Origin of the sequence: Litoreibacter roseus, assembly GCF_009811795.1 — a bacterium.
In the GTDB taxonomy this organism is placed as follows: Bacteria; Pseudomonadota; Alphaproteobacteria; order Rhodobacterales; family Rhodobacteraceae; genus Litoreibacter; species Litoreibacter roseus.
Genome location: NZ_BLJE01000008.1, coordinates 1 through 53778 on the forward strand (window position 1 = coordinate 1; position 53778 = coordinate 53778).

Below are 53778 nucleotides of genomic sequence, written 5' to 3' on the forward strand. Positions count from 1 at the left end.
CAAGAACCTCGCCGATCTCGGCCAGGCCAAGGAGGTGATCCAGCGGGCTTTGACCATCGACGGCACGCTCTTGTCACGCATGCTCTCCGTCGCCAGCACCGTGCCTACCCATGTCATTGCAGCGATCGGGCCGGCCAAACAGATCGGGCGGGATCGCTGGGAAGACTTCAAGAAGCTGATGGCGGTGAAGAGCAACCTCACAGTGGCCGATCGCATCCTGGACACAGAGGGCTTCGATCAGCTCGACAGCGACACCAAGTTCGAAATTCTGCACAGCAAGGTGATGGAGGCGGGCAGGGCGCCCAAGCGTCGTGCGGCCAAGGCGGCCCCGGCCAAGCGCACCTGGACCGCCGGGGAGGGCCGGATCAAGGGTGTGATCGGACGGTCCGGCCGGGCCTATACCATCTCGCTGACGGCCAAGGATTCTGCAGGGTTTGGCGAGTTTCTCTCGGAGAACCTCGATCAGCTCTACGCGGAGTATCTCGCTCGAACCGAGGAGACATCGACATCATGACCTGAGGCAAAAGAAAAGCCCCCAAGCCGATCCGGCCCGAGAGCTTATCCGATTAGATTAGACACCTACTGGATACCGCTCCCGCGAATCACTGTCAACAAGAGACGTCGTTTTGGCGAACGGGATCCTTTTGCCTCCCTAAACCACGGAGGTGAAATACAGGCATGACACAGAGCGGTTGGCGCAAGCCGACGCCGGGACTTCTACAGGCCGAACGGTTTGCGGAAGTCGGCGAACAGTTATCTATACCCAAATCCCAGGCCATCGTCGCGGTGAAGAAAGTCGCGGCAGCCATTGGTCTGAAATCCCAGGACCTGCTTCTTCTCGATACCTTCGGGGCGGTCACACAGCCCCAGGATTGGGAGCCGGGCAGGCGGCCGATCGTCTGGGCGTCGAACCATTTCCTGATGGAGCAGACCGGGTTCTCGCTCGCCACGCTCAGACGCCATGTAAGGCGGCTTTGTGAGGTTGGGGTGATTGCGATGAAGGACAGCCCCAACGGCAAGCGGTGGGGCCGCAGGGACGCGGATGGCGTGATTGTCGAGGCCTACGGCTTCGATCTCGCGCCGCTTGCGGCCCGTGCGGAGGAGTTCGAGGCGCTTTATGCGCATCTCCAGGCCGAGAGGGCCGCCTGTGCGCGCTTGCGCAACGCCATCACCGTGACACGTCGCACGATCCGCGCGAAGATCGAAAAGGCGCTGGAGGCCGGTCTGCGTGGGCCCTGGCGCAAGCTGCAGGACGCCTATAGCGGGCTTCTGGAGGGCCTTCCCGCGCGGTCCGAGGGGGCAGGGCGGCTCGGGAGCTTCCTGGCCCACATCAAGGCGCTTCTGGCATCCGTGGAGACATCCTTCGAGGCGGCTTTCGATTGGCCGGACAGATCTGATGCGATGCAGGCTTCTAATGGAGCAAACGACCAACAAGATACTCGAAATATGATACCCACGGGTCTCGAAAATGAGACCCGCATACAAACTACAAATGAACCTGATCCTGTAAAAAGTAATCGCTTTGAACCAAAGCACGCGGCAGACGTTGCGCCAGAAGGGCAGGGGAGGGCGCCGGTTGGAAGGCCGGAAGAGGTCGATCTCGACATCAGCTGGAGCACGCATGGCCAAAAACGCGGGTCCGATGTCGATATCCCGATGTTGATGGCTTCCTGTCCGCATTTTGCGGAGATGGCGCGCAGCACCCAAGGTTATATGCGGGATTGGAACGATGTGCACCGGGCTGCAGCAGCCCTGAGACCGATCGTCGGAATCTCCGAGGACGCCTGGAACGTGGCCAACAAGGTGCTTGGGCCAGCTGTGGCAGCCGCGTCGATTGCGCTGATCCTCGACAAATCGACTGACGGCGAAGTCAAATCACCCGGCGGATACCTTCGCGGGCTCGTTGAACGCGCGCAGATCGGTGAGCTGCACCTTGATCGCAGTTTCTATGGGCGTTTGAGCGGGGCAGGTGCGTAGGATGCGGTGGTTGCTTAGGTTAACCTTGCAAATCTTCCACTGGATGGCATAAATGCAAGGTATGATCACTCGAAATCACCTTGAGCGGCTCACCCAAGCCCTGGATGCGCAAGCCGGGGTTGTGCTTCTTGGGCCGCGCCAGGTGGGCAAGACCACACTGGCGCAGGATATCGCAGAGGCGCGCGACGCTGTCTATCTCGACATGGAACGCAGCGCGGATCGGCAGATTCTCGAGGAGCCGGATCTTTATCTCGATGAGCAGATGGGCAAGCTTGTGGTGATTGACGAGGTGCAGCTGATGCCGGGTCTCTTCGGGGCGCTGCGGGGACAGATCGACCGCCGCCGCCGCGCGGGGTATCGCACCGGGCAGTTTCTGCTTCTGGGCTCGGCCTCGAACACGTTGTTGCAGCAAAGCGCGGAATCGCTGGCCGGACGGGTGAGTTATCAGGAATTGACGCCCTTTACCCTCGACGAGGTAGGGCAGGGGGCCTTGCCCGCGCTCTGGTTGCGTGGCGGCTTTCCGGAGAGTTTTCTGGCCGCATCGGACCGCGCCAGCCTCTCCTGGCGGGAGGATTTCATCCGCACCTATCTCGAACGCGATATCCCGTCTTTCGGGTTGCGCATTCCATCTGAGACACTGCGGCGGTTCTGGACCATGCTGGCCCACGACCAGGGCGGGCTCTTGAACGCGGCCAGGCTTGCGGCAGGGCTCGGGGTCTCGGGCCAGAGCGTGGCGCGTTATCTCGATCTGCTGGTCGATCTGATGCTGGTGCGCCGTCTGCCGCCCTGGCACGCGAATGTCGGCAAGCGTCTGGTGAAATCGCCCAAGGTCTATATCCGCGATGCCGGTCTCACCCATGCGCTTCTCGGGCTTGAGACCCGCGAGGCCTTGCTAGGACATCCCGTGGTCGGCGGGTCCTGGGAAGGCTTCTGCATCGAGAACCTGATCGCGGCAGCCCCGCGCGGCACGGAGGCCAGTTTCTATCGCTCATCGGCCGGGGCCGAGATTGATCTGATCCTGAAACTGCCCGATCACCAGCTCTGGGCGATCGAGGTCAAACGCACCACCGCACCCAAGGTCACGCGTGGCTTCCACATTGCGGCTGACGACCTGGCCGTTGTTGAACGGCTTCTGGTCTATGCCGAGGACCGGGAGGTGCCGGGGCAGGGAGGCGTGCGGGCGATGCCTCTGGCAAACGCGATGGACCGGTTGCGGGCGCTTTAACCCGTCTCATCAGCGCGCCGGTCACCTGCGTCTCCGTCCTCTCGGACCCCGATTGCTGCTCGGCGGCGCGACGGCGCCGTCGCATACCATCGTCCTCCCCGGTCTTGTCCCCCGTGCGAGCAGGGGCGCGCGGGTCTGACGGCCGCCGCCCCCGGCGCAATGCTCTGCCCGCTCCCTTCGCTGCGCTCCCGGGTTGAGCATGCGCCAGCGGCTCAGAGCGCCCGTCCTGTCTTCCCGCGTCCCGCACGTGGGACCAGCCGACAGGAGGACATCATGGCGCAGCGACCCGACATCTACACCCGCATCACCAAACAGATCATCGCCGATCTTGAAGCCGGCACGGCACCCTGGCGCAAACCCTGGAGTGCGGACCATCTCGCGGGCCGGATCACACGGCCCCTCCGCCACAATGGCATCGCCTATCGCGGTCTCAACATCGTCCTGCTCTGGGCTGCTGCGGTGACCCACGGTTACGCCGCATCGACCTGGATGACCTACCGCCAGGCAACCGAGCTCGGCGGTCAGGTCCGCAAAGGATCGAAAGGGGCCCTGGTGATCTACGCCGACACGTTCCGAAAGACCGAGACGGATGATGCGGGCCAGGAGCGTGATCTCACGATCCCCTTCATGAAAGGCTACACGGTCTTCAATGTCGATCAGATCGACGGGCTGCCGGAGAGCTTTCATGCAATCCCGGAAGCGCCTGCGGAGCCGGAGATGCGCGATGCGGCGACAGACGCGTTCTTTGCCGCGACCGGTGCCGATATCCGTCATGGCGGCACCCAGGCCTATTACGCGGTCGAGCCGGATTACGTGCAGATGCCGCCCGTCGAGACTTTCGAGAACGCGGAAGCCTATTACGCCACGCTGGGTCACGAGGTCACTCATTGGACGCGGCACCCGGAGCGTCTCGACCGGAGTTTCGGTCGGAAGCGGTGGGGTGATGCCGGCTATGCGCAAGAGGAGCTTGTGGCCGAGCTTGGCGCGGCCTTCCTGGCTGCTGATCTCGGCCTTTCGCCCGCACCGCGCGCGGAGCATGCGTCTTACATCGATCACTGGCTACGCGGTCTTCGGCACGACACGCGATACATCTTCCAGGCTGCCGCCCATGCGCAACGCGCGGTCGATTACCTGCACGCCCTGCAGCTGCAACCGGACGATGCGGCCGCCTGAGATGTTTGCGCCGTTGGGCTCCGCTGGTGATTTCCATGCGCGGTCGGTCCTGGTAGAATTGGACATCTCAACCTTTCTCCATCGGGAGTAGAGATCCCAAGCTAAAACATGGAAAGCAGCCGTTCCTACACCACGCAGCAAAGGCTACTGAACTGAGCCCAATTCTAACTCATGCTGCAGCGATGACGAACGGCAGCTCTTTCCCAGAACCACAGTGGCCACGGATTAAAGGCGTTCCCGTTTACGCCTCGAGTAGCGCGTCGATCACAGCACATTCCGGGGCAGCGTCGCCGGTGCATCGTGCAACGGTATCCGACAAGACACGCTCAATGCGCTTCAAGTCCGCGATCTTGGCCCGAACGTCCGTCAGATGATCTTCGGCGATAACTTGAACCTCGGCGCAAGTTCTGGACTGATCATCGACCAGCCCAAGCAGCCCACGGACCTCTTCAAGGGAAAACCCGAGGTCGCGGGACCGCATAACGAAATTCAATCGTTTGACGTGGGCATCGTCATAGCTGCGATAGCCTTTCACACTGCGCGGCGGGTCCGGCATGATGCCGATCTTTTCGTAATAGCGGATGGTTTCGAGATTGCAGCCCGTTGCTCGTGCCAAATCACCCCGCCGAATTGAACTCACGCTTGTGTTACTCATTTCGCAAAAAAACCCCTTGAGCCTGTATCAACTACAGACCCTAGAACGGTGGAAATATCTGTTCAAGGAAGATTCGATGGAACAAAATTTGGCGGAACTTCCGCAATCTCGGTCGCAGAAAATTGGCGACGAAACCACCAAGGGATGGGGCGTGACCGGACTCGGCGTCCTCGGTGCGCTGGCGATGACCTCGTGCTGCATTCTGCCGCTGGTGCTGGTCAGCTTTGGCGTGACGGGCGTGTTCATCGCGCAGCTCGGGGCCCTCTATGCCTACAAGTGGTACACCTTCGCGCTGAGCGCCGCGTTCTTGGGATACGGTTTCTACAAGGCTTACAAGCCTGTAGATGCCGAGTCCTGTGCCGATGGCACCTGCGCCCGCCCCATCGACCGCCGCATCATGCGGGCGACCCTCTGGGCCGCTTCCGCGATAGTCGCTGTTGCGATGATCTTTCCTTACATCACCCCCTTCATCCTGAAATTCTGAACGAGGACAACGACCATGAAGCACCTCTTGCTATCTGCCCTGACCATCGCCGCACTCTCGACCCCGGCCCTCGCCGAAGAGCGCCAGGTCGAGATTGCCGTCAGTGATCTGACATGTCCCTCCTGTTCGTTCATCGTCGCCAGCTCGATGCGCGGTGTTCCTTCGGTCGAGATCGCCGCTTTCCAAGACGGCCCCGAATACGGAGAAGGCGTCTACAGCGTGACCTATGATGACTCTGAGACCACCATTGAAAGCATCATCGGGTCGGTGACAGCCAATGGCTATCCGGCGCAAGTGCTGCCCGACACAGCCTCCTGAAGCGTCGGCAATGCGTGACAGTTTGATGGGTGGCCTACTGGCCTTCGGAGTGGCCGCCCCGGCTCTGGTCGTTTGCTGCGGCGGCGGAACAGCCGTGCTTGCCGCACTATTCAGCGGGGTCGGTGCCTGGCTTTCCGGGGTAAACGGCATTGGCGTGCTGGTTGTGGCGGGTCTGACCTACCTGATCGTCCGCGCACTGCGTCGTTCGCACATGAGACGCGCCTCCAACTCAGACCCATCACAAAGAGGGACGGCTCCTTGACTGACACACCTGAAAACTCCGACAGTCTGCTGAAGTGGGGGCTTGGCGGTGCGCTCTTCGCCGCGCTCTGCTGCTTTACGCCGCTTCTGGTCGTCATCGTCGCTGGCGTCGGATTGTCGGCCCTCACGGGTTGGCTCGACTACGCCCTGTTCCCGCTGCTGTTCTTTAGCCTCGCCGTGGTGGCACAGGCCCTTTGGCTGCGCGCTGGTAAACCGGGACCGGCCCCAAAGCTCTGGGCCACCGGCCTCGCGGCAGCCCTGTCGATCCTGATCATCCTCCTTGAGTTCAGGTTCGCAATACGGATCACAATCGGCGTTTTCGCCGCCACCGCACTCTACGCGGTTCTCCTGAACCGTGGGCAAAAGAAAGGAACGCTCTCATGATGATGGGATGTTGCACCACCACCGGCATGGTCTTCGGCCTTCTCGGCATGCTCACACCGCTGATCGCCATCGGCGCGGTCATCTATCTGCTCGCCACCAAATCGAACAACCCCGAGTATGGCGAGGCGTGCTGAGATGAAAGACCTGAACAAAAACGACAATGGGCGTGGCGGCTATGACCTGATCGTCCTCGGGGCGGGGTCGGCAGGGTTCTCCGCCGCGATTACAGGCGCGGATGCCGGAAAGCGTGTTGCCCTCGCGGGACATGGCACCATTGGCGGAACCTGCGTCAACGTGGGGTGTGTACCGTCCAAGGCGATGATCCGTGCAGCAGAGGCTGTGCATGGCGCGACCGCCGCGAAGAGGTTCCCCGGCCTGTCAGGACAGGCACACGTGGATGACTGGCGGACGCTCGTTCAGTCCAAGGACGATCTGGTCGCGACCCTGCGCCAAAAGAAATACGCGGACCTTCTGCCGGAATATGAGGGTGTCGATTACATCGATGCCGGTGCAGCGCGACTGATCGAAGGTGGCGTTACAGTCGGTGAGCGAACCCTGAAAGCGCCAAAGATCATTGTCGCCACGGGCGGGCGTCCCGTCCTGCCGACCATCGATGGGATCGAGGAAATCGGCGCGCTCGACAGCACCAGCCTTCTGGAACTCGAAGTGCTGCCAAAAAGCCTGATCTTCATCGGCGCGGGCTACATTGGCGCGGAACTGGCCCAGATGATGAGCCGCATGGGCGTGGAGATAACGCTTGTTGCGCGGTCGCACCTGCTGCCCGGCGCGGAGCCGGAAGTTTCGGAGGCGCTGGCGGAGGCGTTCGTGGCCGAAGGCATCACCCTTCTGTCCGGGTTAAGTTACGACACTGTGCGCCGCGACGACGTGGGCGTGACACTGCGCGTGATCCAGGACGGAAAGCCTGTCGAAGTGACGGCGGATCACCTCGTATCGACCGCTGGCAGGCGGGCAAATACCGAACATATGGGCCTCGAAGAGATTGGCGTTGAAACCGACGCGTGCGGGTCCATCGTCGTTGGCGAGGATATGCAGACATCGGTGCCCGGCATCTATGCAGCAGGCGATGTGACCGACCGCGACCAGTTCGTCTATATGGCGGCCTACGGTGCAAAGCTCGCGGCCAAAAACGCGGTTCTCGGCGAGGATCATCGCTACGACAACGCTGCGATGCCATGGGTGGTGTTTTCCGACCCTCAAGTCGCGGGTGCTGGTCTCAGTGAAGCCCAAGCGCGGGACGCGGGCTTCGACGTCAAGACGTCTATCGTGCCGCTTGATCAGGTGCCTCGTGCGCTGGCCGCACGTGACACGCGCGGATTGATCAAGCTGGTGGCGGACAGAAAGTCCGACCGTTTACTTGGTGGCCAGATCATCGCACCGGAGGGGTCCGATACGATCCAGACCCTCGTCATGGCGCTGAAGTTCGGCATGACCACAAAGGCCCTCGGGGAGACGATCTTCCCGTATCTGACAACGGTGGAAGGGCTGAAGCTGGCGGCGCAAACCTTCGACATGGACGTGGCGAAGCTGAGCTGTTGCGCCGGATGAAGATCAGGACAAGGACCAGCAAATGAATGAAGACTACGACCTGATCGTCATCGGGGCAGGTATGGCCGGAGTTGCAGCAGCCAACAAATGTGGCGCAGCGGGATGGCGTGTCGCCATTGTCGATGCGCTGCCCTACGGCGGCACCTGCGCATTGCGCGGCTGCGATCCGAAGAAAATCCTGCGCCGTGGTGCGGAAATCATCGACGCTGTACGACTCATGCAGGGCAAGGGGATCGATCCCGGTGATCTGTCGATCAACTGGGCCGATCTGATGGCACACAAGCGCGGCTTCACCGACCCGGTGCCGGACAAGATGGAAAAAGGCCTATCGGGCAACGGCGTCGAAACCCTACATGGAGCCGCCCGCTTCACGGGAGACAACACGCTGGAGGTTGATGGGACGACATATCAGTCGGAACGGTTCCTCGTGGCCGCCGGGGCCATGCCCAGGCCGCTCGGCTTCACCGGAGCCAATCTCGTGATCGACAGCACGGATTTCCTCGACCTTGAGGCCCTTCCCGAACGGGTTCTTTTTATCGGTGGCGGCTTCGTGTCCTTCGAGTTTGCGCATATCGCCGCACGGGCTGGAGCCAAACCCATCGTTGTGGATCGCGGGGCCCGTCCACTAGGTGGCTTTGACCCCGATCTGGTCGAGATGCTGATCGACCGCAGCGCCGGTATTGGCGTGGAGCTGATACGCGAGACGGAAATCGTCTCAGTTGCGGAAGCCAGTGGAGTATTCACTGTTGAGGTGAAGTCAGGCGATCAGGTCCGGACAATCGAAACCGATCTGGTCGTGCATGGCGCGGGCCGGGTTGCAGCCCTGGCTGACCTGAGTCTTGAGGCGGCTGGTGTTGACTACAGTGACAAGGGCATCGTTGTAGCCCCCCATCTGCAAAGCACGACAAACAGCGCGGTCTATGCCGCCGGAGATTCCGCCGACACCGATGGCATGCCGCTGACGCCCGTCGCGGTGATCGAAGGGAAAGTCGCGGCCTCCAACATGCTCAAAAACGCGCAGACCGCGCCCGACTATGCAGGTATTCCCACAGCCGTCTTCACCGTCCCGGAAGTGGCGCGTGTCGGCATGTTGGAAAATGAAGCAAGGGACGCCGGGCATGATGTCGATGTTCGGTTCACCGACACGCGCGATTGGTACTCGAACTACCGTATCGGCGAAACCTCCGCCGCCGGGAAGATCCTCGTGGACAGATCGAGCGGCAAAATCCTCGGCGCGCACCTGTTCGGTCCGGAATACGGCGAGCTGATCAACTTCTTCGGCTTGGCGATCAAGCTGGGTCTGACCGCGAAGCAGCTTCAGTCGATGACGGCGGCTTATCCAAGTGTCGGATCGGACCTGGGATCGCTGCTTTAACGCAAGCGCCTCCTACTCAGCCCACAGATCGCTCTTCGCATCTCGAATGATCATCCACGAGGAATGCAGAAACAGTCCCGCGATGGCGAAGGCAACGATGAGGTCGGGCCAGGCACTGCCGAGCCATGCGACCAGCCCGGCGGCGATCACCACGGCAAGGTTGCCGATGGCGTCGTTGCGTGAGAACAACCAGACCGTCCGCATGTTGGCATCGCCCTTGCGGTGCTTCAGCAGCGGCAGCACCGCGAGGATGTTGACGATCAGCGCCCCTACGGCGAAGGCCCCCATCAATCCGGCCTCGGGTGTCGTCTGGTTAAGAACGCGCCAGAGCGTGCTGCCGACAATGCCAAGCCCCAGAAGCCCCAGAAACACGCCCTGAATCATTGCCGACCGCGCTCGCCACGTCAGGCTCCAACCGATGGCGAGCAGGCCCAGAAACGTGATCGCGCCGTCACCCAGAAAATCGAGCGCGTCCGCCTTCAGCGCCTGCGACCCTGAAAGGAACCCGCCGAACATCTCGACCAGGCCGTAGCCGAGATTGAGCAGAACCACGATCCAAAGGGCGCGGCGATAGCTCGGGTCCTTGTAGGCCGGATCGGAAGATGTATCGCCGTCCTCAATTCTCTCGAAACCGTAGCCCGTCGCGTCGAGCGCGGGCCGCACTTTCGGCAAGTCGGCCTCCGCGATCCGCAACGTCATGACGTGGGTCGCGGCGGACACCTTCACATCGCCTTCGGCCAAGCCCGCAAACCGGGCTGCGCGCTCGATCTCGGCGGCATCCTTGGCGCAGTCCATGCCCTGCACCCGCATTCGGATCGGGGAGGAGGCTGTCACCAACGTGCTGTTCTCGGGCTGGCTCATGTGCGATCCTATTCGAGGTGGCGGGCGAAAGAGGTCGCCTCTAACGTATCAGTGGATAATGATATGACAGCGCAGAATACTCAAGACGATCTTTCGGCACCCGATACCTTGGAACTGCGGGCAAAGCTCTTCCGGGGCCTCGGCGATCCCAACCGCCTCGCCATCCTCGATGCGCTAGAATCGAACGAATGCAGCGTGCAGGAAATCGTCGGCCGTACTGGCTTGGGGCAGCCCAACGTCTCAAACCATCTGCGCTGCCTGCTGGATTGCGGGCTGGTCAGCCGACGCAGCGAAGGTCGATTTGTCCGGTATCGGCTGGCCGATGGACGGGTTGCTGTCCTTCTCCGCGATGCGGATCGGCTTCTTGCCGCGACGGGGACCGGGATCGACAACTGCAAGCGCTACACAGAGTAGTTGCTCATCCGTGCCGCTCCTCGCCATGCCCGCGTCCGCCGAACTCGGACGGGTCGTCGCAGGCGTGGCGCGCGCATTCCAGCTCCAGCGTCGTGTGCTCGATGTCGAAGCGGTCGGAGAGCGCCGCTTTGATCCTATCTTTCACTGCGTCGGCGTCGTTCCAGCGGCCCTCGGCAATGACGACATGCGCGTCCAAGGCTGCACGGTGTTCGTCCATCTGCCAGAAATGCGCGTGGTGGATGCCCGTCACGCCGTCGATCTCCCGCACGGTATCAAGAACCGCGTCTGTCTCGATCTCGGGCGGCGAGCCGAGCATCAGGATACGGATTACGGGGCCGATCTCGCGGAACGACTGCCAAAGGATGTAACCCGCAATCAACACCGTCACGAGCGGGTCGATGAGACGCCAATCGTAAAGCAGGATCAGCGTGCCAGCGACAATGACTGCGACGGAGCCGAGCGCGTCGGCCACGTTGTGCAGAAACGCGGCGCGGATGTTCACGCTGGATTTCGACATGGCGTAGGTCAGCGCAGCCGTCACCGCGTCCACGATCAGCGCGATCCCGGCGATGACGACGATCAGCCAGCCCTCGACCGGCTGCGGATCGGCAAAGCGCATCGCGGCTTCGTAGAGCAAGTAGAGGCCGATCACGATCAGCGTGGTATAATTGATGAGGGCGGCCACCACCTCGACCCGACCATAGCCGAAGGTCATTTCGGCATCCCGGGGTCGCCGCGCGATCTTGCGCGCGCCGAACGCGATGATGAGTGAAATCGCGTCGGAAAAGTTGTGCAGCGCATCGGCAATAAGCGCCAGCGAACCGGAAATGATGCCGCCTACGATCTGCGCGACCGTCAGGCCCATATTGACCGCGATGGCGGCGAAGACGCGGCGGTCGCCTGCCTCGGGATCAACGTGATGATGGTGGCCGTGCCCCATAGCGGCGGATCCTTTTGATTCGTATCGTTTCAGGATAGATACGATCTACAGCGACTGTAGGTTCAAGGGCCTGGAATGAAAGAATACTCTATCGGGCAGATGTCGCGCCGGACGGGCGTGAAAGTGACAACGATCCGCTACTACGAAGGCCGGGGTCTGATCCCGTCACCGGCGCGCACCGAAGGCGGGCAACGGCGCTACGATGAAGCCGCCCTCGATCGCCTCGCCTTCCTGCGCCACGCGCGAGAACTGGGCTTCGGTCTGGATGACATTGCCGATCTGATGGCTTTGGCCGAAGCTCCGTCAAAGGACTGTGCACCAGCGCATGAGATCGCACGCAAGCAGCTCGCGGCAGTTGACCGACGCCTGACCATCCTCAAACAGCTTCGGGAAGAACTGGCGCGGCTGGCCGATGCGTACGATCCGGGCCACGCCGGAAAGTGTCGCGTGATCGAAGTTTTGGGGGATCACCAGCTTTGCAATGGCGCACACGATGAGCCAGATGACACTCCTGGCCGCTTTTGACCGGACCACTCTTCCGCAAGCAGCCATTGATAATACGCATTTGAACGGCAGGATCGTCCCGCATGAAGTCTGTTCGCAACTCACGTGGCGAATGGCTGGTGAGTAGGCGAGCCTAGGCCCCCCGTAGTTCTATCTCGTCAGCCACGTTAGACCTGCAAGCCGGTACTAGCATGACAGTCCCGCAATGTGAGTTTTGGCTAGGCTGAATAAACGCGGGAAAGCTCGATACTGCCGTCTTTTGCGATCAGTTCGGCGCATTTCTAGAACGCGTTTTCTTCTCTGTGCCCCTCGGTGTGTTTGAGGCGGGTTCACGCGGCTCAAGTCGATCTCCTCGCGTTTTCTTCTGGCTGCAATCTCCGGGACCTGGCCCGTCTGACGGGCGTGCGCTGCGCACACCCCCTTCAAGCAGAACTTTCCCCTGACCGCTGATGCGGCCATTCCTCGCGAAACAAAGTTCCGCCTGACAGCCGCTCCGGACGGTCCCGGTCTCTTCTTGCATCGAAAACAAGAGGAGATCGACATGACCCGCTACTACACCGTCACCACGCCCGAGACGGGCCGCGACGACAAGACCCGGTTCCACAAGATTGGCGTCGCCTTCCTGCAAAAGCCCGATGCGAAATCCTTCCTGACGATCCAGCTTTTCGCCACCCCCGTGAACGGCCAGCTCGTCCTTTTCGCGCCGAAGTCAGACGGGCAGGGCGACGACCCGGAGCTCGTCGAGTGAGCCGCCTCCCGGGGCGGCGCGCGCTGCTCCGGTCCTTCCCAAACAATACCCCGAGGAGACCTCCCATGGAGCTTTTACCGCACACCGTCCGCGAACAACTGGCCGAGAACGGTCGTATCAACCAGGCCCGCATCGCGGCGGGCGAGGACACGATCGACTTTGAACCGGTCGTCAAATTCTTCACCCCCGATGCCGGGGCGACCTGGCTGCTCACCGAGATCGATCCCGCGGACCCGGACATCGCTTTCGGTCTCTGCGATCTGGGGCTGGGTTTCCCCGAGATCGGATCGGTGCGGTTGAGCGAACTCTGTGCCGTCCGAGGACGTCTCGAGTTGCCGGTCGAACGGGACCTGCACTTCACGGCCAACGCGACGCTGAGCACCTACGCAGAGCGTGCCCGGCAGGCCGGAGGGATCGTGGCGTGAGCACCAATATCTCCTCCGATCACATCAGCGCCTTCGAGGCGCTGACTTCTGGCCGCTTCGAGAACTTCGCCCTGTTCTCCTGTTTCGTGGATGGCACGCCTTCAGCTGCCATCGTTGCTGTCACCCGGTCCGACGACCCGAACTCAGAGGTTCAGATCACACCCCTGTTCGTCAGCGTGACGAAAAACATGGTGGTGACCGATCATGAAGGTGTCCCAGCCTGACGCAACTTGGATGGGCCGCAAGTTGCGGTCCATCTTTCTCAGGCGTCGCTGGTTGGTTTGGGGATGACATGCAAGGGCGGGTGCCGCGACATGTGGTGCTCTTTGACGGGTCCTCATGATTGATCCAGGGCTGGCTGCCCCTCGTGTGCCCGATGCCTGCAGCATTGGACCTGACCCATGATACGTTAACGTTAGCGACTCGGCGTGATTTTGCGCAATGGCATGGCGCGCAATACGACAAATTGCGCAAAGTTACGAATTGATGTATCCCTGAGGATGAAATGAGAGGGACGTTGGCAGGATATGCCAAATGTCTGCGACTTTTGTCCGAGGGGTCTGAGACGTGACTAAGGGACGCCCGAAACGCCTGAAGCTCGAAGAACGGATCGCGCTGGCGCGGCGCTATCATGCGGGAGAAACGCCCAAGGTTCTGGCAGAGGCCTATGGCGTCTCACGGCGGCACGTGACGCGGATTGCCAAGGAAGAGAAAGGCGAGGGTCAGGAAGTCCGCGACCCTTCCGTTACGGTGAGTTTCCGCACGGCACAGTCCGATCTCAGCGCTTTCGATGCCGAATGGCAGGGCCTTGGGTTTGCGACCCGGAGCCAGGCCTTGCAGGCGATGGTGCGGGCACGGTGTGGGGTGCTGTCGCTGATGCAGAGTGACCTGCAGGCTTTCTCGGAGACGGTGCAACGGGCACAGGATTTGTCGCGCGCCGCACGCGTTCTGGCAAAGTCGGTCCATCGCGGACAGCTGCACCTTGCGATGGCAGATCGTCAGCTTCTGTCAGATCTTCTTGAGCTGGCTCAGGGAACGCATCGTGACCTCGCATCCTTGAAGGTGGCGGCGCAACGGCGACGCGGCGACGGGTGGGCTCCCACGGAAGCGGTTGCCAAAACAGAGGGCGGGGAGGTGCTGACGAATGTCTAAGCCATTGGCCCTCTACCATGCCGTGATGGGCAAGCTCTGGGAGACGGAACGTATTCAGGGGCAGCGCCAGGCGCGGGTGGAGGCGCGTCTTGCAGGGCGACGGCAGGGGCGCAGCTACCAGCGCACCGGACGCGTCTCCGCGCGCAACCTGCTCAAGTCCGCGATGCCGGAGAGCCGGGCCGCGGTCTTCAAACGGATCAGGGCAGGGGGCTGCAAGACGCGGGCGAGCCTTGGCAACCAGCTGGCCTACGTGAACGACAAAGCGGTCTACAGCTATTCCACAATGACCAACCCTCTAAGCGACGGGGCCGTCCTAACCGAAGACCAGAAGGCCGAGATCGTCGAGGCCTGGTCGGAGACGTGGCGCGGGACCACGAAGCTCGGGTTCACTTCGCATATGCTGCTCTCATTCCCGACGGATGTCAGCGTGGATCAGGTCCGCGACATCACCCTCGACTGGGCGGAGCATTTCTTCGAGAGCGGCGACTTCGGCGATCAGTGGGATTACGTGCTCAGCGTGCATGACGACCGGGCGCATAAACACGCGCATATCATTCTCAACAATCGCGGTCTCAACAACGGGACCTGGTTCTCGTGCTGGGCCGAGGGTGTGATGTCGCCGCAGCTCATGCGTGAGAAGCAGGCAGAGATTGCTGAAAGCTACGGCGTTGTCCTGGAAGCAACGACCCGTCTCGAACGCGGCATCTTCGAGAAGGCGCCTGGCATCGAGGAAATCTACCGGGCCAAGGAAGACGCGCGCCTGCCGCGCGAGATCGCGCTGACGGGGCAAGAGCGGTCCATTGCCAAGGCGCAGGTTGTGGGTTTCGCGAAAGACTACCGGGACCTTGCGGACGTGCTCGATTACATGGACCAGAAACACCTTGCCTATGCGATGCGGCGGATGGCGGCGTCATTGGGCGCGTCCGCCTCGCTCGGGTCCGAGACATCCCACATCTTCACCGCAGGAGAGATCGACATGGAGACCATTCGAACGGTCGGTGATGCCATCGACTATGCCGAGAAGACCATCGAAGCCTTGCGCCTCAAGGCCGAGGAACTGGACCCGATCGCGCGTCCGGCTTTTGAGACCAAGGCGGCAGATGTCGTCCGCGACCTGTCGCAGATGGTGCCCGATCCAGACCTGCGGGCGCGGTTCGGGCGTGAGTTGGCGGAGCCCTTCCCGCCGGGGTCCGGAGACACGCGTCTGAGCGACGCGATGTCTTCCGGTGAGGATCGTGTTCTCGAAGCTTTGAAAGCGGATGCGGCAGCAGCGGGTCTCGACGCGGACGAGCTGGTCGCGCGGATCGAGGCGGGCGGTACAACCAATTACGGGCTTGCACAGGATTGGGTGGAGCGCGACATGGCCGCGGTCCTCGCCAATGAGGGGGTCGAACTCTCAAAGGCCAGCGAAGTGCAACAGGACCGGGCGCTCGAGACGGTCGATGGTCTCATGGACCGCCTGTTGGACCGGGCAAAGGAGCTGGGCGTCGCCACGGACCTCTCGCGGGCCTCAGACGAATTGCAGCTGATCGATGATGACGACCCAGGGCTCGATCCATGGCCCAACCCCTATCTGCAGGATCTGGCCGATATGCTTCGGGATGGCCAATTGTCGGACAGTCAGGAAGACACCGTCGAGCGGACGCTCCAGGCGGAGCTCTTCAAGGAGCTGGGCGAAGACGGGCTCGCGGAACTCCGCCGCGGCAATTACGAAGTCCTGGCCGAGGTGCTGCCCAATCGGATCGATCAGATCACGGTCACCCAGGAATTTCTTGAGCTGACCCATGAGCAAACGGGTGATCAGATGTTCACCGACCGCGCCGCCGCTTTGCAGCAGGACAAGGCCAATGCGATGGCCCAAGAGACCAGCCTTGAGTTGCAGCGCGGCAGGGGTTTGGACACCGGCCGGGATCTGTCCCGCGATCTCGATGACGAGATCAGTTTCTGATGAGTACCCGTCTGCCTCTCTGGGCTGCCGTGCCCATGGGCTCGCTGTGCGGGGCGGCCCTCGGCACCATTGTGGCCAGTTTCTATCTCACTTTGGCTCTCAAGACGGGTATGACTGACTTTGATATGTTTGCGGTCTGGACCGCGAGTGCGGGACTGCGGGCAGCGCATCCCGAGGCGTTTCAGGTCGCCTTTGGCGCGGTCGGATTTGGGGCTGTCGGACTGGCGGTGCTGGCCTTCAGCTGGACCTGGGCGCAGGACCGCGATGATTACGGCTCCGCGCATTGGCAGACAAAGCGAGAGCTCAAGGTCAACGGCATGCTGCAGACCCCGGGGACAGGCTTTGTCTGCGGCAAGCTGGGCAAACCCAGGGCGCAGGCCCCCTTTATCTCGGCAAGCGATATTCCGCACGTGATGATGGTGGCCCCAACCCGGGCGGGCAAAGGCGTGGGATTTGTCATTCCGAACCTGCTGTCCTTTGCGGGCTCTGTTGTGGTGCTCGACGTGAAAGGCGAGAATTTCGAGAAAACGGCCCGGCTGCGCGCGCTCAACGGCGACGAGGTGTTCCGATTCAGCCCGTTCGACTGGGCCAACAGCACCCATCGCTACAATCCGCTGGCCCGGATTGCCGCCGCGCCAAGCTTCGCGCAGCAGTTCACCGAAGTCTCGATCCTGGCCGATCTCTTTCTCGACAAGGACAACAAAACCCTCGACACGTTCTCGGAGGCCGGAAAATCGATCTTCGTTGCGGCTTGTCTTTTGGCGATCCAGCGCGGACGACCGACGCTTGGCGAGGTGAACAAGATCGTCACCGGCGGCGACTACAAGAACGCGCAGTACAGCGCCTATGCCGAGGAGGCCAAGGAAGCGACGGTCCGGGAGCTCTGGATCAATGCTGCAAGTGCCTCCTCCAGACTACTGACCTCCAACATACAGGCCTTGATGACAGCCGGACTGAAGCAGTGGGACAACCCGGCGGTGCGAACAGCGACGGATGCCAGTGACTTTGAGTTTGCGGCGTTCCGCAAGACACCCCATGCGCTCTACATCGTGGTCTCCGAGGATCATATCGCGACGCTGGCGCCGCTTTTGCGGCTCATGTTTGCCGATCTCATCGCCAGCTTGCGATTGAACGAACCGGGGTCAGACGAACCCTGGCCCGTTATGATGATGATCGACGAGTTCCAGCAAATGGGGGCAATGCCTTATCTTGAGCGCGCAATCCATTCGTTGGCGGCCTATGGCGGTCGCGTGGCGATGATCGCGCAGTCTCTTGCCTCGCTTGATCGCATCTACGGACCAGAAGGACGTGAGAGCCTCGAAAACGGGGCTGGACTGAAGCTCTACATCACACCGCGCGACCAGCGAACGGTGCGGGAGGTCTCGGCGGCCGTCGGCAGCACCACGCGCGAGGCGGTGACGCGCATGTATGGGCGCAACAAGGGCCTCCTGGGGGCCACTTCGACCACGTCGCGGCTCGAAGAACGTCCGCTCCTGTCCGAAACAGAGGCGCGGACCATGGACCCGGACGAGGTCATCATTCTGGCCTCGCCTCAGCACCCGATCCGCGCGCAGCGCATCAAGTATTTCGAGGACCCATTCTTCGAGCGACTGTCGGAGCGTCAGTCTGGAAAGGACTTTCCATATCCGCCGCGCGTCGAGGGGGTGGGGCCTTGGCAAGAGGAACCAGAGCCGGTGCCGTCGCCAAGCGCCGCGGAGACTAACGAGGGCGCTCCCGCAAGTGAACGCGCCCGGCGTCGGCAGGCACGCGCGATGCAGTCGAACAGGGACGAGCCGCGTGCGGGCATGTCCCGCCCGGAGACCCTGCGACGCGACGAACCGGTGCCGGAACGGTGGGAAGAGGTCTTCAGTGAGCAGGGCGACTTCATCGATGAGTTGCTTGGGGATCAGTAGTCGGGGCGGGAAGCTGACCTTCGCTGCGAATGCAAAAGCCTTTCAGTCCTTTTGAAAAGCAGACCTTGGTCGCGAAGCTACACTTCATTAGACTAAGATTGACCGTGCACGGCATTCATCGCGACACGTAGCAAAGTTCAGGTGACCGTGAAATTTAGCTCGCGATACAGTTGGAAATCATCCACCCAATTGATCCCTAGATCGTCACATGCATCTGGTAGCTTCGTTGATCCAAGGCGCTTGGTCCGTTTTGACTTCTCTCGTGTCACCACCGTTCGGTTAACTGGATCAACGAGTGCGTAAGCAGCCAGAAATGGGTCCTTGCCATACTTCGTGTGCTCGATGTCATTGAAGGCTGGATCGGTCCCCTGATATCCGTCGTTGACGACTTGTTGGATCAGTTCGGGATTGATTTCCTCATCAAGGATCAGAGCCGCTTTCACATCTGGCTCATTGATCCATTGGACATGAAGACCATCGCCAGTGAATTCTTCATGAACCTCCCAAGGCATCTTGATCGACCCGGCTTCCGCCTGAGCGTGCACCCAGTCCCAGAACGGCTTCACTCGGTCGACCGGATAGAAGGTCTCATGGGCTTCGATCAGCGTGTTAGCGTCGAGCAGATACATCATGAAGCATGGCCATTACCATGCATGTTCTTCCGCCGGACAACTTCTACGAAGTTAAGAAATCCCGGAATGGAAATGGCTTTTGCTCCAAGCAGTCGCGCGGCATTGGTGTGAGTCAAGTTGCGTTCTTTGAAATTGCGGTGCACGACATCAACCAACGCAGGGCCAAGATTGTGGTACTTAATGACGTAGCCCGATGGGCCACCGTCATTTTCTTTCTGCTTTGCTTTTTCTTTCTTAACGTTGGCCAACCACCTTTGGTGATACTCTTGACGCAAAGTTTGATAAGCTCCGTCAGTCAATTCTCCGGTGCGTTGAAAGCGATAAGCAACCATCGGTTCGCTAACCGACCAGCGGCTTGCGACAAGATCGATGCAAGCACGTGCGGCTTCGGTATCGTTAGCGCCAAATTTTACGCCGGCTTTGCGAAAATAACCTTCTGGCAAAAGAAACTCGCCCGCAACGTCGTTGCAGAGCCGTTCAATCCTGGCGCTGTCCGTTTTCGGTTGCTCCGTGGAGACACTGCCACTTACACCTGTCTGCCCAAGGAAAATATGGGCAAGTTCATGTATCAGCGTAAACGCACGCGCGGGTCGCGCGTCCTTTGCGTTGATCACGACAAAGGGTGCCACGGGGTCGGCAATAGCAAACCCGCGAAAAACATCGGCACCAATCGAGAGCGTGTGGTGCCCCAAGTCGCCGAGTACGAGGACGAAGACACCCGCGTCCTCCGCCGCAGCGCGCAACCTACCAAACAGGGCGTTTGCGTCGCCCTTCCGCAAGGAAATGTCGGTGTGATCAAATGCCAAGGCACTTGAGATCATCTCAACTATCTTGCCGACGCCAAGGCCAATGTCTGCCGATCCAACAAACTTTGGGGCTTCGAAGTCTTCCTCATCAAGAAGGACATCTCGGACCATCTCTTGCCGGGCTTTCACATCACGTAAAAGCGCATCCAACAAGCCGTTGTCACGTTTACCACGTGAATCTGGCGTTTGCCGGAAATCCTGACCCCGCTGACCGGTCTTTGGTGGTTCGGCCAAGTAGAAGTTGATCAGTGGCCGTTTGTAGACGTTTGCGAACTTGGCCAATTGATTGCGTGTAGGCTGCTTCTCACCTGCTTCCATGGCGGCAAGCTTTTCCGTAGCGGTGCTTTTCGACGAGTCTCCGAAGCCCAATTTGCGCGCCGCATCCTCTACGTCAAATCCGGCGGATTGACGTGCCCAAACGAGGATCTCAGGATTGACGGCGATGGACATGGTTTGGCTTCACAGGTCTGATATGCTCACTATAGCTATGTCATCTCGTGGCCTGATCCTAGGCCAAGTTATCTCAATCATGCGGATTTCAGGCCCGTGTGAGGTGAAAGACTCGTTTCTGATAAGATGGTCACCGTCGTCGGCTCCGCTGCTTTGCGCCCTGTCACTGCCGACATAGAAAGGCTTTCGATTGTGTCACCTCGTTGATTGCTTCTTTGGCAAAGGGCGCCGCAGCGGTACCTCAGTCTTCAGATGTCTTCTCAGGGCCGCCCTGGCGAACGGCCCAAAATGTTAGATTTCAATAGCTTCCGCGATAGCCAAAGCATCTTCGAGCTCCACACCGAGATATCGGACTGTGCTGTCCATTTTCGTATGCCCGAGAAGCAACTGTACGGCGCGCAGATTGCCAGTCTTCTTGTATATCTGCGTCACCTTGGTGCGGCGCATCGAATGGGTGCCGTATGCTGTCGCCTCAAGGCCAATCGACGTCACCCAATCTCGGACGATTCGTGCGTATTGGCGGGTCGAGATATGCAGACGCTCATGGAAGCGACCCGGCCACAAGTACTCTGAGCCGACCATGAGTTCATCCTCCATCCATTTCTCGACAGAGGCGCGCGTCCCTTCGGAAATCTCGAAGCGCACCGGTTTTTGCGTTTTGCTTTGCAAGACCGACGCCCGTTCTTTTATCTGACCTGAAGCCATGACATCCACGACTTTCATTTTGACCAAGTCGCAACCTCGAAGCTTGCTGTCTATCGCCATATTGAACAGTGCGAGGTCGCGATGGTTCTCGGCAAGTTCAAGCCTCACTCGGATTGCCCAAACATGTTTCGGTTTCAGGGGCCGCTTTTGACCAACAATACGGCCTTTGTTCCAAGCGGGCCGAAGCGCGCGAATGGCAGGTAAGTTTGGTGTTTCCATGACTGATCCTCCGATCCGCCATTCCCTCCCACAACGACAACCCGACGTTGACTGAGGCAACTTATCACGGAATGCTGCACTGCAACCGAGGTCTCAAATGAGCCCAAACCTACCGGATGCTGCAGTTGGAACGCGTGTCGGCTATTAGGAATTGGAGGCTGTAAGCAAGCGCTCTCTGAGCAAGCTTATCACTTCTTGAGCAGTGGTTATGTCGTCTACCGCAAGGCCTTCGGACAGGTCATTTACCCACGGAACTTGCAACGCGATCGCCTCTTCGTACACCTTTTGGCCCTTTGACGTCAGCACCACCAAATGCGCGCGTTTGTGTTGGGGGTTCGGCAGAAGCTCGATAATTCCTTCGTTTGCCAATTCATTTACGATGCGTTGTACGCCTTGGCGGTGCACGCCCATGTTGCGCGCGTGCCAGGCAACGGATTCCGGTTTGTCCGCCTGAGCGAGAGCGCCAAGTATCTGCCAGCGTGCGCTGGTCAATCCCAGCTCCGCGACCAGCCGGTCGCCTGCCAGCTGCAGCCTGCCATTCAGCCGGAACACATCCAGTATCAAAGCTGTGACGGCTTCACCGGCCTCGGACCATTTTTCATCTGCCATGGCAAATGCGTATTGGTTTGACAATGCGTTGTCAAAGTCGTTATTGAGTCAATAATTGACAACATGTCACCAATTTTCAATCCAAGGAGTATGTCAGATGGTCAACTTCAAACCTCTCGACCCCGATTGTCCGATTGACCAACAGCTTGGCGTTGACGCCGGGCCGGTCGTTTTGGTCAATCTGTTCACCGTAGACGCTGGCGACCAGGATGCATTGATTGCCGCCTGGAAAGGCGACGCGGAGTGGATGAAGAAACAGCCCGGTTACATCAGCACACAGCTGCACAAGGCCGTTGGCGAAAGCTGCATGTATCTGAACTACGCCATCTGGGACTCGGTCGCCGACTTCCGCGCGGCCTTTACAAACCCGGAGTTTCAAAGTGCGCTCAGCCACTATCCATCCAGCGCCGTGACTGCTCCGCATCTCTTCGAAAAGGTTGCTGTGCAGAACTGCTGTACCGCCTGACGGTCACTCCAAGAAAGCGATGAACCATTGAAAAAGCGCATTCACGCCATCGCCGGTGGTATCGGCTTCGTGACGATCTTGAGTTTCTGGACTTCGACAGCGATCAGCGAGCTGTTTGCAAGCCATGAAACGATTGCCTCGATCAAAAGTTGGATTCTGAACGGCATGTTCATCCTAATTCCCGCAATGGCAATCGTTGGGGGATCAGGCATGGCAATGGGCCGTCGTCGTAAGGATGCCCCGGCCAGGGCCAAAAAGAAGCGTATGCCGATCATCGCGCTGAATGGCCTGCTGATACTCTTGCCCGCGGCCTGGTTTCTGGCTGGCAAGGCGGCCGCAGGCGAATTCGACAGCACCTTTTATACTATTCAAATCGTAGAACTGACCGCCGGTGCGGCCAACCTCACTATGATGGGTCTGAACATTCGCGACGGTCTGAAAATGACAGGACGGATCAAGCGCACCAATTGAGGCTATGTTCTAGGTTTGTGCAACGTAGCGGACATTTGAGTCTCCAGATTTGACGGCAGCTAAGTCTAAGGTTTGTGGCTGCTGTCAGCGTGAGCTGCAGCGGCGATAAATCTGACAAGGAGGAAAGCGCGGGTAGCTTTCGCGGCTATGGGGATTGTGTGCAACCGTCGCGTTGGTTGGGGAGCGGAGCGGCAGCCGCTTTGGTGTCATGGCGCGTTGACCGATCGTCTTTGATGGGTAGATGGCGCCGTCTGGACGCGCGCGCTGGTTTTAACATCTTTTTCGCTGTCGACGTCATGAGACTGGTCGCAATGGCCGGTCCGGCGCCTCCGGAAGGTTGGGCCGGGTTCGATTGATGGATCATGCGGCATCCTCCCAAGGTGGCGCGCGGGATCGCGGGGTTTGACCGCTCAGGAAGGTTTCGATGATACGCATCGTGCCGCCACATTTCGGGCAAGGCTGAAGCTGGCCGTCTTCGTCTTCGTCAGCGCCGGTGAGCGGAGCTTCGTCGGCCATTTGATCCGGCTCTGGTTCGCTGTCGAGCAAGCGCCTGATCATCGCGATCCGGTCACGACGGATGCCGTTGGCGAGGAAGCCCGCATGGCGGATGCGGTGGAAGCCGGAGGGCAGGACGTGGATCAGGAAGCGGCGGATGAACTCCGCCGTTGGCAGGCGCATAACCTTCATGCGATCGCCCTTCTTGATCCGGTAGTCCTTCCACCGGAAGGCCACGGTGTCGGCATCTGCGCTGACGAGGCGGTGGTTCGAGATCGCGACCCGGTGGGTGTATCTGCTGAGGTAGGCCAGTACGGCTTCGGGTCCGCCGAAGGGTGGCTTGGCATAGACGACCCAGTCGGATTTGCGCAGCGGCGCGAGACGGGCCTGGAAGGTATCCGGATCGGTCAACTCCGACAGATTACCGAAGAAGCGCAGCTTCCCCGCCTGGTGCAACCTGGCCAACCCTTCGAGGAACAGACGCCGGAACAGCCGGGACAGGACCTTCACCGGCAGGAAGAACCCCGGGCGACAGCCGATCCATCGCGTGCCATCTGGTGACATTCCTCCGCCTGGCACGATCACATGCACATGTGGGTGATGCGTCATCGCCGAGCCCCAGGTATGCAAGACGCTGGTCATGCCGATCCGTGCGCCCAGATGTTTGGGGTCGGCGGCGATGGCCAGCAGTGTCTGGGCCGAGGCCTTGAACAGCAGCCCATAAACCGCCGCCTTGTTCTGGTGCGCAATGACCGCGACTGGCGCAGGCAGCGTGAACACCGCATGGAAGTACTCGACCGGCAGCAGGTCCTCCATGCGCGCCTGCATCCAATCCTGTGCCGCGCTGCCTTGGCACTTCGGGCAATGCCGGTTGCGACAGGAGTTGTAGGCGATGTGCTGATGATCGCACTTGGTGCAAGCCGACACGTGCCCACCCAGGGCGGCGCTGCGGCACGTCTCGATCGCGGACATGACCTTCAACTGATGCAGGTTTAGATGCTCGGCTTGCGCGCCGCGATAGGCAGGACCATGGGCGCGGAAGATATCCGCGACCTCCAGTCTGGGACGGGACATGGGACCGGGGTCAGCCGGACCCAGCCTCCCGTCGCACCAGCAGGTCGAGCGGGCTGGTCACATCCCGGATCGTCTTGGTCGCCACCTTGGTATAGACCGTCGTGGTCTCCAGCTTGGCATGCCCGAGCAATACTTGGATCACCCGGATATCCGTCCCGCCCTCCAGGAGGTGTGTCGCGAAGCTGTGACGTAGCGTGTGCGGAGAGACCTTCTTCCTGATCTCGGCGAAGTCGCACGCGACGCCAAAGGCGCGGTTGAACTGCCGCGTCGAGATCGGATCGACCCGGTTGCGACCAGGAAAGAGCCAGCCTGCGGGCCGCGCTTCGCGGTAATAATCCCGTAGCAATTCCAGCAGGCTCGGCGACAGCATCACGTGCCGATCCTTGCGGCCCTTTCCCTGGTCAACCCGGATGAGCATCCGGTCGCTGTCAATGTCCCCGACCTTGAGGTGCGTGACCTCGCTGGCGCGCAGCCCGCCGCCGTAGGCCACGCTGAAGGCAGCTCGGTACCGCAAACCCGGCCCGGGTGCCGCTTCGAGGATACGCGCAACCTCCTCGGCGCTCAGCACCACGGGAATCTTCTTGGTCGCCCGCTGGTAGCGCATATGCCGCTTCATCTCGGGGCGCGGGCATGTCGTCGCAAAGAAGAAGCTCAGCACCGTCAGACGGTTGTTGAACGTGGGCGCCCCAACACCCCGCTCCTTCATGTGGAGTTGGAACGCCCGCAACTCCTCAGGGGTCGCGCTATCCGGCGCATGCCCCAGAAAACGCGTGAAGTCGCGCATCGCCCGCAAATACATCGTCTGCGTCTTGGGCTGCAGCCCCTTGATCCGCATGTCTTCGAGAAAGCGCTGGCGCAGCGCAGGCACATACTGGTCCGTCATCGGAACCTCCTGTCATCAAATTGAGAAGGTCCCAATCGTCCAACAGGCGCGCCCATCTACAAAATCGCGGCGCCCAGTTCAGCGCGCATCACCCGCCAAAAGCGCCAATACCGCGAGAGCGGTTTCGTCCCTGTCCCGCGCTGCAGTCATCCGACCCACCCCAAATGCCGCGCACTGCACGAATGTCCGTAATGCGGGCTGCTGGTGCAGCATTCAGAGATCAGGCTCAAGGTCGGCTTTGGGCCGGTCAGTCGCTTCCAACCACCAATACCTCAGACACGCCTCGCCGGCCTTGCGATCGACCCAGTTGAACGATCACATCTATGGACTTGCGGATGTAGGTCTGAACTTCGGCAAAGGTTAGCGGTGTTCCGGCTTGCAGAACCATAATTGCCAGGCGGTCAATGGCCAGTTCAGCGGTTTCCGCGTGAATCGTGGTGACCGATCCGCCGTGGCCAGTATTGATCGCTTCGAGATATGTGAGTGCTTCGGATCCGCGCAACTCGCCCAGTACAATTCGGTCCGGCCGCATACGAAGGCTGGCTTGCAGAAGCGCGTTTGTTGAGCGTTCAGAAGCCGGTATGCGTTCCGCAAGGAGGCAAACCTTGTTCGGTTGGGTTGGAAACAGTTCGAAGGCATCCTCGATCGTGATCAGCCGCTCGTCGTTCGAGACCGATTTTAGCAGATGCCGCGCGAACGTGGTTTTGCCGGTGGACGTTCCACCACTGATCAAAAGGTTCAGTCGATGCCGAATAAGCAGCGACAGTGCGCCAGCAAGGTCTGACTCTGCAAGCTTCTGAATTTCTTCCACCTTTGACTGTCGTCGTTCATCGAGCGAAACCGGCGCATCGAAGAGATATTCGGGCTCGAAGGTCGTCTGATCGCCGATGCCGAACAGCCGGATAGAGATTGCAGCACTCCTCTCGACTGCAGGCGGAACGACCACTTGAATGCGTAGCGGTCGGCCTTGGTACTCGATTTTGCCCGAGACCAATGGCGATTTTTCCGAGACTTTTGCGCGGGCATCCCCGACCAGTGTCGCTGCAAGGTTGGACGCGGCTGAGTCGTCGATCGTGCGATCGACGCGCTCCATTGCCTCTGCGCCCTGACGTTCAACCCAGACAAGTCCATCGGGATTGATTGCCAGTTCAACAACGTCTTCGCCGAGGATCAGATCGCGGTATGGTTCCAGATACTGTTCGAGATATGAGGATGGCAGAGCCGTATCGCTCAATAGACCACGACGTCCCTGTCGACGAGGACAGTCACCATCGCACCTTGATCGACATATATGGTCGGGGAGATCGATACCTGATCGGCAATGACCGAACTTGTCGCATCCTCAAGGTCGTTTCCGACTTCTTCCAGGACCTCGCGGGTAACTTCGTCCTCGGTTGAATTCGCCGCGACGGCGGGAGCGGCACCGATGATCGAAATCAGCGCAGCACCTCCAAACCGCTCGTCAAACTTGGTGTCTACAAGCCCGGTCAAGCCTGATCGTCCAAGCTGATCCCCACCAACCGACGCAATCTGCATGGACGCCCCATCTGGCGTGAGAATGCGTGTCCAGAGCACCAGTATCCGCTTCTGATTCACCTCCACGCCTGATCGATACTGCCCAAACAAGCGTGATCCACGCGGGATGAGAATAGCATCCCCGGAAAAAGCATAGACCGGCTCTGCGACGACAGCGACGACGTTTCCTGGCAGATCACTGTTGATGGCGGTCTGAAGCGCGGCCTGAATGACCGACCCTTGCGCGAGGGTCCGGTCTGGGCGTTCCATCTGCGTTGCTTCGTCCACTTCAAGAGGTTGCGCCGCACCCCTGAGATAGGTCTCGTTCTCATTCAGAGGAATGTCAGCGCTGGCCGGTCCGTTCGGAGGGCCGCCTGTGCCGGAGGGCGACGCGGTTGACCCCGTAGAATAAACAACAGCGGGTGATCTGATCTGGGCCGTCATAAGCTCGGCGGCTTTACGCTCGGCCTCGCGACGCTGTTGTTCTTGCTCCTGCCGACGTCTTTCCTCAAGGAGTTGTTGATCCCGGATCAGTGCATCATTGGCACGCTCTGCTTCGAGCGCCTCGCGCTGCGCGCGTTCCGCGTCTAGAAGGCTCTGAAGAGAATTCAGGCGGGTTTCGTTTTCTCGCTCAAGGGTGGCCAGCCTCTCGTCGCGCTCTGCCACTGCCGCCTCCAGCGCGCTCGTCTGATCGGCGAAGGCATCCCGTAGGTCACTTACAGCTGATTGGATCTCGGCGTTTCGCTCCGCTTGCGCCGCAGCCAGTGCTTCGCGGAGTTCCGCGAGTTCTGCCAAGACTTCCGCGCTTGGTTCGATTTCTGGTGTGGCCGGGGCAGGCACTTCGAGCGCTTCTTCGACAGCGATAATTGCGTCGTTGACCCGCTGGTCGGCTTCGTCGGTGGGGAACTCCAAACGTCCACCGTTGGAAAGGCGATCATCCTGAAATGGCTCTACGTCCGAGGTTTGAAGGCGGTCGGTATCGGTTTGCCATTCGGTTGCAAGGAAGTACGCGACGCCCGCACCGCCCAAGCTGAAAGCGAGCGCAAGCGCCGTGACACCGAACCGAGAGCGTGACTTCCTTCGGCTGCCGTCATTGAACTTGCCGAGGCGTTCTTGAAGGTTGGGATCCTCCGCCATCGATCAGTTACTCACATAGATGGTGGAGGTGTCGCGGTAGATGCAGAGTGCATCCTCGCCCAACCGCAGTGTCCAGAACTCATTTACGCCAGAGACGCGAACCGTATTTCCGGTCTGCGTCCAATTGATCGTCCTCTCGCGGCCACGATTGTCGGCTTTGAAGATCGCGGGTTGGCGCCCGGTCTCAGGAAACGTGAAATAGGTGAATCGACCGTCGTCGTAGACGGTGACAGGTCGGAAATCTCCGTCGCCCGCAACCTTGTAATTGTAGTTGCGCGGGGCCTGAAATCCCTTTGGTTGCGCACTGGCCGACGTCGCGCGTCGGTCGTCGCCCGGGTAGCGAAACCGCACTTCGAAAAACATGCCGGTACGCCCGGGGATGGACCCCTCCCGGAGATGGAATGTGTAGCTACGACGGTTGGTGATGACGCTCATGTTGGTCGACGCGCCTTGCACATGCGGTTTGATGGTCAGAACGTTCCCGAGCTCCGGGATAGGATCGACCTGAAAGCTTTCGGTATCGCCCACGATCACGGCCTCGAAGCTCTCGCCCTGACCAAACTGAATCGTAGTTGAATGCCGAAGGTCCGTTTCAATCCGGAAGACCTGTTGCTCGTCATAGACCGCATAGCGGATACGAATGTCCTTGGGGCCTCCCTGCGGTGTCGCCTCCGCAAGCGCCTCGCCTGATGCCAGTGTGATCAGCAGAAAGGGCAGGGCGGTACGCAACACCATCGTTCAATTCTCCAAGGTTTCGGCATCGACGCGGTACGAAGTCACGACGAAGCCAAGCGGGTTCGCCCAGACTTGCTGAAGCCGCTGACGGGTCTCCGGCCGAAACTCATATCGGAGTGTGGCCACGTAGGGCCTTGTCACCGTACGGTTGTCCCGCGGTTTTCGAAGGGTCTTTGTAAAGCGGACCTGGGCAACACCGGCTTCGACCTGATTGACCGACCGGATCACCACATCGATCTTTGCCTCACGGCCATAGACCGAGATCGGGTAGTTAGGATTCGTGGACGACCAAAGATCCCGAAGGGTGCGCGCGGCATCTTCATCCGACCTCTGCAGAACGGAGTTGATCCGCTCTTCGCCATCCGTCAGATCGTAGGTCTCGCGGTCGTCCACATAGGCGACCAGGTTGGCCTGAATGACGGCATCGCTCTCATCGAGCGTGAGCGCTTCGACGGCGGCAACCCGGTCCATTTCTCCCGTTTCCTTGTCAACCACGACCACAAACGTCTCCACCGTCTTCAACGGGAACAGCGATACGGCGCCTACAAATCCGATAACGCCGACGATTACGCCCGCCGCGGCAACGAAGTAGGCAAACCGCTCTCTCCGCCTCGGACCGAAGATGAAGTCTGCCTCAAAGGCGTCCTGATCGAGCTCGGCACGCGTCATGTCTTGCGAAATGACTTGGTGAGCGCGAGCGCGGCTGCCGGTGTGCGCCTGATAAGCTCGTTACTTTTCGTGGCTGCACCGCTGACATCACGACGCAACTCATAGGGTGTCCGACCAGTGAGCACACGTCCGGCCCCACCTGCACCGTATTCGCTTGCATTGACCACGCCGCGGCGCGCCAGCCCTGTCAAACCTATGGCGTTCGACGCGATCCCCATCACACCGGTGAGGTTCGAAGCGATAAACGGAACCGCGGCCATAACGCCCGCGGACAGGAGCAGAATGACCAGAAAGGGGAGGATCAGACTGACAGTTTCGACATTGTCAGGATCAGCAGAGGCATCCCCGATCGCCTCGGCGATGGCCACAATAATGCCAGCGGCACCCGCCGCCGCAACTGGCATCAGGGCGTAACCGATGGTGGCGCGGGTCCAAGCCTCAAACAGCGACTGGGTCGGTTTGAAGAGCGATGTGAGGATCATGAACGGTGCGATCACGATCATCAGTGTGAAAACGATCCGGGCATAGGCAATGATCCCGGCGGTAACTGCCGCGAACACGGCGGAGAGGACAAAAAAGATCGCGCCTAGGACGGCCCCGAACACCCACCCCGCGCGGTCCCCGATCGCATCGCCGTAGGCCGTGATCCGGTTGACCATGCTGTCTAGGCTTTCGTACACGCCAGCTTCATCGCCGGAATCGGTTAGGTCTAGGATTGCCGCCCCAATGCCATCTGGTACGTCCACGGCAATTCGGTAGACGATCTCGAAGTTCGCCCAACTCTGCGCAAAAATGGATATGAGAGTGAACTTCAGGCCAAAAGCAAAAGCGCTCCCAAATGTCATGGGGCGAAGCTGCATCACAACAGAAATGCCGAGTATGACAAGTAGAACGACACCGCCGATGGACAGCACATCGCCGATCACCGCTGCAGCGTCTATGAAACCTGACTCGGCGACGCTGTCGATCGCTTCATCGACTTGTTCGAGTATATCTCGAATAATGCCCATCAGCTTCCGCAGGCCGCGTCACGTTCTGCCAATAGCCGATCCGCAAGCTTTCTGAGCTCAGATGTGTCAAAGGGGCGTTTCTCGTCATCGAAAACGTGGTATTCTGTGCTTGCTTCCAAGACTTGATCCCATTCAATCGAGGTGAAAAAGCAATCGCACGAACCGGTTTCTTGCCATTTTTTGGCAGCCATGATGCGTAGGATCGCGCGGTAGCCGTTGCGAATGTAGGCGGTCTCCGCGAGGTCCTTCGGTGGCCGCGGCGCTTTGCATTCGCTCTGATCTTCGGTGGGTTGCGCCATCGTTTCAAACCCGTCCCGAGAGGTTTGAGCGCGCACGCTGATTGTGGAAGCGGCGATCAGGATTGCAAACAGGAGGGTTGTGGAGGGGTGGATCATTTCGGGACCTCCATCGAGCGAAATTTTCGTTCTTCCGCCAGCGTGGCCGCATCGACGACACCGAGTTGCCCGCCGTTGACCCCCGCCGCTGCCTCGAGACGCCAGATTTGGGTGAGGATGATCCCGAGTTCTGCGGTGACGCGCGTGTTGAGATCGACGGCCGCCTTCAATCCGTCTTGATCGTCGATCAGGCCCACCATGGATTCCAGCCGACCAAGGCTTTCGCCCGCTTCGCTGTGGCTTTCCTGAGCAGCGACAGAGAGCATCGCGCTGGATCCGGCCTGCACCGCGATACGATTGTCGGCAGGTTCCTCGCTTGTGGAGAGCGATGTCAGGCGCTCCTGCGTGAACCCGCTGCCCGACAGGACGCGCTCGACCGCGGCGTCCAACTCCGCGCCCGGGCGAAAGCCGCTCAGGAAATCACCGCTCGATATGGCCTCGGCCGTCGCCAGCGGCGCGGTCAACTTGCCGCGTACACGTTCGAATTCTTCGACCGTCGCAAACAGCTGGCCAAGCTCATTACCGTCAACCAGGGAGGCTAGTTGCGCTTCGAGATTGAGAAGCTGGCTGAGTTGGGTTTCCAGCTCCTCCCGCATGGTCGCGAGGTGCTGAAGCTGAACGTTCAGATCCTCAGCCATGTGTTCAAGTTGAAGAACAAGCTGCCGGAGGTTCGAATTGTCAAAGGTTGGCACACCTTGTGCATTGGTTTGATCTGCCGGCGTGACGGCCATCAGTGTGGCTAAGGCGGTTCCGAAGGTCTTTCCTTTCATCTGACTACTCCCATGCGCATGAAGTCGCGTTCAGCAAGACGGTCAGCGGCCAGATGTTGGCCATGCGCTGCCTCGCGCTGACGGTTGGCAGCCATCAGGCGAACACGAAGGTTGAGGATGCGGCCGATCTCGGCCTTGGCGTAGGTGTTGAGCTCGAAGGCACGCTTGATGTCCGGCGTTTCATCGATCTGCCGGATGATCGCGGCGAGCCGATTGATCACCTGTTGCGTCGTCGCATGGCTGTCGGCCGCATAATAAATGCTGGCTTCCGAGATGCTGCTGTATTCGGCCAGAGCCATGTCGGATGGGGACAGCGTGCCGAGCGCATCGGCACCGCCGACAACAGCCAGGTACTCGTTGTAGAACCTGGAGATGTTGCGGACGTAGCCTTGGGTCTCTGCAAACGGCGGGACACCACCATATTCCTGAACTCGGCCCGGCCCGGCGTTATAGGCCGCAAGCGCGTGCGGGATATTCCCGAAGGTATTGAGCTGCGTGGTGATGTAGCGTGCGCCGCCGCGCAGATTGTCCATCACATCGTATCGGTCCACGCCCATGTCCGACGCGGTTCCGGGCATCAGCTGTGTAAGACCATAGGCCCCGACTGGGCTTTGTGCAGTCACGCTGAACCGGCTTTCCTGCTTGATGAGCGCCTGAAACAGGCAACGCCACTGGGTGGCGGACAGTCCAGCCCTGCGGACACCGGGTGCGCCAGCAAACTCTCCCGCCACGCGCACGATCGCCATCTCGATGGTTTCACGGCCCTCGCCAAAGAGCCTGCTGTCCATCGGATGATTTGAGGTGACCGGATAGATGTCTCCGACAGGGAAGTCGGCATTGCCTTCCAAGGCCCTGACATCGAGGCCCGGTCCCGAAAGGGCGGCCGACATTGCCTCCAGAACGCGCAACTGATCTGCTTGCACAGAAGACAGCGATCTTGCTGTTCCCAGCTGATTTTGTTGTGTCTCTATGTCTTCGCCCAAGTGCGAGAGGATCGAGAAGAGCTGTCCCAGCCCCGCATTGTCTTGTGTCGGAACGCCTTGCGCCTCGGCGGAAGGAGAGGCACAGACCAGGAATGTGGAGACCCCCGCGACCAGCCTCATTGGGGTCGTCCGATGTCTTCGAAGACGCAGTCCTGCGACAGGTTTGTCGCGAACGACAGGGTGTCCAAGTTGGCCCGCGAAACCGTGGGCTTTCCGTCATTGCCAAAGCAGGGCGACGTCGCGTCCGTGTATCGCTCACAGGCGGCAAGCAGGACAGCGAGACAAATGAGGCCTAGTCGCATGCGATCCTCCAGAAGTCTTGGGTGGTGCGCCAGTTGCGTCCAAGGCGCGCTTCGCCGGATTGTCCGCCCCCCAGAATTGGCAGCAGAGGACCGAGTGCGGAGAGATCGGCATCGATGAACACGCTGTCGCCCGCGGACCGGACCAGGGCGATCCGTTGCCCAGCGGTGGACCGGGTCAGCAGGTCAGCTTCCTTTTCGTTGACCCTGAGGAAATCGTAGTCGGCAGGTGTCGCCCGGTCATTCGGGAACAGGATTTGCGTCGGCACGGTTTCGATGATCGTTTTCCCGACCCGGGCCTCACGCAATTGGCTGGGGTACTGCGTCATCATCACGACGACGCAGTTCATCTTGCGGAGTGTCACAAGCCAGTTCTCAAGGCGGGCCGCAAAATACGGATCGTCGAGGAGCTTCCAAGCTTCATCGAGAACAATCACTGTCGGGTGGCGATCCTCCACAAGCCGTTCGATCCGACGCAGGATGTATGACAAGACGGCCATGCGCTCGGTCGACATGTCCAGAATCTCGGTCATGTCGAACCCGATAATGTCGCCCGCCATATCGAGGGGTGCGCCATCTGACGGCTCATCAAAGACCCAGCCAAACCGTCCGCCCGGAGCCCACTCGCCAATCCGGGCCTGTAACTCACCTTCATCGTCAAGCGATTGGAACAGGGTCTGAAAGGATGTGAAACGTTGTAGCGATGGCCCGGCTTGCGCGTTTTGCGACACCGCACTCTGGATGTGACGCGATTGCTCTCCCGATAGCTTTCCAGCATGGGCCAGAAGTGTCGCAAGCCAATCCGAGAGCCAGGCACGGCCGCGTTCGTCAGTTTCCGTTTGGAGCGGGTTCAGGCCGGTGGGGATGCCTGCAAGGATCGTATTGTAGCGACCGCCCAAAGCACGAACGGCCATCTCCAGTCCCCGATCCTTGTCAAAGAAGAACAATCGGGCCCCAATCCGTTGCGCCTGGGCTGCCAGAAACGCCGTCGTGAGGGTTTTGCCGCTACCTGTCCGCCCCAAAACAAGCGTGTGGCCGACCGTGGGTTCTCGGTCTGGAGATCCGGATTCATGAAAGCTGAAACCATAGGCAGATGTGCCGGTCGTCGGGAACACTGTCAGGCGTGACCCCCATGGCGTGTTTGTGTCGGAACGGCCTTCGACGCAGCCATGCAGCGCCGAAAAGTCGGCGAAATTCGTGGTGGAGATGGGCGTTTTTCGCGCTCGATATCCGAAGTTTCCGGGTGCTTGTGCAAAGTAGGTCGCCTTGAGCGCCATGTTCTCGCGCACGATCACGGCCATGATTTCCTGGCCGAGGCGTTTGACCTCCGCGGCGGCCTGTTCGAGCGTCTCTTTGTCAGGTGCGTAGACGGCGACGGACAGGTGGTGGTCGCCGAAGGCGATCCGCCCGGCTTCCTGATCGTCAGCTGCCTCCATCAGCTGATCGCGCAAGGACACGGCGGCATCATCGGCGGCACGCATTTGCCGGACAATTCGCTGGATCCGTTCCGCCATGATGTTGGTGGGGATCGGCGAGAAAGAGTTGGTCAAAACGACATCGAGGGGCAGGTCGAGGCCGTCAAACAGAGAAACATCGGTGAGGGCAGGGTAGCTCTTGATGCTGAAGATCGCGCCAAAGCGTGTGGCATCCGTTGTCGCGCAGGCAATGGTCGCCGTGTCGCCATCGAATGTCGCGCGGCAGGAGCCGAGCGCATAGGCGAGCGGCAGGGGCGCAGCTGGCTTGGCAATTGGCGCGTATTTCCCAGTCAGTAATGTGCTCAGGAACCCGAGCCATTCACCGGTGTTCCTGTCGAGCCGCACCGGTTTGGCAGAGCCAAGAGCGGTTTCAAAGAACCCCGTCACTTCGTTCAGTTCCCGCGCGCGGGCGGCACGGTCCTTCATCCATGTGCGCTTGGCAAACGCGTTGAGCAGCGGGATCCGTGCGCCGATTTCCGGACGCCGGAGAATGCTTAGGTAGAGCTGCGACTTCTTGGGCGCGAGATCAGAGATGTGCGTTTGCCACCGGCGATCGATTTTGGCCGCAAAGCCGTCGCCTTCCACGGAGGTCAGCGCCACATCCTGTGGCACAAACATGCGATGCACGTAAAAGCCATAAAGGTTTCCGGTCTGGGCAATAACGGCTGCAACAGCGCGTTTCATTGCGTCGAGATCGGCATCTGGTGTTGTAGACGACGCAAGACCATCAAGGCGCAGGGTTGCCATCAGATCGCCCTCGCGCAGAACCATGATGTTCGATCCGGCAAAGCTGACGAAAGGCAGATGTTCGGCGAGATGGCTTTCGCGTGCCAAAGCCGCCCCGCTGACCTCGAAGAGCGCTGCACTTGGTTTTGCATATCCGACACCGTCAAGCGCCATAGCTGTCTCCCCTGTGCAGGGATCGGTTCCGCGTTCCCCGCACCGCCCCATAGGAAACGCGCAGCACCTCGAAGAAATGCGGCTCCTTGTCGGCCACAAACCAAAGCACCGGATAGGCGAGGAATCCGACAAGGAAGAAGATCAGAGACTTCGTCCAGATGAACGGCAGGACCACGCCAAGTGACAGCACCACAAGGTAGCCGACTGGAAGACCGAGGTACTTTGGCGGGCGTGCGAGTCCAAGGAAAAGGGGAGAGCGTTCGGCCATCAGGTGAACCCGTCAACGATGGTGCCCGCCGAGAAGATCAGCACGATCCCAATGACAACGGAGGCAAACCAGCCCCAGTTTAGCCGCCCCATCATACACATGAAGCCGGTTCCGATGACCGCAAGCGTCGCAACGGCGATCCCGATTGGACCGGTTAAAGCTGCCTCTACCGTCTCGAGCATGGTCTGAATTGGCGAGAGGTCCTGGGCGAGGGCAGGGGTGGCCCACAGCAGCACGGCTCCGATCACAGGAGGCAGAAATCCTGGTGGCAGTCTTCGCATGGGCTTCCCTCGTTTCTTGTGTCCTATTTGAGGCCCAGTACGACGGCTGGGCGCCTTTGGTCGCGCGCCGTCGTGCCGGGCATGTTTTGGAGCGGAGTGTTAGAGAGCCGCGCGCGAATTCGGTGGACGCGCGCGATGTAATCTCGTGTCTCAGGAAATGGTGGCACACCGCCATATTCCTCAACACGTTGGGGTCCGGCGTTGTAGGCAGCAAGTGCAAGGTCGATGTCTTCGAAAGCGGCAAGTTGCGCCAGAAGATATCGCGCCGATCCGTCGAGGTTTTGTGCGATATCGACTCTGTCGACGCCCAGGTCCCGCGCTGTCGCGGGCATGAGTTGGCCCAACCCGTAAGCCCCCTTTGCGCTTCTGGCGGTTGGTCGGTAGGCGCTTTCCGCTTCGATTAGTGCGCAGAACAAGGCCATCCAGTCGTCAGGACCGAGACCCATCGCCCTGACCGCTTCATTGCCTTCGTGCCTTGTGGCGGTCTGTCTGATCGCCTCAAGAATGTTGCTCTGTGGCGTGGCCGCGAAGCTTCGAGCGTCCCCTAGAGGTGCCTCTTCGTCGGCTCGGCCGTGGAATGTCCAGCCGTCAGTTGTCCGGACGCTGCCGTCCCGACCGAAGATCATCACCTCCGCCGACAGCATCGAAGGTAACAGCGTAGTCGAGGTCAAAACAAAGAGCGCGGCCGTCACCGAATTCACGGTGATGTTTGAAGAGGCCTGGCCAGATGTTGAAGAGGCGGGGTTCAGGACCATGTGGGCCGAACCGTGTTGAGACCAGGATCGCCTCGGGCTCTCCTGCACGGAGGTAAACACACTGATAGCGGGGCTTCCCATCGTCCGTGAACTCGACAAGCTCGTACCGACAGCGGAAGTCGACTCCCGACCCGATGAGGTCTTTCACCCCATCAATGGTAATCAAAATCTGGTCTCTTGCGATCGGCACCGGGCTCCCCCACTGGGAGCCCTTCTACAATCGGCAGCATTCCGCAGAAAGGCATTACTCTGCAATATGAAATATTGCACAATGTGTAATTTGAGCGAGAATTGGCCTAGAGACTCAATGGAGGCCGATATGAAACTTGCTCGAACAGGTGCGCTGGCCGTGGCCGCGGGGTTGGCGTTCGGTGCGGAGGACGCGCGCGCCTACGACATGGACTGCGCGATCATGCTCTGTATGGCTGGTGGGTTTCCCTCAAGTGCTGTGTGCTCAGCAGCCTATGCCGAGATGATCCGGCGTATCACGCCCTGGCCGAGCAGGCCGCCTTTCGGGGTTTGCACCTACGCTGCCGTTCCCGTTGCTTTGGGAGGTCCAGGCGGAAGCGCGGCCTTGGATATTTCGACACCGGAGTATTCCTGGCTGCGCCGGACCCGCGTTCTCTGGTGGAGGGGTCGCTCCTATGAACCGCGGGATGAACCTCGTCAGTGGGACTGGTCGGTCCGATCATGCGATCATGAAAATCAGAACTGCCACTATATCGTCCGGGTCTATGGGTCTCATACGCCCTGGCCGGCGTCCTTCACCTCTGAGAATGGCCAGAACCTCCCGACCCCAGGGTCTGGCGGGCTTTGGTTTTTCTACAGTCGGGCCGTCATGATGGAATATGGCGATTACGGAGGGGCCATGGACTACACCGACTGGGTCAATTACTGACGCCCGCTGCCATTGCTATAGGTATTCGATGTCAGCGCGGGCCTGAGCCGCCAGTTTCGACAGGCCATGTCGGGTCAGATCGAGAAGAAACTCCGACGGGGACATCGCTGGGTTGTCATACCTTTTGCGGACGCGGCGCAACGCGCGCGCGCCACCCGAGGGAAACAAGTCGTATGTGTTTGCGAGCATGTCATCCGCACCAAGCGTCTCAACGCCATACTCGTCCAGAACTTCGCTTGGAAAGTCCTTATGATTTTCTGTCACGATGACTTGGGCTGAGCAGCGGATCGCCGCAGCGAGGACGTGACGGTCATCCGGGTCCGGCAGCTTCAATCCGGCCATCAAAGGCTGGTGGCCTGTTACGAAGCATTCTTCGAATGTGCTTCTGATCACCGCTTCTTGCTGGCGAACGCTCTTCTCGAGATGCGGTTTGAGCCTGATCAGGTTGCGCGTCCATTCGTCGAGGATCTCGTCCGTCACCCGCGCCCTGAATAGCCCCTCCTGCGTAAACGTCAGCAGGACGTCGCGAACGCGGAACGGGAACAGGACGTTCGCATCAAGGACAACCACGAAGGGGTTGGCCACAAAACTCATGCCTTATCGAATTCCTGACCCAGTCGTGCCAAATCTCGCATTGCCTGTTCCTGGCGTTGCGCCTTCTCCTCTCGGTACTGCATGAGCGCCGTCAATGGCACGCGCCGATGCTTGCCGACTTCTTCAAATCGGATCTGTCCTTCCTTGAGGAGTTTCGTGAGGTGGGGCCGGGACACATTCAGCATGTCTGCCGCTTCTTGGGTCGTGAGCATGGTGCCAACCGGAACCAGCGTCACCATATTTCCATTGCTGACGTGACCGAGCAGTTCGATGATCAGCTTTCCGACAGCCGGAGCGATGCTAACAGGATCACCGTTCTCTCCGGACACCTTCAAGCCGCCGTCCAATTCCATCGCGACCGCGATCGCCGTCGCGGCATGCGCGGCGCTATCGATTTCCTCGGCGGTCGGCGGACGCTCCATGAGCCCGCTCTGAGCCGGTTTTTCTGCTGTATCGACCACGATTTCCCTCCTGCTTTTAGCCTCTAGATGCACCGCGAGCCGCTCACTTACAAGAGAAATAACCGGAATAAGTGAAATAAGCGTAACGATTCCGATAGACGCAGGCAAGTGGCTGGTGTACACAAAACAGGAACAGATTCGATTTTCGGAGCAGTCTCATGGGAAAGAATACGAAGCGCACTTCAAGCAAAGTGGCCTCTCAGGCAGCGGCAACTCTCAGTGACCCCAACGCCTCTGCGACGGCCAAGAGCCTGGCGGCCTCGGCACTGGCGCAGTCCGGCACAGGCAAACAAACAGGGGCTGCCATGGAAGACAAAGCGTCCAAAGTCCTGCAAAGCGACAAGTACAGTGACGATACCAAGTCTTTGGCCGGGACGGTTCTCGCGCAGTCGAACAAGGCGCGCTAGCCCGCGTCGCGCTAAGAGGGGTCCAGGTCGATGTCGCGTTCCGTAATTTTCATGGAACAGACGTCCTCGGGTGGCACGAACCATGCTCTGGACCGTTTCCCGGTGTTCCACAGGTGTTCTTGCCAGACGACAAACTCGCGGCCATCCACGATCGCGACACCTTCGCGCACGGGAACACCCTTCGTAAGACGCTCATCCACGCGCCGTCCCGGAGCAGGATGTTGGCCGGCCTCCTAGCTGCGGGGTTTCAGTAACTCTGAGGGATCGATGTTGAGGGCGCGCGCGATCTTTTCGAGCGTCGTGAGAGAAGCGGAATACTTGGCATTCTCGATTTTGCCGACATAGCCGCGGTTCACATTCGCACGGTGCGCCAACTCTTCTTGGCTGACGCCCTTGGCACGCCGGGCGTCTTGGAGGTTCAGTCCTACTCGTTCCTTCAGATTCATGACCGAAGATCGGCCACGATGTGGTGTATTTAACCACGCAATATACTATACATTCGACAATGAAGCGGCTGATACTGTGAGATTTTCTTGTTTCAAAGGTGTCGATCAAGCTCGCCATTTGATTGAAGAAGATAGCATGACCAAGTGTGGTAGCGAGTTTGGATCGAGATTTGGGCGAGGTTTTGCCCACTCTGATAGGTAGAGGCGAGGGCGACTCTTAAACTCATGATTGTGGCCGATAAGGTCTATTATGTAAATTTATGGTGAGCAGCCCGCGCACCCGAATGACGCCCCGTCACATCCTTAGAACGGTGGCACCGTCGCGACCGCTAGCTAAATCGCAGTATTATAGTGGGTCAAAGAAACCTACTCACTCGCGCCGCATAGGCTTCAAACTCTGACCCGTACTGTTCCTTCAGCCAAGGCTCCTCCGAGAAGGGCGCGGCTATTAGAACAAGGATGGCAGCGGCTCCGATCGCGAGTGCCCAAGGTGCTGACGAAAGAACCATCCAACCTACGACAATCGCGGTATCAGCCACATACTGAGGATTGCGTGAGTAGCGATACATGCCCACGGTCCTCAGAGTGCCCTTTGCGCCGCCGGTTTGCGGCACCCCGAAATGCGCGACTTCGGACCACACGATGACATTGCCGATCACAATGAAGGGTAGTCCGAGCCCAAACCGCAGCCAATTGGGAAACGCCAGATCGCCCCAGCCCAAGACGCCAAGCACAATCAGAATGCCAAACAACGAAAACGTCGGCACCCAAACCAGTATTGGAGTGATGGCTGTGTACTGCTGGGGTGGCCAGATGCGGCGCTCTGGGTAAGCGATTGACCAAAGGATCGAACCAAGCGTGGCCGCAGCAATTCCCAGACCCACGGAAACCAGAGTAGTTTCCATCAAGTTCCTGCCTTATCATGCCCATAGAGTTTCGCGCCCTCGTGCGCATTTTTCCGATCTTCCAATTCGAGCGTGGAGTGCCGGATATCGAACTCTTCGGCGAGGCGCTGCTTCACGGCAACTTTGATCTTTTCGCCGGACGCGCCATCAGCCGTCACGACATGGCAGTCCAATGCCGTTTCGTTCTCTTGCATCTGCCACAGATGAACGTGGTGGACATCATGGACCCCGTCGACCTCCCTGATTGCAGCAACAACGGCATCATTGTCGATGTCGGGCGGGCTTCCGAGCATCAGGATACGAATGGGGCCACCAATTTCAGTCACGGCGAGATAAAGAATGTAGAGCGCGATGCCGATGGTGATCGCCGGATCGACCCACCACATATCATAGAGCAAGATGAGCGAGCCGCCGATAATCACGGCAACAGAAGCCAACGCGTCTGACAGGTTGTGCAGGAAGAGCGCCCGGATGTTCACGCTGCCCTTCTGCATCGAATACGTCAGCAACGCTGTCAGCGTGTCCACGACCAGCGCCACCGAGCCCAGGATCACCACGGTCCAACCGGCCACTGCGGTCGGCGCGATCATGCGCATTCCGCCCTCGTAGATGAGATAGACACCAACGAGGATGAGGGTCGTGTAGTTGATCAAGGCAGCCACAACTTCGATCCGGCCATAGCCGAATGTCATGCGCTCATCGGCGGGGCGTCTTGCGATCTTTCGTGCAGCGAAGGCGATCACCAAGGACGCCATGTCCGAGAAATTGTGCAGCGCATCGGCAATAAGAGCGAGGCTGCCGGACATGATCCCGCCAACGATCTGCGCAACCGTCAGAAGCGCGTTGGCCCAGATCGCGATGGAGACACGGCGGTCGCCTGACGCGGGATCAATATGCGCTTGGCCGTGATCATGAGGCATGACGCGAGTCCTCGTGGTTATGATTGGGCAATGCCCGGCCGGGAATCTGCGGAACACTCCCGGATCGAATTCGGCGCACTCGTGCATTCATCCAATGGCGGATGATATGGCGGTACAACGAGCCTTTCACGAAGCTGAACGACTGCTGATGATTGGCGTAAAAGTCGTCGGGCGCGTCGAAAGTTCCGAAGTCCTGAACAATGCCGGTTTCCTGGATGTATGTGTCGCTACCTGTCCACTCCACTGGCGGCGCCTGCAGGCAGTTGGTCCCTGCCCCATAACCGCAGAGGCTGGGTGTATCGGAAAATGTGGATTGGAGTGCCGAGAGAAACTCTGCATCCAAAATGAACCCTTCGAGGTTTGCCCAACCCGTCTCGGTCTTCACCTCAACCCATGAGTGAATGATCTCTTCTGGAGCAATCGGATACACGAGTTCGGGCACGACGCCCCGTTGAAGCTCTTTATGAACCGTGAAGCCGTGAAGGCGACAACGGACGCCAACCGCGCGCAGCAGCGCCATGAGAAGCGTCCCCTTGGTGTTGCATTGACCAAAACCGTCAGCGAGCACATCAGCGGCGGAGATGTCGTCTGCGCTGTTGTACCCGAAGGCGATTTCATTGCGGACGAAATCGTAGACTGCGCCGATCCGGTCATGTTGAGAAAGAGCTTTCCACCCTCTGTCTTCGATCAGTTGTGCAATCGACGGGTGGTCGAAGTTTAAGATTGGGGTTGCTGTCAACAGCCGATCATCATCGCTCATTTTCATCTCCTCGAATCGTCTTTGAGTAAGATGTAATTGCTACAGTGACTGTAGGTTCAAGGGCCTTTTGGAAATTAACGCTTGAGGGCCGTGGAAACGGTTAAGCCCCTATTTCATTGTGATCAGTCAGACATTCCGAGTGATCGCGCAAGACCTCGAGAACCTTGCAGTCCGCCGTATTGCCACCGCTGCATTCGTGGATCATGCGCTTCAGCTCGGTGCGAAGCGCTTTCAGCCGATCCATCCTTAGTTCTACTTGTTTGAGTTGTCGCCGGGCGATGGAATCCGCCTCATGGCAGGAGCGGTCGGGATTGTCGCTGAGATCGAGAAGCTCGCGGATCGCTTCAAGGGGAAACCCCAACTGGCGTGCGTGCCGGATAAAGGACAAGCGGTCAACTTCCGCATCCCCGTAGCGCCGCTGCCCGCCTTCAGTGCGACCCGGTTCGGGCATCAACCCGATCTGTTCATAGTACCGGATGGTCTGAACTTTCGTTCCGGTTTTCTTTCCCAAGCTTCCGATCGTGAGCATGCAACCTCCATATCTATAGTGTTGGTAGCTATAGCTATTGGCATGCGCAAGCCAGCACTATAGTCACGGGTCCGTGACAGGCTGGTTTCAAGCCAAGAAACAGCTTGAACCTCTAGCAACTAGAACATTTAGAACGCTCTAAAAATGGGCGGAATCGGGCGCAACACGACCAATGAGATTATCTGCGTTACAAAAAGTGCTTTGGGGACTCGCCGCGATCGCGATCGTGGGGTTCGTCTGGCTGCAAGGTTCCACCAGAAATGAACAGCGCGCTGATGATCCTGCGTTCCGGGCTGATTTCGAACTGACCGATCATCAAGGCATGGTGCAGACGGACGAAGACTTCGCCGGGCGCTGGATGCTCGTCTTCTTCGGGTTCGCCAATTGCCCCGATGTGTGCCCCACGACCCTGGCCGAGGTTGCTGCCGTCATGGATGCGCTCGGCTCCGATGCCGCCAAAGTCCAGCCGCTCTTTATCTCCATTGACCCCGAACGCGACACGCCTGAACAACTCGCGGAATTCGTACCGGCATTTGATGCCAATATCATCGGTCTCACCGGCACGGCAGATCAGATCAAGCGAACATCTGAAACCTTCCGTGTGTACTTCGAGAAAATCGAGGAAGCGGCTTCGCCCGACGGATACACGATGGGGCATTCGTCTCAGCTGTTCCTGTTTGATCCCCAAGGCGGATATGTGGGGGCGTGGGTCTACGGCACACCCGCAGAGGAGATCCTTGCCGATCTGAAAGCGCAGATGTCAATATGAGCCGGGTGATGTCAAAAGAGACGGCTTTGACCGCCGCGTGGATCGTCGCTTTGGGGAGTTCGCTGGCCGTGCTCTATATTGGTGAGGTTCTGGGGCAGGCTCCGTGCAATCTATGCTGGTTCCAGCGTGCGTTTATGTTCCCTCTGGCCGTCGTGTTGGGCCTCGGTCTCTGGTGGGAGGATCACCGGGTCGGTCGCTACGGTGTTGCGCTCGCCCTTGGTGGGGCCGCCATCGCACTCTGGCATCTGGTCCTTTATACCGGGCTCCTCCCGGAGCGTATCCAACCCTGCACTGCGACCGGCCCGTCCTGCACCGATGACAATCAGGTCTTCCTCAGCGTCCCCATCCCACTTTTGTCGTTGGTCGCCTTTGGGCTGATCGCGATCCTGTCCATTTTCTCCCTGAAGGAGCAGCGCACATGAAAAACAAATCAGTCGTTCTATCGGTCCTAATCGTTGGCCTTGCGATCTTTGCCGCCGCCGTTTGGTATCAATCCCGCCCTGCCCTGGTGGCCCAGGTCGAGCCGGTCCAGCCGGAAATCGCAGAGGCGTTAATCCGGCCCTACTCTCCTATCCTCGGCCCCGAAGAGGCCCCTGTCACCATCGTCGAGTTCTTCGATCCGGCTTGCGAGGCGTGCCGCGCCTTCCATCCGATTGTGAAGGACATACTGGCGGAGCATGACGGCGCAGTGCGTGTTGTGCTGAGATATACGCCCTTCCACGGAGAAGGATCAGAGCAGGCCATTCGTGTCCTTGAGGCGGCCCGTATGCAGGGCATTTTCGAGCCGGTCCTGGAAGCGCTCCTCGAGTATCAGCCCCGTTGGGCATCCCATGGCGCGCCCGCTCCTGGCCTGATCCTTGGGATTGCTCAGGAAGCTGGCCTGGACGCGGAAGCCGCGAAAACGCAAATGATGGCACCACAGACAGTTGGTGTTCTCAATCAGGATCGCGCGGACGTGGAAGCAGTTGGCGTTCGGCAGACCCCCACTTTCTTTGTAATTGGCAAACCCCTCGATCCTTTTGGCGCTGACGAGTTGCGCGCCCTCGTCGCAGCTGAAGTCGCGGCGAATGGATCATGACCAAGAGACTATCAGGAACAAACCTATGAGATACTCCACCGCCCTTGCTCTTGCATTCAGTATGCTGGTCGGGTTGCCCACTGCCTCTGTTGCTGGGTCGGAAGATATTGTCGTCGAAGACGCATGGTCTCGCGCGTCAATCGGCATCAACCGTCCAGGTGCGGCCTACATGACATTGCGCAATACCGGGACCGATACAGTGACACTGTTGGGGCTGGAAACGCCGCTCGCCATGATGCCTGACATTCATGAGACCAAGACCGACGCAAATGGCGTCAGTTCCATGGGCCCAGTCGGTGAAATCACCATCCCAGCGGGCGAAAGTGTCGCGCTTGAGCCAGGTGGCATGCATGCCATGCTGATGCGATTGCAAACCAAGATGGTGGAAGGCGAGACCTTTCCGCTGACATTGACCTTTGCCGATGGCGGGACGCTGACCGTTGATGTGCCCATTCTTGGCATTGCGGCACGTGGGCCGGAGGGCTGATGAGCCGAAGAACTCTCCTCACCTATGGTGTCGCAGCTATCAGCGTGGTTGCATTCACGCTGTTCATCGGTTGGTGGCGTGTGGACGGTCCTGGCGCGCCTGAACCTGCAGCTCAGCGACCCTTGCCGCTCACCCAGATGGACTTTCAGATGACCGATCAAGGCGGTGCAACTGTCGGACCTGCGTCGCTTCTGGGCAATCCATCCATGGTGTTTTTTGGCTTCACATACTGCCCTGATGTATGCCCGACGACGCTCTCGGATATCTCGGGCTGGCTCGACGACCTTGGAGATGATGTCGCCGACATGAACGTCGTGTTCATCACGGTCGACCCGGAGCGCGACTCCGTGGCAGCTATGGCCGAGTATGTCAGCTATTTTCACCCAGCGATTCAAGGCTGGAGTGGGACGCTGGAAGAGACGGAGCGCGCTGCGGCAGGCTTCCGCGCGAGCTATGCGAAGGTCGCTACAGAGGGCGACGACTACACAATGAACCACACGGCTAGTGTTTTTCTCTTCGATGCTGAGGGACAGTTTGCGAGCACCATCGATTACCATGAACCACGAGAATTCGCAGTGCCGAAGATCCGCCGTGTTCTCGCAAGAGCAGAAGAAGAAACGTCATGAAATTGAGATACCCTGCCATAGGCGTCGCAGCAGCAGGCGTTGCTGTCGCGTTGGTCACGGGACTCCCGAACAACTGGAAAAGTGCCCCTGTCCCGGAAGCGCTTGTTGCGGTGTCTGATTGGAAGCCGGCGCCACTCCAGAACCCTGCAATCCTAACTCAACCGCTGATGCCCTTCGAGCCAGCGGTTGTTAGATCGGACATAGTCGCTTGGGCACCAGAACCGCCATCGCGCCCAGTCCTTGATGTGGCTATGCCAGAAACCAAGCCTCCAATGGAGATGTGGTCGGGCAGCTTGTCCTCAGGTGAAACCCTGGACGCCTTGCTGTCCAAAGCAGGCCTCTCTGCACCGGATCGCGCCGAAGTGGCGCTGGCGCTGGCCGCGGAATATGACCTGCGCAAGCTCAAACCGGGATATGGGATTGAGGTTGAAACGTCGCTTTCGGGGTCGCTTAGACGGGTGGTATTGTCCGTCGACGCAGGCGTGCAAATCGAAGCCGTGTTCGCACACGAGATTGCCACACGGAAGATCGTTCCTGAGCCCGATCTGGTTCTTCGTGCGGCAGATACGACGGTGGAAACCTCGATCTTTGCAACCCTCGCATCGGCAGATATTCCGGCGCAATTTGCCGTAGACTTGGCCGAGATGTTGGGCGGAACGGTCGATTTCCGACGTGATCTGAAAGGCGGCGAGCGGTTGCAACTGATGTGGCGCGAGGCCACATTCGGCGACCAGGTTATCAGACCGCCTCGCCTGTCTTTCGCTGCGCTAACCATCGACCAAGCTCTCTATGAAATCGTGTGGCCTGACGACAGTTCAGGAAACGCGACAATCTTTGTCGATGGGGAATTGCTACGAGTGTTTGTGCAGCCGGTGAAGGGCGCGCGGCTGAGTTCGGTCTACGGCAATCGCTGGCACCCGGTTTTTGGAGATGTGCGCATGCACACCGGGGTTGATTTTGCGGCGCCGCATGGGACGCCAGTCTACGCAACGGCACCGGGCCGTATCTCATTCATTGGGCGGCGCGGCGGCTATGGGCGCGTGGTTGAGATCGCACATGGTTCCGACACCATGACCCGCTATGCGCATTTGAGTTCTACGCCTGAAGGTCTCTCCATCGGGGACCGGGTTGCCGCAGGCGACATGATCGGCCGCGTTGGTGCCACAGGCACGGCGACCGGTCCAAACCTGCATTATGAAGTGCGCGTAGATGGCCGTCCGACAGATCCGATGTCGGAAGAACGGCTTGCCGAAGTGGCAAGCGCAGAAGGAACCAATTCAGACATTGCGTCGCGCCTTGAAGACAGCCGAGCACAGTTTTCAAGATTGCTGGACACCGACATCGCCACCGCGACATCAGAAAGGCTCTAGAACATGAGACAACTATCGCTCGCAATTGCCTTCTTCCTCGGTCTCGCCACCCAGGCGATCGCTGAAACCACGCCGATTGACGTGAAAAAGACAAACGGCTGCGGGTGCTGCCTTGCGTGGATGGAGCACCTCGAAGAAAATGGCTTTGCACCTACCGGCGAAGACACGTTCGCCGGGCTTCTCGTCCGCTTCAAACTCGACAACGGCGTTCCGCAACGCATGGTGTCCTGTCACACGGGCCTCATCGAAGGGTACGTGATCGAGGGCCATGTGCCCGCAGATGATATTCGCAGGTTGCTCAGCGAGAGACCGGACGCTGTTGGCCTCGCGGTGCCAGGCATGCCGCTTGGATCACCCGGCATGGACCAGAGCCGCTGGCGCGAAGCCTATGACGTGTTTCTCATCAACAACGACGGATCGACGGAAGTCTTCTCCAGCTATCCTGGCAACTGACTTCAACAATGTAGAAAGACCTGAATTTGGATACTCTCTCCCCCATCATGCTCGGATTTCTGGGCAGCCTGGCTGCTGGATCACTGACAGCCGTTGGCGCCATACCCGTGCTCTTTGGGCGGATTCCATCGCGTGCAACACGCGACCTCTCGCTAGGATTTGCAGCGGGTGTCATGCTCGCGGCGTCATTCTTTTCGCTGATCATTCCCGCCCTAGACGCCGCTGACGTACGCTACGTGAACGGAGCGGCGCCGGCAGCCATCGTCTGCGTGGCTATTCTGCTGGGAATGGGTGCCGTTGCCCTGATGAACGAGAAACTGCCGCATGAGCACTTCAGCACGGGTCGTGAAGGGCCGGAGGCGGCATCGCTCCGCCGCGTTTGGCTGTTCATTATTGCCATCACGATCCACAACTTCCCCGAAGGACTGGCAGTGGGTGTTGGCTTTGGGGCAGAAGGTGTTTCTGGCGGTCTGCCGCTTGCCATCGGGATCGGACTACAGAACGCACCCGAAGGATTGGCCGTAGCTGTATCGCTTCTTGGGGAGGGGTACTCGAAGTTCCGCGCTTGGGGGATCGCCGCACTGACAGGCATGGTGGAACCTATCGGTGGTCTGCTTGGGGCGGGGATTATCACGATCTCCGAACCGCTTCTGCCCTGGGGACTGGCCTTCGCAGCAGGTGCGATGCTCTACGTCATCAGCCATGAAATCATCCCCGAGACGCACAGAAGCGGGCACCAGAACAAGGCCACGCTGGGCCTGTCGATAGGACTTGTCTTGATGCTATTCCTTGATGTCTGGCTCGGCTGAGGCGATGAACATGATGAGGACCAGAGTTATCGGACTTCTCAGCGCCTCAGTCGCACTTCTGGCAGATCAAGCCACAAAAATGGTCGTCGTTGGAAATGCCTCGGTGCTCGCAAGAGGCATCGAGGTTTTTCCCGGATTTGACCTAGTGTTTTTTCGAAACGATGGCGTAACCTTTGGTATGCTTGCGGGTTTCCCCTGGTGGGGGCTGACTTTGCTTGCACTTTGCATCTGCTGCGGGTTGTTCCTGTTGCTTTTGCGAACCCAAAGCCAGCTTGAGGCAATTGCTTATGGAGCGATCATCGGTGGCGCGCTTGGGAATATCCTGGACCGTGTCCGGTTTCGGGCTGTGACAGACTTTCTGGATTTCCACATCGGCGACCTTCACTGGCCCGCGTTCAACCTCGCGGATGTTTTCGTCGTCGGTGGTGTCGCTATTTTGCTCCTACCCCCGATCTTACGGTCCAACCGTCATGCGTAAATGTCAATTGGCGTGCCATCGCGTACCATCGCGTAGACATCTTCGATCTGTCGATCCGTGACGGCGATGCAACCGGCCGTCCAATCCTGCTTGTTCGTCGGATCGATACCTTTTCGGGGGCCACCGTGGATGAAGATGTCGCCGCCGGGAGGCTTGCCCTGCGCTTCAGCAAAGGCAACGTCTGCATCGTTGGGATAGGAAATACCGACAGACAGATGAAACAAGCTGTCGGGATTGCGGCGGTCGATGGTGTAGGCACCCTCTGGCGTGCGGCCATCGCCCTCGAATTGTTTGTGTCCCTCCGGCGCGAAGCCAAGGCCGACCGGGTACGTCTTAAGCACGCCTTGCGCGCCATCGAGGACCAGAAGTCTTTCCGACTTGTAAAGGCGCACGCGCGTGACTTCCGGACCGTTGTACGAGCGGAATTTACTCGCGCATCCAGCAAGGAATGCGGCCATACCGCCCATGAGAAGAAAGCGCCTTGGAAACCTGTAACTCATCGCTGCTCGATGTCCTTTGTGGACGATTTGTTTGGAAAATGAGTATCGCAATGCTGAATTCAGATCAATCGCAGCCGACACCCGCTGGATAAGTCACCGCTGGATCAATTGCGGCGCATCCGCATCCCCAAGGGACATTTCAGGCAGCCAGGTGATAAGCTGAGGGAACGAGATCAGCGCCACGATCAATACGATCTCGATGGCAACAAGCGGTACCGCGCCGCGATAGATATCGGACAGATTGACACCCTTCGGTGCCGCCATCTTGGCAAAAAACAGGGCATAGCCGAAAGGAGGCGTCAGGAAGGACGTTTGCAAGGCCAGTGCAATCAGGCCAGCGATCCAGATCTGCTCAAAGTAGGCAGAGCCGACGTGATCTGCGAAGTCGAGCTCTGAAATAATCGGCATCAGTACGGGTACAAAGACCAGCAGTACCTCGATCCAGTCAAACACAAACCCAAGGACGATGATCACGCCAAGGAGGATCGCCAACAGTTCCCACCGGGTGAGATCGAATGCGGATATCCACTCGAAGATGACGTCCGGTCCACCGACCAGGTGGAAACTCAGCGAGAATACCGATGCGCCCAATACGATGAAGAAGACCATCGACGTCATCGTGCTTGTCTGCAGCGTGACAGAGTTCAACGATGAGAAAGACAAGCGCTTTCGCGCCAGCGCGACCAATAGCGCGCCAAACACCCCCACGCCTGCCGCCTCCGTGAGTGTCGCAAAGCCCAGAATGATGCTGAGCGGAATGGATGCGATGACCGCGACAGACGCGAGTACAAACAAAAGGTCTGACACAAGATTGGTCTTGTGTGCGTCCAGCGGGATTTCGACCGTTTTTCTCAAGGTGACCGCAAAGTAGATCGCGAAGGCCATGACCATCAGAAGCACAGGTACGATGAGGGCCACATACATCAATCCAATGCGCAGGTAGAACACGTTCGAGATGAAGAACAGCATCACGGCTGGTGGGAACACGACACCCAGTGCACCAGAGGCCGCAACAGCGCCTCCTGCAGTTCGTGGGGCGTATCCCGACGCCATCATCGGGGCATAGGCCACCAACGCCACAGTGATGACCGATGCGCCGATCACCCCGGCGGCGGGAGCGAGCACGAGGCCGATCAGCAGGGTTGCGATGGCATAGCGACCCGGAACGCCTGTCAGAAGACGCCCCAACAGGCGAAACATGGTTTCGGCAATCCCGCTGGCATTCAGGATCAGGCCCAGAAAAATTAACATTGGAACGCTGGTGAATTGGACGGATTCATTGGTCAAGACACCGCGGGCCCGCAGGTATATCAGCCCCAGATGCTGAAAATCAGTGATCCCCACCCAAACCGCCGCGACAAACCCCAAGAAGCCCGTCCCTGCTAGGACCAGCGCTACCGGAAAACCACTGAAGACCCCGATGGCCATCACGACAAGCATGGCGACCGTGAGGACTTCATTCACCATTATGGAGGCCGCCCGATTGTTCTGGAGCGCCTTGCGCACGTTTCCCCACCAGAAAGGCGATGTTGCGCAGGGCTACGATCACCCCCGCAAGAGCCAGCAAAATAGGGCCGATGACCCCGGCAATACGTTGTGCCCACAACTGGGTTTCCGCATATTTCGTGGTGCGCATCAAACCGTCCCATCCGTAGTAGGTCAGGATGCCAGCAAGCGGCAGAAGGACAAAAAGGCCGCCAATCAGTTCGATCCACGCAATGCGGCGCGCGGACCAATGTCTGCGAAGAACATCAACTCGCACGTGACCGTCGCACAGGTAAGTATACCCAAAGGTCAGGAAGATCAGGATGAATAGCAGAGACGTGGAGAGGTCCGGCAAATAGCTCGACACGCCAAGTTGGAGTTTGCGATCCAGCATCTGAAGCGCGCCGTAAGCGGCAATCGAAACCACGGTCAGCCAAGCAGTCGTGACGCCAATGCCGCGAATGCAACGCTCAATCCAATCTATCAGTCGCAAGCCGCCTCGCCTCCCAACGTGCCTTGCCGGTCGCCTGTCAGTGTCCGTGTGCCAGCGCGCCTTTTGCCATTTCCGTGCCAACCTTTCGTCCACCACGCGGTCCAGCATCGTCCTCGCGGGCCTGTAGAAGCCGCAGCGCATTGGCAACGACAAGAAGGGACACGCCGACGTCAGCGGCGATTGCGCCCCACATCGAGGCCATGCCAAAGGCGGTCGCGACAACAAAGACAGCTTTGGTAGCAAGGGACAGCCCGATGTTCTGTTTGATGATCGACATGGTCCGTCGGGAATGGCCGATCAGCCAGGGCACCTTGCCGATATCGTCGGTCATGAGCGCAATGTCAGCCGTTTCAATTGCGGCGTCCGATCCCACGGCCCCCATGGCGATCCCGTAATGTGCGCGCGCCATTGCAGGCGCATCGTTCACGCCATCCCCGATCATTGCGACAGTGCCATACTCTGCCACCAGTTCTTCGATGGCGGTAACCTTGTCCTCGGGCAGCAGTTCCGCGCGCACCTCGTCGATGCCGACTTCTGCAGCCACTGCCTTTGCCGTGGCCGTGTTGTCGCCTGTGAGCATCACGATCTTTTTCACGCCTTGTGCGTGCAAGCGGGCAACGATGCCCTTGGCATCAGGCCGGATCCGGTCGCGCAATTCCAATACGCCGCTGACGCCAGCCGCGTCCCCAACGGCGACCAGCGTGTTGCCTGCCCCTTCGATGCGGTCGCGCAAATCAGATGGAATTGCGGACCCGAACCCTTTTTCTTCGGCAAATCGGTCTGACCCCAGCCAAATGGACTGGTCGCCCATGTCTCCTTCGAGGCCGCGGCCCGGCACAGTGCGTGTGTTGTCGGCTGCGGAAACGGAGAGGCCGTCTTGTTCTGCACGGCTCAGAATCGCACGGGCCAGCGGGTGTGACGATCTTGCTTCAAGCGCCGCGGCGCGCATAAGCAGGTCGCGTTCGGACGTCTCGCCAATCGGATAGACCGCAGCGACTTCCGGTTCTCCCATCGTGATCGTGCCGGTCTTGTCCATCGCAAGCGCCGTCGTGCGACCCGGCGCTTCAACATAGGCCCCGCCCTTGATCAACACGCCATTGCGCGCTGCGGCCGCAAGGGCTGCGACGATTGAAACCGGCGTTGAGATCACCAAGGCACAAGGGCAGGCGATGACCAGCAGAACTAGCGCGTTGTAGAACCAAAAGCCCCAGTCACCGCCTGCGACAAGCGGTGGAACCAAGGCAATCAGAACGGCCAGCCCCATTACAACCGGTGTGTAGATACGGGCGAACTTCGTCACCCATTGTTCAACCTCGGCGCGGCGTGAATGTGCATCGCCCACCATGCGGATGATTTTGGACAAGACCGTGTCGGAGGCAGCTTTTGTTGCCCGTACAGTTAAAGTGCCCTCGCCGTTGATGGTGCCGGCGTAGACATCATCGCCCGCTCCTTTTGGCACCAAGGCGCTTTCACCCGTAATGGGGGCCTGATCGACGGCCCCTGCCCCGTCGACAACTTCCCCGTCGAGGGGAATACGGTCGCCACCGCGCACGATGAACCGCGCACCGACAGCTACAGCCGCGGCGGGAACGTCGGCCTCTGAGCCATCGTCATAGAGCACACGGGCTGTCGGGGGTGCGAGGTCGAGAAGCGCTGACACAGCATTGCGCGCGCGCCCCACACTCCAACTTTCAAGATAGAGTGACAGCGAAAAGAAAAACGCCACTGTTGCGGCTTCGAAAAACTCGCCAAGCCCGATGGCCCCGGCCACGGCGACCACCATCAACAGGTTCATGTCTGGAGAAAGCCGACGCGCCGACGACCACGCTTTGGGTGCGACAAGCCAAACGCCAAACAGTATTGCTATTGCGAACAGTCCCGCTTCTGCCATGGACATCGGCGCATCACCATGGCCCGAGAACAATCCGATGGCACCGCCGAACCCAGTCTCAATGATGTGGTAGATGAACCCCGCCGCCCAGAAGCCGCCACTGAGCATCGTGAACAGTTTTTGTTTCTTCAGATGTGCGGCCTGATCCGCGCTGGCGTCTTGGATATCCCAGGGTTTGGCCGTCATCCCGGTGGTCGCAACCAATTCAAGGATCTTGTCCGAAGACGGGTTCGTCCCGCCTTCCAAAACCGTCATCCGCGCATTGATAACGTCAAACGCGAGATACTCCGTACCACCAACTTCCGGTCCGACGACCCGGTTCAGGATCGAGACCTCTTCGGCACAATCCAGGCCACTGACATGGAAACTGCGGCCGTCCGAGGCTTGACCGTTCGTTGGCTCAATGGCCTGTCCTCCGCAACAGCTGTCGCAAGCGTCCTCAGATACAGGAGAATGGTCGTGGCTGTTTTGAGCACCGTCATGTGGCATGGATTATCCTCGGATTCGCTGTTATGGGGAGGTCTTACGCCCTACAGCAACTAGAGGTTCAAGAGAAAAATTCGGTCTGTGGGGTGGCCGCGCCGTTCATGAAATGATCGCAGGCGTATTGGGACGAAACCATTGAGTTTCGGTCACTTTCCTCAGGAAATTTGCCTGTGATCTTGCCTTTGCGTTGCACCACATTCCGTCGGATGCGAGAAAGACGCATCTAAGAATTCAAAGCAGCAGGACAGTGAGTTTATGTACACACGGAGCGCAATTTTTATCCTTCTCGGCGTGGCGCTCGGAGCCTGCTCGGAAACCCTCTCGAATTCACAAGGCTCGGGCGCGCTGCCGCCGGTCCCAGAGCAAATCGCTGCGCTGGCGGCTCCAAACCAGGATCTCACAACCGCGCGCTTGCGGCCGGAAGACAACTGCTATTGGTACATGCATTCCGGGCCGGTCGAGGACACGCTCTTGCCGCTCAGGACGTCGGGCGGCAACCCGATCTGCGTCAAACCGGCCGCGTAGCTCTGGCGGCTGGACCGACCTACCTGCCAAGTAGAACGTTAGCTGCGCGCCGTGACACTGTCTTCCGCCGAATAGAGGAATGC

69 protein-coding genes (1 of these 69 only partly in view) are annotated in these 53778 nt (G+C 59.4%); 33 read left to right on the forward strand and 36 right to left on the reverse strand.

Annotation, left to right across the window (positions count from 1 at the left end; genetic code table 11):
• The 4 genes from KIN_RS20780 to KIN_RS20795 all read left to right on the forward strand — a co-directional run.
• A partial coding sequence (locus tag KIN_RS20780) for a plasmid partitioning protein RepB C-terminal domain-containing protein (RefSeq protein WP_279285299.1) occupies nt 1–514 on the forward strand: 514 nt, incomplete at its 5' end.
• A gap of 164 nt (nt 515–678) precedes the next feature.
• The gene (gene repC, locus KIN_RS20785) at nt 679–1977 is read left to right on the forward strand and encodes a plasmid replication protein RepC (protein ID WP_159810791.1); all 1299 of its coding nucleotides are present in this window, start codon (nt 679–681) and stop codon (nt 1975–1977) included.
• A 52-nt stretch (nt 1978–2029) separates the two neighbouring features.
• Nucleotides 2030–3202, forward strand: coding sequence for an ATP-binding protein (locus KIN_RS20790; RefSeq protein WP_174239150.1), 1173 nt, complete (start codon nt 2030–2032; stop codon nt 3200–3202).
• 273 nt (nt 3203–3475) lie between these two features.
• The gene (locus tag KIN_RS20795; protein WP_159810793.1) at nt 3476–4375 is read left to right on the forward strand and encodes an ArdC family protein; all 900 of its coding nucleotides are present in this window, start codon (nt 3476–3478) and stop codon (nt 4373–4375) included.
• Between the two features lie 241 nt (nt 4376–4616).
• Here KIN_RS20795 and KIN_RS20800 read toward each other — a convergent pair whose 3' ends face one another.
• On the reverse strand, nt 4617–5030 hold the full coding sequence (locus KIN_RS20800; protein ID WP_174239151.1) for a MerR family transcriptional regulator: 414 nt from the start codon (nt 5028–5030) through the stop codon (nt 4617–4619).
• 16 nt (nt 5031–5046) lie between these two features.
• On the opposite strand from KIN_RS20800, the gene KIN_RS20805 reads away from it, so the two are divergent.
• From KIN_RS20805 to KIN_RS20835, 7 genes are read left to right on the forward strand one after another with little or no spacing between them, the layout of a single operon-like run.
• On the forward strand, nt 5047–5514 hold the full coding sequence (locus KIN_RS20805) for a mercuric transporter MerT family protein (RefSeq protein WP_444543184.1): 468 nt from the start codon (nt 5047–5049) through the stop codon (nt 5512–5514).
• A gap of 15 nt (nt 5515–5529) precedes the next feature.
• Nucleotides 5530–5832: a heavy-metal-associated domain-containing protein gene (locus KIN_RS20810; RefSeq protein ID WP_159810795.1), complete on the forward strand. Its 303-nt coding sequence runs from the start codon at nt 5530–5532 to the stop codon at nt 5830–5832.
• 10 nt (nt 5833–5842) lie between these two features.
• Nucleotides 5843–6094, forward strand: a complete 252-nt coding sequence (locus tag KIN_RS20815; protein WP_159810797.1) for a hypothetical protein — start codon at nt 5843–5845, stop codon at nt 6092–6094.
• The gene (merF, locus tag KIN_RS20820; protein ID WP_159810799.1) at nt 6091–6477 is read left to right on the forward strand and encodes a mercury resistance system transport protein MerF; all 387 of its coding nucleotides are present in this window, start codon (nt 6091–6093) and stop codon (nt 6475–6477) included. The genes KIN_RS20815 and merF overlap by 4 nt, the downstream gene beginning before the upstream one ends.
• Entirely contained in the window at nt 6474–6611 is a 138-nt protein-coding gene (locus KIN_RS20825) for a hypothetical protein (protein WP_159810801.1), read from the forward strand. Before merF ends, KIN_RS20825 begins: the two co-directional genes overlap by 4 nt.
• A 1-nt stretch (nt 6612) precedes the next feature.
• Nucleotides 6613–8043, forward strand: a complete 1431-nt coding sequence (gene merA, locus KIN_RS20830; protein ID WP_243145000.1) for a mercury(II) reductase — start codon at nt 6613–6615, stop codon at nt 8041–8043.
• Nucleotides 8044–8065: 22 nt separating this feature from the next.
• Entirely contained in the window at nt 8066–9418 is a 1353-nt protein-coding gene (locus KIN_RS20835; RefSeq protein ID WP_159810805.1) for a dihydrolipoyl dehydrogenase family protein, read from the forward strand.
• 12 nt (nt 9419–9430) lie between these two features.
• Here KIN_RS20835 and KIN_RS20840 read toward each other — a convergent pair whose 3' ends face one another.
• The gene (locus KIN_RS20840) at nt 9431–10279 is read right to left on the reverse strand and encodes a cation diffusion facilitator family transporter (RefSeq protein ID WP_159810807.1); all 849 of its coding nucleotides are present in this window, start codon (nt 10277–10279) and stop codon (nt 9431–9433) included.
• A gap of 63 nt (nt 10280–10342) precedes the next feature.
• On the opposite strand from KIN_RS20840, the gene KIN_RS20845 reads away from it, so the two are divergent.
• Nucleotides 10343–10693, forward strand: coding sequence for an ArsR/SmtB family transcription factor (locus KIN_RS20845; protein ID WP_159810809.1), 351 nt, complete (start codon nt 10343–10345; stop codon nt 10691–10693).
• Nucleotides 10694–10697: 4 nt separating this feature from the next.
• On the opposite strand, the gene KIN_RS20850 is transcribed toward KIN_RS20845, so the two are convergent.
• Nucleotides 10698–11633 (reverse strand): cation diffusion facilitator family transporter, encoded by a 936-nt coding sequence (locus KIN_RS20850; RefSeq protein ID WP_159810811.1) that lies wholly within the window; start codon nt 11631–11633, stop codon nt 10698–10700.
• Nucleotides 11634–11708: 75 nt separating this feature from the next.
• On the opposite strand from KIN_RS20850, the gene KIN_RS20855 reads away from it, so the two are divergent.
• From KIN_RS20855 to KIN_RS20885, 7 genes are all read left to right on the forward strand, one after another.
• The gene (locus KIN_RS20855) at nt 11709–12158 is read left to right on the forward strand and encodes a MerR family transcriptional regulator (protein ID WP_159810813.1); all 450 of its coding nucleotides are present in this window, start codon (nt 11709–11711) and stop codon (nt 12156–12158) included.
• Nucleotides 12159–12678: 520 nt separating this feature from the next.
• A complete protein-coding gene (locus KIN_RS20860) occupies nt 12679–12885 on the forward strand; it encodes a hypothetical protein (RefSeq protein WP_159810815.1) in 207 nt (68 codons plus the stop codon).
• Nucleotides 12886–12950: 65 nt separating this feature from the next.
• Nucleotides 12951–13310, forward strand: coding sequence for a DUF2958 domain-containing protein (locus tag KIN_RS20865; RefSeq protein ID WP_159810817.1), 360 nt, complete (start codon nt 12951–12953; stop codon nt 13308–13310).
• Nucleotides 13307–13534, forward strand: a complete 228-nt coding sequence (locus tag KIN_RS20870; RefSeq protein WP_159810819.1) for a hypothetical protein — start codon at nt 13307–13309, stop codon at nt 13532–13534. The genes KIN_RS20865 and KIN_RS20870 overlap by 4 nt, the downstream gene beginning before the upstream one ends.
• Before the next feature lie 343 nt (nt 13535–13877).
• Nucleotides 13878–14462: a helix-turn-helix domain-containing protein gene (locus KIN_RS20875; protein WP_159810821.1), complete on the forward strand. Its 585-nt coding sequence runs from the start codon at nt 13878–13880 to the stop codon at nt 14460–14462.
• Complete coding sequence (locus KIN_RS20880; RefSeq protein WP_159810823.1) at nt 14455–16410, forward strand: relaxase/mobilization nuclease domain-containing protein; 1956 nt, start codon at nt 14455–14457, stop codon at nt 16408–16410. Before KIN_RS20875 ends, KIN_RS20880 begins: the two co-directional genes overlap by 8 nt.
• A complete protein-coding gene (locus KIN_RS20885; protein ID WP_159810825.1) occupies nt 16410–18323 on the forward strand; it encodes a type IV secretory system conjugative DNA transfer family protein in 1914 nt (637 codons plus the stop codon). The genes KIN_RS20880 and KIN_RS20885 overlap by 1 nt, the downstream gene beginning before the upstream one ends.
• 137 nt (nt 18324–18460) lie before the next feature.
• Here the strand turns inward: KIN_RS20885 and KIN_RS20890 are convergent, their stop codons facing one another.
• From KIN_RS20890 to KIN_RS20905, 4 genes are all read right to left on the reverse strand, one after another.
• The gene (locus KIN_RS20890) at nt 18461–18955 is read right to left on the reverse strand and encodes a DUF4411 family protein (protein ID WP_159810827.1); all 495 of its coding nucleotides are present in this window, start codon (nt 18953–18955) and stop codon (nt 18461–18463) included.
• Nucleotides 18952–20211 (reverse strand): ImmA/IrrE family metallo-endopeptidase, encoded by a 1260-nt coding sequence (locus KIN_RS20895; RefSeq protein WP_159810829.1) that lies wholly within the window; start codon nt 20209–20211, stop codon nt 18952–18954. The genes KIN_RS20890 and KIN_RS20895 overlap by 4 nt, the downstream gene beginning before the upstream one ends.
• Nucleotides 20212–20502: 291 nt before the next feature.
• Entirely contained in the window at nt 20503–21135 is a 633-nt protein-coding gene (locus KIN_RS20900; RefSeq protein ID WP_037306600.1) for a tyrosine-type recombinase/integrase, read from the reverse strand.
• A 144-nt stretch (nt 21136–21279) separates the two neighbouring features.
• The gene (locus tag KIN_RS20905; protein ID WP_159810831.1) at nt 21280–21744 is read right to left on the reverse strand and encodes a MarR family winged helix-turn-helix transcriptional regulator; all 465 of its coding nucleotides are present in this window, start codon (nt 21742–21744) and stop codon (nt 21280–21282) included.
• Between the two features lie 97 nt (nt 21745–21841).
• Between KIN_RS20905 and KIN_RS20910 the strand changes: the two genes are divergently transcribed.
• On the forward strand, nt 21842–22210 hold the full coding sequence (locus KIN_RS20910; RefSeq protein ID WP_159810833.1) for an antibiotic biosynthesis monooxygenase family protein: 369 nt from the start codon (nt 21842–21844) through the stop codon (nt 22208–22210).
• Nucleotides 22211–22237: 27 nt separating this feature from the next.
• A complete protein-coding gene (locus tag KIN_RS20915) occupies nt 22238–22681 on the forward strand; it encodes a hypothetical protein (protein ID WP_159810835.1) in 444 nt (147 codons plus the stop codon).
• Nucleotides 22682–23041: 360 nt separating this feature from the next.
• On the opposite strand, the gene KIN_RS20920 is transcribed toward KIN_RS20915, so the two are convergent.
• The 16 genes from KIN_RS20920 to KIN_RS22620 form a co-directional block, all read right to left on the reverse strand.
• Nucleotides 23042–24250, reverse strand: a complete 1209-nt coding sequence (locus KIN_RS20920; protein WP_159810837.1) for an IS91 family transposase — start codon at nt 24248–24250, stop codon at nt 23042–23044.
• Between the two features lie 10 nt (nt 24251–24260).
• A complete protein-coding gene (locus KIN_RS20925) occupies nt 24261–25133 on the reverse strand; it encodes a tyrosine-type recombinase/integrase (protein WP_159810839.1) in 873 nt (290 codons plus the stop codon).
• A 247-nt stretch (nt 25134–25380) separates the two neighbouring features.
• Nucleotides 25381–26367, reverse strand: coding sequence for an ATPase, T2SS/T4P/T4SS family (locus KIN_RS20930; RefSeq protein ID WP_159810841.1), 987 nt, complete (start codon nt 26365–26367; stop codon nt 25381–25383).
• Nucleotides 26364–27785: a TraB/TrbI/VirB10 family type IV secretion system protein gene (locus KIN_RS20935; RefSeq protein WP_159810843.1), complete on the reverse strand. Its 1422-nt coding sequence runs from the start codon at nt 27783–27785 to the stop codon at nt 26364–26366. The genes KIN_RS20930 and KIN_RS20935 overlap by 4 nt, the downstream gene beginning before the upstream one ends.
• A gap of 3 nt (nt 27786–27788) precedes the next feature.
• Nucleotides 27789–28520 carry a TrbG/VirB9 family P-type conjugative transfer protein gene (locus KIN_RS20940; protein ID WP_159810845.1) on the reverse strand — a complete coding sequence of 244 codons (732 nt, stop codon included), beginning with the start codon at nt 28518–28520 and terminating at the stop codon, nt 27789–27791.
• Nucleotides 28521–28523: 3 nt separating this feature from the next.
• On the reverse strand, nt 28524–29189 hold the full coding sequence (locus KIN_RS20945; RefSeq protein ID WP_159810847.1) for a VirB8 family type IV secretion system protein: 666 nt from the start codon (nt 29187–29189) through the stop codon (nt 28524–28526).
• Nucleotides 29186–30199 carry a TrbL/VirB6 family protein gene (locus tag KIN_RS20950; protein ID WP_159810849.1) on the reverse strand — a complete coding sequence of 338 codons (1014 nt, stop codon included), beginning with the start codon at nt 30197–30199 and terminating at the stop codon, nt 29186–29188. The genes KIN_RS20945 and KIN_RS20950 overlap by 4 nt, the downstream gene beginning before the upstream one ends.
• The gene (locus KIN_RS20955) at nt 30199–30594 is read right to left on the reverse strand and encodes a hypothetical protein (protein WP_159810851.1); all 396 of its coding nucleotides are present in this window, start codon (nt 30592–30594) and stop codon (nt 30199–30201) included. Before KIN_RS20955 ends, KIN_RS20950 begins: the two co-directional genes overlap by 1 nt.
• On the reverse strand, nt 30591–31325 hold the full coding sequence (locus tag KIN_RS20960) for a type IV secretion system protein (protein WP_159810963.1): 735 nt from the start codon (nt 31323–31325) through the stop codon (nt 30591–30593). Before KIN_RS20960 ends, KIN_RS20955 begins: the two co-directional genes overlap by 4 nt.
• 35 nt (nt 31326–31360) lie before the next feature.
• Nucleotides 31361–32467: a lytic transglycosylase domain-containing protein gene (locus KIN_RS20965; RefSeq protein WP_159810853.1), complete on the reverse strand. Its 1107-nt coding sequence runs from the start codon at nt 32465–32467 to the stop codon at nt 31361–31363.
• Nucleotides 32464–32649, reverse strand: coding sequence for a hypothetical protein (locus tag KIN_RS20970; RefSeq protein WP_159810855.1), 186 nt, complete (start codon nt 32647–32649; stop codon nt 32464–32466). Before KIN_RS20970 ends, KIN_RS20965 begins: the two co-directional genes overlap by 4 nt.
• Nucleotides 32640–35021: a VirB4 family type IV secretion/conjugal transfer ATPase gene (locus tag KIN_RS20975; protein WP_159810857.1), complete on the reverse strand. Its 2382-nt coding sequence runs from the start codon at nt 35019–35021 to the stop codon at nt 32640–32642. Before KIN_RS20975 ends, KIN_RS20970 begins: the two co-directional genes overlap by 10 nt.
• Nucleotides 35011–35289 carry a VirB3 family type IV secretion system protein gene (locus tag KIN_RS20980; RefSeq protein ID WP_159810859.1) on the reverse strand — a complete coding sequence of 93 codons (279 nt, stop codon included), beginning with the start codon at nt 35287–35289 and terminating at the stop codon, nt 35011–35013. Before KIN_RS20980 ends, KIN_RS20975 begins: the two co-directional genes overlap by 11 nt.
• Nucleotides 35289–35570 carry a TrbC/VirB2 family protein gene (locus KIN_RS20985; protein WP_159810861.1) on the reverse strand — a complete coding sequence of 94 codons (282 nt, stop codon included), beginning with the start codon at nt 35568–35570 and terminating at the stop codon, nt 35289–35291. Before KIN_RS20985 ends, KIN_RS20980 begins: the two co-directional genes overlap by 1 nt.
• A 23-nt stretch (nt 35571–35593) precedes the next feature.
• Nucleotides 35594–36214 (reverse strand): lytic transglycosylase domain-containing protein, encoded by a 621-nt coding sequence (locus tag KIN_RS20990; protein WP_306439018.1) that lies wholly within the window; start codon nt 36212–36214, stop codon nt 35594–35596.
• Nucleotides 36159–36515 carry a hypothetical protein gene (locus KIN_RS22620; protein WP_159810865.1) on the reverse strand — a complete coding sequence of 119 codons (357 nt, stop codon included), beginning with the start codon at nt 36513–36515 and terminating at the stop codon, nt 36159–36161. Before KIN_RS22620 ends, KIN_RS20990 begins: the two co-directional genes overlap by 56 nt.
• Nucleotides 36516–36644: 129 nt before the next feature.
• Between KIN_RS22620 and KIN_RS21000 the strand changes: the two genes are divergently transcribed.
• Nucleotides 36645–37223 carry a hypothetical protein gene (locus tag KIN_RS21000; protein WP_159810867.1) on the forward strand — a complete coding sequence of 193 codons (579 nt, stop codon included), beginning with the start codon at nt 36645–36647 and terminating at the stop codon, nt 37221–37223.
• A 15-nt stretch (nt 37224–37238) separates the two neighbouring features.
• Here KIN_RS21000 and KIN_RS21005 read toward each other — a convergent pair whose 3' ends face one another.
• Nucleotides 37239–37817 (reverse strand): PIN domain-containing protein, encoded by a 579-nt coding sequence (locus tag KIN_RS21005; protein ID WP_159810869.1) that lies wholly within the window; start codon nt 37815–37817, stop codon nt 37239–37241.
• On the reverse strand, nt 37814–38278 hold the full coding sequence (locus KIN_RS21010) for a helix-turn-helix domain-containing protein (RefSeq protein WP_159810871.1): 465 nt from the start codon (nt 38276–38278) through the stop codon (nt 37814–37816). The genes KIN_RS21005 and KIN_RS21010 overlap by 4 nt, the downstream gene beginning before the upstream one ends.
• Before the next feature lie 158 nt (nt 38279–38436).
• On the opposite strand from KIN_RS21010, the gene KIN_RS21015 reads away from it, so the two are divergent.
• On the forward strand, nt 38437–38685 hold the full coding sequence (locus KIN_RS21015) for a hypothetical protein (RefSeq protein ID WP_159810873.1): 249 nt from the start codon (nt 38437–38439) through the stop codon (nt 38683–38685).
• An 11-nt stretch (nt 38686–38696) separates the two neighbouring features.
• Here the strand turns inward: KIN_RS21015 and KIN_RS21020 are convergent, their stop codons facing one another.
• The 6 genes from KIN_RS21020 to KIN_RS21045 form a co-directional block, all read right to left on the reverse strand.
• A complete protein-coding gene (locus tag KIN_RS21020; RefSeq protein ID WP_159810875.1) occupies nt 38697–38885 on the reverse strand; it encodes a hypothetical protein in 189 nt (62 codons plus the stop codon).
• A gap of 33 nt (nt 38886–38918) precedes the next feature.
• On the reverse strand, nt 38919–39131 hold the full coding sequence (locus KIN_RS21025) for a helix-turn-helix domain-containing protein (protein WP_058276259.1): 213 nt from the start codon (nt 39129–39131) through the stop codon (nt 38919–38921).
• Nucleotides 39132–39487: 356 nt separating this feature from the next.
• Nucleotides 39488–40036 (reverse strand): methyltransferase family protein, encoded by a 549-nt coding sequence (locus KIN_RS21030; protein ID WP_159810877.1) that lies wholly within the window; start codon nt 40034–40036, stop codon nt 39488–39490.
• Nucleotides 40036–40956: a cation diffusion facilitator family transporter gene (locus KIN_RS21035; protein WP_159810879.1), complete on the reverse strand. Its 921-nt coding sequence runs from the start codon at nt 40954–40956 to the stop codon at nt 40036–40038. The genes KIN_RS21030 and KIN_RS21035 overlap by 1 nt, the downstream gene beginning before the upstream one ends.
• Nucleotides 40946–41716 (reverse strand): transglutaminase-like domain-containing protein, encoded by a 771-nt coding sequence (locus tag KIN_RS21040; RefSeq protein WP_159810881.1) that lies wholly within the window; start codon nt 41714–41716, stop codon nt 40946–40948. The genes KIN_RS21035 and KIN_RS21040 overlap by 11 nt, the downstream gene beginning before the upstream one ends.
• 100 nt (nt 41717–41816) lie before the next feature.
• The gene (locus KIN_RS21045) at nt 41817–42245 is read right to left on the reverse strand and encodes a MerR family transcriptional regulator (protein WP_100269137.1); all 429 of its coding nucleotides are present in this window, start codon (nt 42243–42245) and stop codon (nt 41817–41819) included.
• Nucleotides 42246–42417: 172 nt separating this feature from the next.
• On the opposite strand from KIN_RS21045, the gene KIN_RS21050 reads away from it, so the two are divergent.
• The 9 genes from KIN_RS21050 to lspA all read left to right on the forward strand — a co-directional run bounded on the left by KIN_RS21050 (nt 42418) and on the right by lspA (nt 48315).
• Nucleotides 42418–43014 carry an SCO family protein gene (locus tag KIN_RS21050; RefSeq protein WP_159810883.1) on the forward strand — a complete coding sequence of 199 codons (597 nt, stop codon included), beginning with the start codon at nt 42418–42420 and terminating at the stop codon, nt 43012–43014.
• A complete protein-coding gene (locus tag KIN_RS21055; protein ID WP_159810885.1) occupies nt 43011–43436 on the forward strand; it encodes a disulfide bond formation protein B in 426 nt (141 codons plus the stop codon). Before KIN_RS21050 ends, KIN_RS21055 begins: the two co-directional genes overlap by 4 nt.
• Nucleotides 43433–44092, forward strand: a complete 660-nt coding sequence (locus KIN_RS21060) for a DsbA family protein (RefSeq protein ID WP_159810887.1) — start codon at nt 43433–43435, stop codon at nt 44090–44092. The genes KIN_RS21055 and KIN_RS21060 overlap by 4 nt, the downstream gene beginning before the upstream one ends.
• Nucleotides 44093–44153: 61 nt before the next feature.
• Nucleotides 44154–44579 (forward strand): copper chaperone PCu(A)C, encoded by a 426-nt coding sequence (locus KIN_RS21065; RefSeq protein ID WP_373281689.1) that lies wholly within the window; start codon nt 44154–44156, stop codon nt 44577–44579.
• Nucleotides 44579–45205: an SCO family protein gene (locus KIN_RS21070; RefSeq protein ID WP_159810891.1), complete on the forward strand. Its 627-nt coding sequence runs from the start codon at nt 44579–44581 to the stop codon at nt 45203–45205. Before KIN_RS21065 ends, KIN_RS21070 begins: the two co-directional genes overlap by 1 nt.
• Entirely contained in the window at nt 45202–46575 is a 1374-nt protein-coding gene (locus KIN_RS21075; protein ID WP_159810893.1) for a M23 family metallopeptidase, read from the forward strand. The genes KIN_RS21070 and KIN_RS21075 overlap by 4 nt, the downstream gene beginning before the upstream one ends.
• A 3-nt stretch (nt 46576–46578) precedes the next feature.
• Nucleotides 46579–47028: a DUF411 domain-containing protein gene (locus KIN_RS21080; protein WP_159810895.1), complete on the forward strand. Its 450-nt coding sequence runs from the start codon at nt 46579–46581 to the stop codon at nt 47026–47028.
• A 26-nt stretch (nt 47029–47054) separates the two neighbouring features.
• Nucleotides 47055–47837 (forward strand): ZIP family metal transporter, encoded by a 783-nt coding sequence (locus KIN_RS21085; protein WP_100269129.1) that lies wholly within the window; start codon nt 47055–47057, stop codon nt 47835–47837.
• Between the two features lie 13 nt (nt 47838–47850).
• Entirely contained in the window at nt 47851–48315 is a 465-nt protein-coding gene (gene lspA / locus KIN_RS21090) for a signal peptidase II (RefSeq protein ID WP_159810965.1), read from the forward strand.
• Here the strand turns inward: lspA and KIN_RS21095 are convergent.
• The 4 genes from KIN_RS21095 to KIN_RS21110 all read right to left on the reverse strand — a co-directional run bounded on the left by KIN_RS21095 (nt 48306) and on the right by KIN_RS21110 (nt 53173).
• Nucleotides 48306–48782, reverse strand: a complete 477-nt coding sequence (locus tag KIN_RS21095) for a L,D-transpeptidase family protein (RefSeq protein ID WP_159810967.1) — start codon at nt 48780–48782, stop codon at nt 48306–48308. The genes lspA and KIN_RS21095 overlap by 10 nt on opposite strands.
• 126 nt (nt 48783–48908) lie before the next feature.
• Nucleotides 48909–50282, reverse strand: a complete 1374-nt coding sequence (locus KIN_RS21100; protein WP_243145001.1) for a TRAP transporter large permease — start codon at nt 50280–50282, stop codon at nt 48909–48911.
• Nucleotides 50272–50793, reverse strand: coding sequence for a TRAP transporter small permease subunit (locus KIN_RS21105; protein ID WP_243145002.1), 522 nt, complete (start codon nt 50791–50793; stop codon nt 50272–50274). Before KIN_RS21105 ends, KIN_RS21100 begins: the two co-directional genes overlap by 11 nt.
• Nucleotides 50794–50830: 37 nt before the next feature.
• On the reverse strand, nt 50831–53173 hold the full coding sequence (locus KIN_RS21110) for a heavy metal translocating P-type ATPase (RefSeq protein ID WP_159810897.1): 2343 nt from the start codon (nt 53171–53173) through the stop codon (nt 50831–50833).
• Nucleotides 53174–53425: 252 nt separating this feature from the next.
• Here KIN_RS21110 and KIN_RS21115 point away from each other — a divergent pair, with 252 nt between their 5' ends.
• On the forward strand, nt 53426–53695 hold the full coding sequence (locus KIN_RS21115; protein WP_159810899.1) for a hypothetical protein: 270 nt from the start codon (nt 53426–53428) through the stop codon (nt 53693–53695).
• 38 nt (nt 53696–53733) lie between these two features.
• Here the strand turns inward: KIN_RS21115 and KIN_RS21120 are convergent, their stop codons facing one another.
• Nucleotides 53734–53778: the 3' portion of a L,D-transpeptidase gene (locus tag KIN_RS21120; RefSeq protein ID WP_159810901.1), read on the reverse strand. 618 nt of this gene lie beyond the right edge of the window; the window shows 45 of its 663 coding nt (coding positions 619–663); its start codon lies beyond the right edge, outside the window; its stop codon occupies nt 53734–53736.

What these genes read in the sequence shown, in the direction of transcription:
- repC (WP_159810791.1), top strand. Translation starts at nt 679, where the DNA reads ATGACACAGAGCGGTTGGCGCAAGCCGACGCCGGGACTTCTACAGGCC.
- KIN_RS20790 (WP_174239150.1), top strand. Translation starts at nt 2,030, where the DNA reads ATGCAAGGTATGATCACTCGAAATCACCTTGAGCGGCTCACCCAAGCC.
- KIN_RS20795 (WP_159810793.1), top strand. Translation starts at nt 3,476, where the DNA reads ATGGCGCAGCGACCCGACATCTACACCCGCATCACCAAACAGATCATC.
- KIN_RS20800 (WP_174239151.1), bottom strand. Translation starts at nt 5,030, where the DNA reads ATGAGTAACACAAGCGTGAGTTCAATTCGGCGGGGTGATTTGGCACGA.
- KIN_RS20810 (WP_159810795.1), top strand. Translation starts at nt 5,530, where the DNA reads ATGAAGCACCTCTTGCTATCTGCCCTGACCATCGCCGCACTCTCGACC.
- KIN_RS20815 (WP_159810797.1), top strand. Translation starts at nt 5,843, where the DNA reads ATGCGTGACAGTTTGATGGGTGGCCTACTGGCCTTCGGAGTGGCCGCC.
- KIN_RS20825 (WP_159810801.1), top strand. Translation starts at nt 6,474, where the DNA reads ATGATGATGGGATGTTGCACCACCACCGGCATGGTCTTCGGCCTTCTC.
- merA (WP_243145000.1), top strand. Translation starts at nt 6,613, where the DNA reads ATGAAAGACCTGAACAAAAACGACAATGGGCGTGGCGGCTATGACCTG.
- KIN_RS20835 (WP_159810805.1), top strand. Translation starts at nt 8,066, where the DNA reads ATGAATGAAGACTACGACCTGATCGTCATCGGGGCAGGTATGGCCGGA.
- KIN_RS20840 (WP_159810807.1), bottom strand. Translation starts at nt 10,279, where the DNA reads ATGAGCCAGCCCGAGAACAGCACGTTGGTGACAGCCTCCTCCCCGATC.
- KIN_RS20845 (WP_159810809.1), top strand. Translation starts at nt 10,343, where the DNA reads ATGACAGCGCAGAATACTCAAGACGATCTTTCGGCACCCGATACCTTG.
- KIN_RS20850 (WP_159810811.1), bottom strand. Translation starts at nt 11,633, where the DNA reads ATGGGGCACGGCCACCATCATCACGTTGATCCCGAGGCAGGCGACCGC.
- KIN_RS20855 (WP_159810813.1), top strand. Translation starts at nt 11,709, where the DNA reads ATGAAAGAATACTCTATCGGGCAGATGTCGCGCCGGACGGGCGTGAAA.
- KIN_RS20860 (WP_159810815.1), top strand. Translation starts at nt 12,679, where the DNA reads ATGACCCGCTACTACACCGTCACCACGCCCGAGACGGGCCGCGACGAC.
- KIN_RS20865 (WP_159810817.1), top strand. Translation starts at nt 12,951, where the DNA reads ATGGAGCTTTTACCGCACACCGTCCGCGAACAACTGGCCGAGAACGGT.
- KIN_RS20880 (WP_159810823.1), top strand. Translation starts at nt 14,455, where the DNA reads ATGTCTAAGCCATTGGCCCTCTACCATGCCGTGATGGGCAAGCTCTGG.
- KIN_RS20885 (WP_159810825.1), top strand. Translation starts at nt 16,410, where the DNA reads ATGAGTACCCGTCTGCCTCTCTGGGCTGCCGTGCCCATGGGCTCGCTG.
- KIN_RS20890 (WP_159810827.1), bottom strand. Translation starts at nt 18,955, where the DNA reads ATGATGTATCTGCTCGACGCTAACACGCTGATCGAAGCCCATGAGACC.
- KIN_RS20895 (WP_159810829.1), bottom strand. Translation starts at nt 20,211, where the DNA reads ATGTCCATCGCCGTCAATCCTGAGATCCTCGTTTGGGCACGTCAATCC.
- KIN_RS20900 (WP_037306600.1), bottom strand. Translation starts at nt 21,135, where the DNA reads ATGGAAACACCAAACTTACCTGCCATTCGCGCGCTTCGGCCCGCTTGG.
- KIN_RS20905 (WP_159810831.1), bottom strand. Translation starts at nt 21,744, where the DNA reads ATGGCAGATGAAAAATGGTCCGAGGCCGGTGAAGCCGTCACAGCTTTG.
- KIN_RS20910 (WP_159810833.1), top strand. Translation starts at nt 21,842, where the DNA reads ATGGTCAACTTCAAACCTCTCGACCCCGATTGTCCGATTGACCAACAG.
- KIN_RS20920 (WP_159810837.1), bottom strand. Translation starts at nt 24,250, where the DNA reads ATGTCCCGTCCCAGACTGGAGGTCGCGGATATCTTCCGCGCCCATGGT.
- KIN_RS20925 (WP_159810839.1), bottom strand. Translation starts at nt 25,133, where the DNA reads ATGACGGACCAGTATGTGCCTGCGCTGCGCCAGCGCTTTCTCGAAGAC.
- KIN_RS20935 (WP_159810843.1), bottom strand. Translation starts at nt 27,785, where the DNA reads ATGGCGGAGGATCCCAACCTTCAAGAACGCCTCGGCAAGTTCAATGAC.
- KIN_RS20940 (WP_159810845.1), bottom strand. Translation starts at nt 28,520, where the DNA reads ATGGTGTTGCGTACCGCCCTGCCCTTTCTGCTGATCACACTGGCATCA.
- KIN_RS20945 (WP_159810847.1), bottom strand. Translation starts at nt 29,189, where the DNA reads ATGACGCGTGCCGAGCTCGATCAGGACGCCTTTGAGGCAGACTTCATC.
- KIN_RS20950 (WP_159810849.1), bottom strand. Translation starts at nt 30,199, where the DNA reads ATGGGCATTATTCGAGATATACTCGAACAAGTCGATGAAGCGATCGAC.
- KIN_RS20955 (WP_159810851.1), bottom strand. Translation starts at nt 30,594, where the DNA reads ATGATCCACCCCTCCACAACCCTCCTGTTTGCAATCCTGATCGCCGCT.
- KIN_RS20960 (WP_159810963.1), bottom strand. Translation starts at nt 31,325, where the DNA reads ATGGCCGTCACGCCGGCAGATCAAACCAATGCACAAGGTGTGCCAACC.
- KIN_RS20965 (WP_159810853.1), bottom strand. Translation starts at nt 32,467, where the DNA reads ATGAGGCTGGTCGCGGGGGTCTCCACATTCCTGGTCTGTGCCTCTCCT.
- KIN_RS20970 (WP_159810855.1), bottom strand. Translation starts at nt 32,649, where the DNA reads ATGCGACTAGGCCTCATTTGTCTCGCTGTCCTGCTTGCCGCCTGTGAG.
- KIN_RS20975 (WP_159810857.1), bottom strand. Translation starts at nt 35,021, where the DNA reads ATGGCGCTTGACGGTGTCGGATATGCAAAACCAAGTGCAGCGCTCTTC.
- KIN_RS20980 (WP_159810859.1), bottom strand. Translation starts at nt 35,289, where the DNA reads ATGGCCGAACGCTCTCCCCTTTTCCTTGGACTCGCACGCCCGCCAAAG.
- KIN_RS20985 (WP_159810861.1), bottom strand. Translation starts at nt 35,570, where the DNA reads ATGCGAAGACTGCCACCAGGATTTCTGCCTCCTGTGATCGGAGCCGTG.
- KIN_RS20990 (WP_306439018.1), bottom strand. Translation starts at nt 36,214, where the DNA reads ATGCTGTCGGCGGAGGTGATGATCTTCGGTCGGGACGGCAGCGTCCGG.
- KIN_RS21000 (WP_159810867.1), top strand. Translation starts at nt 36,645, where the DNA reads ATGAAACTTGCTCGAACAGGTGCGCTGGCCGTGGCCGCGGGGTTGGCG.
- KIN_RS21005 (WP_159810869.1), bottom strand. Translation starts at nt 37,817, where the DNA reads ATGAGTTTTGTGGCCAACCCCTTCGTGGTTGTCCTTGATGCGAACGTC.
- KIN_RS21015 (WP_159810873.1), top strand. Translation starts at nt 38,437, where the DNA reads ATGGGAAAGAATACGAAGCGCACTTCAAGCAAAGTGGCCTCTCAGGCA.
- KIN_RS21025 (WP_058276259.1), bottom strand. Translation starts at nt 39,131, where the DNA reads ATGAATCTGAAGGAACGAGTAGGACTGAACCTCCAAGACGCCCGGCGT.
- KIN_RS21030 (WP_159810877.1), bottom strand. Translation starts at nt 40,036, where the DNA reads ATGGAAACTACTCTGGTTTCCGTGGGTCTGGGAATTGCTGCGGCCACG.
- KIN_RS21035 (WP_159810879.1), bottom strand. Translation starts at nt 40,956, where the DNA reads ATGCCTCATGATCACGGCCAAGCGCATATTGATCCCGCGTCAGGCGAC.
- KIN_RS21040 (WP_159810881.1), bottom strand. Translation starts at nt 41,716, where the DNA reads ATGAGCGATGATGATCGGCTGTTGACAGCAACCCCAATCTTAAACTTC.
- KIN_RS21045 (WP_100269137.1), bottom strand. Translation starts at nt 42,245, where the DNA reads ATGCTCACGATCGGAAGCTTGGGAAAGAAAACCGGAACGAAAGTTCAG.
- KIN_RS21050 (WP_159810883.1), top strand. Translation starts at nt 42,418, where the DNA reads ATGAGATTATCTGCGTTACAAAAAGTGCTTTGGGGACTCGCCGCGATC.
- KIN_RS21055 (WP_159810885.1), top strand. Translation starts at nt 43,011, where the DNA reads ATGAGCCGGGTGATGTCAAAAGAGACGGCTTTGACCGCCGCGTGGATC.
- KIN_RS21060 (WP_159810887.1), top strand. Translation starts at nt 43,433, where the DNA reads ATGAAAAACAAATCAGTCGTTCTATCGGTCCTAATCGTTGGCCTTGCG.
- KIN_RS21065 (WP_373281689.1), top strand. Translation starts at nt 44,154, where the DNA reads ATGCTGGTCGGGTTGCCCACTGCCTCTGTTGCTGGGTCGGAAGATATT.
- KIN_RS21070 (WP_159810891.1), top strand. Translation starts at nt 44,579, where the DNA reads ATGAGCCGAAGAACTCTCCTCACCTATGGTGTCGCAGCTATCAGCGTG.
- KIN_RS21075 (WP_159810893.1), top strand. Translation starts at nt 45,202, where the DNA reads ATGAAATTGAGATACCCTGCCATAGGCGTCGCAGCAGCAGGCGTTGCT.
- KIN_RS21080 (WP_159810895.1), top strand. Translation starts at nt 46,579, where the DNA reads ATGAGACAACTATCGCTCGCAATTGCCTTCTTCCTCGGTCTCGCCACC.
- lspA (WP_159810965.1), top strand. Translation starts at nt 47,851, where the DNA reads ATGAGGACCAGAGTTATCGGACTTCTCAGCGCCTCAGTCGCACTTCTG.
- KIN_RS21095 (WP_159810967.1), bottom strand. Translation starts at nt 48,782, where the DNA reads ATGGGCGGTATGGCCGCATTCCTTGCTGGATGCGCGAGTAAATTCCGC.
- KIN_RS21100 (WP_243145001.1), bottom strand. Translation starts at nt 50,282, where the DNA reads ATGGTGAATGAAGTCCTCACGGTCGCCATGCTTGTCGTGATGGCCATC.
- KIN_RS21110 (WP_159810897.1), bottom strand. Translation starts at nt 53,173, where the DNA reads ATGCCACATGACGGTGCTCAAAACAGCCACGACCATTCTCCTGTATCT.
- KIN_RS21115 (WP_159810899.1), top strand. Translation starts at nt 53,426, where the DNA reads ATGTACACACGGAGCGCAATTTTTATCCTTCTCGGCGTGGCGCTCGGA.